49 protein-coding genes (2 of these 49 running past the window's edge) are annotated in these 57,231 nt (G+C 73.5%); 27 read left to right on the top strand and 22 right to left on the bottom strand.

The window, feature by feature from the left end; all coding sequences use genetic code 11:
- On the bottom strand, positions 1-155 hold the 5' portion of the coding sequence (locus FKD65_RS30010) for a glycosyltransferase family 2 protein (protein WP_240810377.1). The gene continues 730 nt to the left of window position 1, outside the view; only the first 155 of its 885 coding nucleotides appear in the window; the start codon lies at positions 153-155; the stop codon falls past the left edge of the window.
- A gap of 175 nt (positions 156-330) precedes the next feature.
- Positions 331-2,520 carry a hypothetical protein gene (locus FKD65_RS30005; protein ID WP_240809666.1) on the bottom strand — a complete coding sequence of 730 codons (2,190 nt, stop codon included), beginning with the start codon at positions 2,518-2,520 and terminating at the stop codon, positions 331-333.
- 69 nt (positions 2,521-2,589) lie between these two features.
- On the opposite strand from FKD65_RS30005, the gene FKD65_RS30000 reads away from it, so the two are divergent.
- The 8 genes from FKD65_RS30000 to FKD65_RS29965 all read left to right on the top strand — a co-directional run bounded on the left by FKD65_RS30000 (position 2,590) and on the right by FKD65_RS29965 (position 15,238).
- A complete protein-coding gene (locus tag FKD65_RS30000; RefSeq protein ID WP_205718290.1) occupies positions 2,590-3,435 on the top strand; it encodes a TIGR03089 family protein in 846 nt (281 codons plus the stop codon).
- Positions 3,436-3,554: 119 nt separating this feature from the next.
- On the top strand, positions 3,555-4,976 hold the full coding sequence (locus FKD65_RS29995) for an LCP family protein (RefSeq protein WP_141581091.1): 1,422 nt from the start codon (positions 3,555-3,557) through the stop codon (positions 4,974-4,976).
- Positions 4,977-4,988: 12 nt separating this feature from the next.
- Positions 4,989-6,149 (top strand): acyltransferase family protein, encoded by a 1,161-nt coding sequence (locus tag FKD65_RS29990; protein WP_141581089.1) that lies wholly within the window; start codon positions 4,989-4,991, stop codon positions 6,147-6,149.
- Between the two features lie 35 nt (positions 6,150-6,184).
- Positions 6,185-7,411, top strand: a complete 1,227-nt coding sequence (locus tag FKD65_RS29985) for an acyltransferase family protein (protein ID WP_141581087.1) — start codon at positions 6,185-6,187, stop codon at positions 7,409-7,411.
- 59 nt (positions 7,412-7,470) lie between these two features.
- On the top strand, positions 7,471-9,687 hold the full coding sequence (locus FKD65_RS29980) for a CDP-glycerol glycerophosphotransferase family protein (RefSeq protein ID WP_368367145.1): 2,217 nt from the start codon (positions 7,471-7,473) through the stop codon (positions 9,685-9,687).
- 80 nt (positions 9,688-9,767) lie between these two features.
- The gene (locus FKD65_RS29975) at positions 9,768-13,196 is read left to right on the top strand and encodes a bifunctional glycosyltransferase family 2 protein/CDP-glycerol:glycerophosphate glycerophosphotransferase (protein WP_168221242.1); all 3,429 of its coding nucleotides are present in this window, start codon (positions 9,768-9,770) and stop codon (positions 13,194-13,196) included.
- Between the two features lie 18 nt (positions 13,197-13,214).
- On the top strand, positions 13,215-14,057 hold the full coding sequence (locus FKD65_RS29970; protein WP_141581083.1) for a hypothetical protein: 843 nt from the start codon (positions 13,215-13,217) through the stop codon (positions 14,055-14,057).
- Positions 14,054-15,238, top strand: coding sequence for a glycosyltransferase family 4 protein (locus FKD65_RS29965; RefSeq protein ID WP_141581081.1), 1,185 nt, complete (start codon positions 14,054-14,056; stop codon positions 15,236-15,238). Before FKD65_RS29970 ends, FKD65_RS29965 begins: the two co-directional genes overlap by 4 nt.
- Positions 15,239-15,295: 57 nt before the next feature.
- Here FKD65_RS29965 and FKD65_RS29960 read toward each other — a convergent pair whose 3' ends face one another.
- Positions 15,296-16,777, bottom strand: coding sequence for a hypothetical protein (locus FKD65_RS29960; RefSeq protein WP_141581079.1), 1,482 nt, complete (start codon positions 16,775-16,777; stop codon positions 15,296-15,298).
- A 123-nt stretch (positions 16,778-16,900) separates the two neighbouring features.
- On the opposite strand from FKD65_RS29960, the gene FKD65_RS29955 reads away from it, so the two are divergent.
- A complete protein-coding gene (locus tag FKD65_RS29955) occupies positions 16,901-17,908 on the top strand; it encodes a CDP-alcohol phosphatidyltransferase family protein (RefSeq protein ID WP_141581077.1) in 1,008 nt (335 codons plus the stop codon).
- A gap of 72 nt (positions 17,909-17,980) precedes the next feature.
- Here FKD65_RS29955 and FKD65_RS29950 read toward each other — a convergent pair whose 3' ends face one another.
- On the bottom strand, positions 17,981-18,793 hold the full coding sequence (locus FKD65_RS29950; protein ID WP_205718288.1) for a class I SAM-dependent methyltransferase: 813 nt from the start codon (positions 18,791-18,793) through the stop codon (positions 17,981-17,983).
- 115 nt (positions 18,794-18,908) lie between these two features.
- Between FKD65_RS29950 and FKD65_RS29945 the strand changes: the two genes are divergently transcribed.
- Positions 18,909-19,592, top strand: coding sequence for a helix-turn-helix domain-containing protein (locus FKD65_RS29945; RefSeq protein WP_141581075.1), 684 nt, complete (start codon positions 18,909-18,911; stop codon positions 19,590-19,592).
- Here FKD65_RS29945 and FKD65_RS29940 read toward each other — a convergent pair.
- The 3 genes from FKD65_RS29940 to wecB are packed head-to-tail and all read right to left on the bottom strand — an operon-like array spanning position 19,589 to position 23,602.
- Positions 19,589-21,712, bottom strand: a complete 2,124-nt coding sequence (locus FKD65_RS29940) for a glycosyltransferase (RefSeq protein ID WP_240810376.1) — start codon at positions 21,710-21,712, stop codon at positions 19,589-19,591. The two genes, FKD65_RS29945 and FKD65_RS29940, sit on opposite strands and share 4 nt — an antisense overlap.
- 53 nt (positions 21,713-21,765) lie before the next feature.
- Positions 21,766-22,491, bottom strand: coding sequence for a hypothetical protein (locus tag FKD65_RS29935; protein WP_141581070.1), 726 nt, complete (start codon positions 22,489-22,491; stop codon positions 21,766-21,768).
- On the bottom strand, positions 22,484-23,602 hold the full coding sequence (gene wecB, locus FKD65_RS29930; protein ID WP_141581068.1) for a non-hydrolyzing UDP-N-acetylglucosamine 2-epimerase: 1,119 nt from the start codon (positions 23,600-23,602) through the stop codon (positions 22,484-22,486). Before wecB ends, FKD65_RS29935 begins: the two co-directional genes overlap by 8 nt.
- 24 nt (positions 23,603-23,626) lie before the next feature.
- On the opposite strand from wecB, the gene FKD65_RS29925 reads away from it, so the two are divergent.
- The 3 genes from FKD65_RS29925 (at position 23,627) to FKD65_RS29915 (ending at position 27,797) form a co-directional block, all read left to right on the top strand.
- Complete coding sequence (locus FKD65_RS29925) at positions 23,627-25,105, top strand: glycosyltransferase family 4 protein (RefSeq protein WP_168220888.1); 1,479 nt, start codon at positions 23,627-23,629, stop codon at positions 25,103-25,105.
- Positions 25,106-25,124: 19 nt separating this feature from the next.
- Positions 25,125-26,387, top strand: coding sequence for a nucleotide sugar dehydrogenase (locus FKD65_RS29920; protein ID WP_141581064.1), 1,263 nt, complete (start codon positions 25,125-25,127; stop codon positions 26,385-26,387).
- 276 nt (positions 26,388-26,663) lie between these two features.
- Positions 26,664-27,797 carry a glycosyltransferase family 4 protein gene (locus tag FKD65_RS29915; RefSeq protein ID WP_141581062.1) on the top strand — a complete coding sequence of 378 codons (1,134 nt, stop codon included), beginning with the start codon at positions 26,664-26,666 and terminating at the stop codon, positions 27,795-27,797.
- Between the two features lie 33 nt (positions 27,798-27,830).
- Here FKD65_RS29915 and FKD65_RS29910 read toward each other — a convergent pair whose 3' ends face one another.
- Positions 27,831-29,906, bottom strand: a complete 2,076-nt coding sequence (locus tag FKD65_RS29910; RefSeq protein WP_168221241.1) for a PQQ-binding-like beta-propeller repeat protein — start codon at positions 29,904-29,906, stop codon at positions 27,831-27,833.
- Positions 29,907-30,080: 174 nt separating this feature from the next.
- Between FKD65_RS29910 and FKD65_RS29905 the strand changes: the two genes are divergently transcribed.
- The 6 genes from FKD65_RS29905 (at position 30,081) to FKD65_RS29880 (ending at position 35,913) form a co-directional block, all read left to right on the top strand.
- The gene (locus tag FKD65_RS29905; protein WP_141581058.1) at positions 30,081-30,701 is read left to right on the top strand and encodes an HD domain-containing protein; all 621 of its coding nucleotides are present in this window, start codon (positions 30,081-30,083) and stop codon (positions 30,699-30,701) included.
- A 33-nt stretch (positions 30,702-30,734) separates the two neighbouring features.
- Positions 30,735-31,232 (top strand): SRPBCC family protein, encoded by a 498-nt coding sequence (locus FKD65_RS29900; RefSeq protein ID WP_141581056.1) that lies wholly within the window; start codon positions 30,735-30,737, stop codon positions 31,230-31,232.
- 71 nt (positions 31,233-31,303) lie between these two features.
- Entirely contained in the window at positions 31,304-32,041 is a 738-nt protein-coding gene (locus FKD65_RS29895; protein WP_240809665.1) for an acetoacetate decarboxylase family protein, read from the top strand.
- Positions 32,038-32,664, top strand: a complete 627-nt coding sequence (locus FKD65_RS29890; RefSeq protein WP_141581054.1) for an SDR family NAD(P)-dependent oxidoreductase — start codon at positions 32,038-32,040, stop codon at positions 32,662-32,664. Before FKD65_RS29895 ends, FKD65_RS29890 begins: the two co-directional genes overlap by 4 nt.
- Before the next feature lie 87 nt (positions 32,665-32,751).
- A complete protein-coding gene (locus FKD65_RS29885; RefSeq protein ID WP_141581052.1) occupies positions 32,752-35,205 on the top strand; it encodes an ATP-binding domain-containing protein in 2,454 nt (817 codons plus the stop codon).
- A 69-nt stretch (positions 35,206-35,274) separates the two neighbouring features.
- Positions 35,275-35,913 (top strand): TetR/AcrR family transcriptional regulator, encoded by a 639-nt coding sequence (locus FKD65_RS29880; protein ID WP_141581050.1) that lies wholly within the window; start codon positions 35,275-35,277, stop codon positions 35,911-35,913.
- A gap of 96 nt (positions 35,914-36,009) precedes the next feature.
- Here the strand turns inward: FKD65_RS29880 and FKD65_RS29875 are convergent, their stop codons facing one another.
- The 6 genes from FKD65_RS29875 to FKD65_RS46700 all read right to left on the bottom strand — a co-directional run bounded on the left by FKD65_RS29875 (position 36,010) and on the right by FKD65_RS46700 (position 41,097).
- On the bottom strand, positions 36,010-36,891 hold the full coding sequence (locus tag FKD65_RS29875; RefSeq protein ID WP_141581048.1) for a glycosyltransferase family 2 protein: 882 nt from the start codon (positions 36,889-36,891) through the stop codon (positions 36,010-36,012).
- Positions 36,888-37,790, bottom strand: a complete 903-nt coding sequence (locus tag FKD65_RS29870) for a CDP-alcohol phosphatidyltransferase family protein (protein ID WP_141581046.1) — start codon at positions 37,788-37,790, stop codon at positions 36,888-36,890. The genes FKD65_RS29875 and FKD65_RS29870 overlap by 4 nt, the downstream gene beginning before the upstream one ends.
- Positions 37,780-38,835 (bottom strand): iron-containing alcohol dehydrogenase family protein, encoded by a 1,056-nt coding sequence (locus FKD65_RS29865; RefSeq protein ID WP_168221447.1) that lies wholly within the window; start codon positions 38,833-38,835, stop codon positions 37,780-37,782. Before FKD65_RS29865 ends, FKD65_RS29870 begins: the two co-directional genes overlap by 11 nt.
- Positions 38,836-38,918: 83 nt before the next feature.
- On the bottom strand, positions 38,919-39,650 hold the full coding sequence (locus FKD65_RS29860) for a sugar phosphate nucleotidyltransferase (protein ID WP_141581042.1): 732 nt from the start codon (positions 39,648-39,650) through the stop codon (positions 38,919-38,921).
- On the bottom strand, positions 39,647-40,300 hold the full coding sequence (locus tag FKD65_RS46705) for a DUF5941 domain-containing protein (RefSeq protein WP_141581040.1): 654 nt from the start codon (positions 40,298-40,300) through the stop codon (positions 39,647-39,649). The genes FKD65_RS29860 and FKD65_RS46705 overlap by 4 nt, the downstream gene beginning before the upstream one ends.
- Positions 40,297-41,097 (bottom strand): DUF5941 domain-containing protein, encoded by an 801-nt coding sequence (locus FKD65_RS46700; protein WP_141581038.1) that lies wholly within the window; start codon positions 41,095-41,097, stop codon positions 40,297-40,299. The genes FKD65_RS46705 and FKD65_RS46700 overlap by 4 nt, the downstream gene beginning before the upstream one ends.
- A gap of 85 nt (positions 41,098-41,182) precedes the next feature.
- Between FKD65_RS46700 and ispD the strand changes: the two genes are divergently transcribed.
- Both ispD and FKD65_RS29840 read left to right on the top strand, forming a co-directional pair.
- The gene (gene ispD, locus FKD65_RS29845; RefSeq protein WP_141581036.1) at positions 41,183-41,884 is read left to right on the top strand and encodes a 2-C-methyl-D-erythritol 4-phosphate cytidylyltransferase; all 702 of its coding nucleotides are present in this window, start codon (positions 41,183-41,185) and stop codon (positions 41,882-41,884) included.
- Entirely contained in the window at positions 41,881-42,663 is a 783-nt protein-coding gene (locus FKD65_RS29840) for a glycerophosphodiester phosphodiesterase (protein ID WP_141581034.1), read from the top strand. Before ispD ends, FKD65_RS29840 begins: the two co-directional genes overlap by 4 nt.
- A 23-nt stretch (positions 42,664-42,686) precedes the next feature.
- On the opposite strand, the gene FKD65_RS29835 is transcribed toward FKD65_RS29840, so the two are convergent.
- Both FKD65_RS29835 and FKD65_RS29830 read right to left on the bottom strand, forming a co-directional pair.
- The gene (locus tag FKD65_RS29835; protein ID WP_141581032.1) at positions 42,687-43,436 is read right to left on the bottom strand and encodes a hypothetical protein; all 750 of its coding nucleotides are present in this window, start codon (positions 43,434-43,436) and stop codon (positions 42,687-42,689) included.
- Between the two features lie 100 nt (positions 43,437-43,536).
- Positions 43,537-44,589, bottom strand: a complete 1,053-nt coding sequence (locus tag FKD65_RS29830) for a glycosyltransferase family 2 protein (protein ID WP_141581030.1) — start codon at positions 44,587-44,589, stop codon at positions 43,537-43,539.
- A gap of 271 nt (positions 44,590-44,860) precedes the next feature.
- Here FKD65_RS29830 and FKD65_RS29825 point away from each other — a divergent pair, with 271 nt between their 5' ends.
- From FKD65_RS29825 to FKD65_RS29815, 3 genes are all read left to right on the top strand, one after another.
- Positions 44,861-46,528, top strand: coding sequence for an LCP family protein (locus tag FKD65_RS29825; protein ID WP_141581027.1), 1,668 nt, complete (start codon positions 44,861-44,863; stop codon positions 46,526-46,528).
- A gap of 71 nt (positions 46,529-46,599) precedes the next feature.
- A complete protein-coding gene (locus tag FKD65_RS29820) occupies positions 46,600-47,406 on the top strand; it encodes a thioesterase family protein (RefSeq protein ID WP_141581025.1) in 807 nt (268 codons plus the stop codon).
- A 107-nt stretch (positions 47,407-47,513) separates the two neighbouring features.
- A complete protein-coding gene (locus tag FKD65_RS29815; protein WP_141581023.1) occupies positions 47,514-48,161 on the top strand; it encodes a hypothetical protein in 648 nt (215 codons plus the stop codon).
- 153 nt (positions 48,162-48,314) lie between these two features.
- Here the strand turns inward: FKD65_RS29815 and FKD65_RS29810 are convergent, their stop codons facing one another.
- Positions 48,315-49,487: an acyl-CoA dehydrogenase family protein gene (locus FKD65_RS29810; protein ID WP_141581021.1), complete on the bottom strand. Its 1,173-nt coding sequence runs from the start codon at positions 49,485-49,487 to the stop codon at positions 48,315-48,317.
- 111 nt (positions 49,488-49,598) lie between these two features.
- Here FKD65_RS29810 and FKD65_RS29805 point away from each other — a divergent pair, with 111 nt between their 5' ends.
- Together FKD65_RS29805 and FKD65_RS29800 are read left to right on the top strand one after the other, a co-directional pair.
- Entirely contained in the window at positions 49,599-50,933 is a 1,335-nt protein-coding gene (locus FKD65_RS29805; protein ID WP_141581018.1) for a UDP-glucose/GDP-mannose dehydrogenase family protein, read from the top strand.
- A gap of 39 nt (positions 50,934-50,972) precedes the next feature.
- Positions 50,973-51,392: a CoA-binding protein gene (locus FKD65_RS29800; protein WP_141581016.1), complete on the top strand. Its 420-nt coding sequence runs from the start codon at positions 50,973-50,975 to the stop codon at positions 51,390-51,392.
- Between the two features lie 21 nt (positions 51,393-51,413).
- Here the strand turns inward: FKD65_RS29800 and purE are convergent, their stop codons facing one another.
- Entirely contained in the window at positions 51,414-51,881 is a 468-nt protein-coding gene (gene purE, locus FKD65_RS29795) for a 5-(carboxyamino)imidazole ribonucleotide mutase (RefSeq protein ID WP_141587163.1), read from the bottom strand.
- Between the two features lie 92 nt (positions 51,882-51,973).
- On the bottom strand, positions 51,974-53,134 hold the full coding sequence (locus FKD65_RS29790) for a 5-(carboxyamino)imidazole ribonucleotide synthase (RefSeq protein ID WP_141587162.1): 1,161 nt from the start codon (positions 53,132-53,134) through the stop codon (positions 51,974-51,976).
- Positions 53,135-53,366: 232 nt separating this feature from the next.
- Between FKD65_RS29790 and FKD65_RS29785 the strand changes: the two genes are divergently transcribed.
- Complete coding sequence (locus tag FKD65_RS29785; RefSeq protein WP_240809664.1) at positions 53,367-53,984, top strand: GtrA family protein; 618 nt, start codon at positions 53,367-53,369, stop codon at positions 53,982-53,984.
- An 85-nt stretch (positions 53,985-54,069) separates the two neighbouring features.
- Here the strand turns inward: FKD65_RS29785 and FKD65_RS29780 are convergent, their stop codons facing one another.
- The 3 genes from FKD65_RS29780 to treZ all read right to left on the bottom strand — a co-directional run.
- Positions 54,070-55,341, bottom strand: coding sequence for an ATP-binding protein (locus tag FKD65_RS29780; RefSeq protein ID WP_141581014.1), 1,272 nt, complete (start codon positions 55,339-55,341; stop codon positions 54,070-54,072).
- A 99-nt stretch (positions 55,342-55,440) separates the two neighbouring features.
- Positions 55,441-56,112: a response regulator transcription factor gene (locus FKD65_RS29775; protein ID WP_026402549.1), complete on the bottom strand. Its 672-nt coding sequence runs from the start codon at positions 56,110-56,112 to the stop codon at positions 55,441-55,443.
- Positions 56,113-56,231: 119 nt separating this feature from the next.
- On the bottom strand, positions 56,232-57,231 hold the 3' portion of the coding sequence (gene treZ / locus FKD65_RS29770; RefSeq protein ID WP_141581012.1) for a malto-oligosyltrehalose trehalohydrolase. It continues 836 nt past the right edge of the window; only the last 1,000 of its 1,836 coding nucleotides appear in the window; the start codon falls outside the window, past its right edge — the gene reads right to left on this strand; its stop codon occupies positions 56,232-56,234.

Genomic DNA, 57,231 nt, shown 5'->3' with positions numbered 1-57,231 from the left:
TCCAGCCGGGCGAGCGTCTCGTCCGTCGAGCAGTCGTCGACGGCCAGCAGCTCGTAGGTCTTGCCGCTGGCCTCCATCGCCTTGCAGATGCGCTCGACCTCGTCGATCACGTGGTCCTGCTCGTTGTAGCAGGGCAGGACGATCGTGACGTGCACGGCCTCGGACGCGTCGACCGCGGCGGGGCCGGACCCGGGCGCGGGGACGGGCGCGGAGGCCGGAGCGGGCGCGGGGACGGACGCGGGCTCCACATCGGCTGGCTGGGGCGTCGGCTCGACAGACTGGGTGCTCACGCAGCGCGAGGATACTCGCCCCCGCGCGCGTCGGCGGCCACTACGGCCGCGCGGGCTCGGCGATCCACACGTCCATGGTCAGCCCCCAGGTGCCGCCCGGCGGGCCGGTGAGGGTGCGCCCGTCCTGCCGCGTCACCAGGTGCAGCACGTGCCGCGGCGTCCCGTAGGGGGCGACCTGGTCGGGCCTCGACGCCATGATCACCGGGCGCCGCCCGGCCCGGTGGACCGCGTCCGCGACGCCCAGCACGTCCTCGCGCGACGCGCCGCCCGCCGTGCGCGCGGCGGGCAGCCCGCACATCCCGCGGACGACCTGGAGGAACCGGTCGGCGGCGGCCTGCTCGACCACCACGACCGAGGCGCCCGGCCGCAGCGCGCGGCACATCCCGTCCACGGCGGAGACCTCGCCCCGCTCGGTGCGCGTGACGAGGTAGCCGCCGGACGTCAGCACGATCGGCAAGAGCATCAGCGCGACGCCGGCGACCGCGCACGCGCGCACCGCCTTCGGCCCGTACCCGAGCCGCCTGGCGCGCTTGACGGCCCAGGCCGAGGCGAACACCGTGAACAGCAGCAGGCCGGGGATGACGAGCCCGGCCAGCCGGCGGGACGCCCACGGGTGGTCGGGGGTGATCCCGGGCCTGACCAGCACCTGCGAGGTCGTCCAGACGACCATGGCGTAGGGCAGCAGCCACTCCGGCGACTGCCCGCGCAGCAGCCGCCGCACCAGCAGCGCCGCGCCCAGCGCCGCGAACAGCAGGGCGGGGATGCCGATGTACCAGACCACCCAGTACAGGGACAGCTCGGAGTACTGCCGGGCGCCGTCCACCGGGAGGTGCTGGATCTTCTGGATCGCCTCGATGAACCGGGCGTTCATCGTGTCGTCCCTGGTCGCGGGTGTGCGGCGGACGGTCTGCACCAGCGGCCGCACCGCGAAGCCCACCAGCACCAGCACGGTGAGGAAGGCGGCGGCGGCCGGCAACCGGCCGCGCGCGACCGCCGCGCCGGCGCGGCGCAGCCGGGCCCCCGTCCGGTCCCACCGGAGCGCGACCACCATGAGGACCGTCGCGACGAGGACCGCCGCGGCGATGGCCGCCAGCGGGACGAGCGAACCCCGGAGGTAGGACAGGTAGGGCCGGGACATGGTGAGGCCCTCGACGACCCCGGCGCCCGCGCCGAGCAGCAGGCCGCCGGCGGTCCAGTATCCGGACGCCCGCCTGCGCGCGATGAGCAGGCCCGCGAACGCCAGGACCGGCAGGACGTCCCGCAGCCCGTCGATGCGGACGAGCACGATCAGCCCAAGCGCGGCGCCGCCGAGGAAGGACTTGAGGCCGGCGACCCGCCGGTCCGGTCCGCCGCCGGGCTCCCGGCGGGCGTCGTGCATCAGCGACAGGCCGCCCAGCAGCAGGACGATGGCGGGGAGCTCGCTGAAGGTGTTGCGGGAGACGTAGAGCATCGGCAGCGTCAGCGCGAGCAGCAGCGCCCCGGCGGGCGCCCAGCGGGGGCCGACCAGGCGCGCGACCAGGCCGGCGAAGGACAGCACGCAGCACGCGCCGAGCAGCGGCGCCGCCAGCACCATCGCGCGGGCGCCGCCGATCCACCCGGCGGGCGCCAGCACCAGCGGCCACCCCGCCATGAACTGCGGGACCACGGCGCCGCCGTCCTGGTAGAAGGCGGGGCTCTCGAAGCGCAGGACGCCGTGCGGGCCCCCGAACGCCCCCTCCATGAGCGGGATCGGCAGCGACCCGTGCTCGGCCAGCCACGTCGCGAACTGGACGTAGGAGGCCGGGTCGCGGCGGACGACGATCTGCTCCGAGCACATGACGACCTGGAGCACCAGGAACGCGGCCGTGACGGCGAACACCGACCACACCGGCCAGCGCGGAACTGTGTCTGGGCCGTCACGGGTCTCCGCGGGGGCGCCCCCCGCGCGGGACCGCAGGCCGAGCCACAGGACCAGGGCCGCGACGGGCGCGAACAGCGCCACCGCCGGGACCGGGCGGAAGACGCCGCCCATCAGCAGCGGCAGCGACACCGCCAGCCACGCGACGACGACCAGGGCCGGGGCCGCGGTGGCCCGAGCGAGCAACCGGCCGGCGTCCATGGTTCCGCTCCGTGCGCGGGCGCCGCGGCGTCCGCCGCCGCCTCGCTCGGCGTCCCGGGGCCCGGGTCCGCGGCGCTCGCCGTCGCGGTGCCCGCCGCCCGGGAGCTCGCCCGCCACTGTTCCGTCCCTCACCCGTGCGGAGCGTAGCGGCATCGGCGCGATGTCGGCGCCAGGACGATCATGCGGGCATACGCTCGGAGCATGAGCGCACATGCCGGGGCCGCGGGCACGCCCGCGGAGCTGCTGCGGCGGCGGGTCGCCGCCGACCCGTCCCGACCGCTGGTCACCTTCTACGACGACGCGAGCGGCGAGCGCGTCGAGCTGTCCGCGCGCACGTTCGACAACTGGGTGGCGAAGACGGCCAACTTCCTGGTGGACGGCCTCGCGGCCGAGCCGGGCACCCGGGTCGTCATGGTCCTGCCGCCGCACTGGCAGACCGCGGTGTGGCTGATGGCCTGCTGGTCGACCGGGCTCGTCGCCGAGCCGGTCGATCCGGAGGCGTTCGCCGGCCGCGCCGAACCGGCGGGGGCCTCCGATCCGTACATCCTGGCGGTGGCGCAGGAGGTGCTGGACGACGTGCTCGCGGACGATGTGCTCGCAGGAGGGGCCGAAGAGGTCGTCGGCCTGTCGCTGCACGCGCTCGGCGGCCCGCTCGCCGACTGCCCGCCCGGAGTGACCGACTACGCGGCGGAGGTCCGCACCTACGGTGACCGGTTCCCGGGGCCCGGGAGCCCTCCGGAGGCACCCGCACTGAATGTGACAAAGACCACATTCAGCGGGGCGGGGCTGGTGAGCGCCGCGCGTGGGGCCGCTGAGAAATGGGAGCTGGACGCCCGCGACCGGCTCCTGGTTGACATGTCCTTCGCCACACTCGACGGGGTACTTACCGGTCTTCTCGCACCACTAGCCTCGGGTGCTTCCGTCATAATCCAACGAAACTTTGACAAAGCCGCCCTAGATCGTCGCTTGACCCTGGAGCATGTGACGGTGGTGGCCGGTACGTCCGGACCGAATGACGCATCCGGCTCCCCGTACCGCCTCGCCTGACCTACGCTTCCCCTTGCCCTCGTCCCGTCCGTTCGACCCATGAGCCAAGGGCCGCCCCCCTCCCGGGGACGCGGCCCCCGGACCCCCGGAACCGCCCATACCCCCGGACCTCGGAGCCGATGAACAGCAACCCGATGTACATGGAGTACGTCGACGACGCCGATCCGCAGCCGGCGCCGCGACGTGGCTGGCGCATGCTCGGCTGGGTGTGCATCGGACTTTCGGCGGTCATGGTGGTCGGTTCGCTCACCGCCTACGGCCTCTACCGCCGGGCGTTCGGGAACATCTCGCACGAGGACGTCAACGCCCAGCTCGGCCCCAACCGGCCGAAGAAGCTGAACAGCGCGCTGAACATCCTGATGCTCGGGTCCGACACCCGCGAGGGGTCGAACGCCAAGTACGGCCGGTCGATGAAGAACGAGCCGCCCCGCTCGGACACGATGATCCTGCTGCACCTGTCCCCCGGCGGCGGCCAGGCGATGGGCATCAGCTTCCCCCGCGACCTGATGGTCCGGATGCCGTCCTGCAGGAACCGCAAGGGCGGGGTGGTCCCGGCGCAGTCCCGCGCGCAGATCAACTCGGCGTTCACCAACGGCGGCGCCGCCTGCGTCATCAAGACGATCGAAAGCATCTCGGGCATCCGCGTCGACCACTTCATGCAGGTCGACTTCAACGGGTTCAAGGCCATCACCACCGCCGTCGGCGGCGTGCCGGTGTGCCTGCCGAAGGACGTCAACGACCCCCAGTCCAAGCTCAGGCTGAGCCGGGGCAGGCACGTGATCAAGGGTGAGACGGCACTGGCCTACGTGCGCGTGCGCCATGGCCTCGGCGACGGCTCCGACACCGACCGCATCAAGCGCCAGCAGAAGTTCATGGGCGCGCTCGCCAGCAAGGCGATGAGCGCGGGCGTCCTCAGCAACCCCAGTCGCATGCTCCGGCTCATGAACGCGGTGACGAAGTCGCTCACCACCGACAAGGAGCTGACGCCGCAGGTCATGATGGACATCGGCAAGGAGATGCAGGGCATGACCTCCGGCAAGCTCCGCTTCGTGACCGTCCCCTCCGGACCCGACCCGCTCGACCCGAACCGGGTGGCGCTCACCCCGAACGCCCAGCCGTTCTTCTCCGCCGTCAAACACGACAAGACCGTGCCCAAGGAGCCCAAGCCGGGCGCCACGAAGATCCCGCCGAACCAGGTGCGCGTGCGGGTCTACAACGGCAGCGGCATCGACGGGCAGGCCGGACGCGTCGCCGACGACCTGGAGTCGCAGGGCTTCCAGGTCACGGTCGGCGGGAACGCCTCCGCGCCCACGGCCGCCACGAAGGTGCTGTACGGTTCCGGCGCCGACCAGCAGGCCCAGACCCTGACCGCGCTGATCCCGAGCAGCCCGAAGGCCGCGGCGCGCACCACCGGCGGCACGCCGGGCGTCGTCGACCTCGTCGTCGGGCGCGACTGGACGAACCTCAAGAGCGCCGGCGCCGGCATTCCGAAGCAGCAGGGCGAGATCCGCGCCAGCGACGACATCTGCAAGGAGAGCTGACCGGGCGGCCGTATGACTTACACCACCAGGCCCTTTGGGGCCGACGCCGCCGAGCAGACCGAACGGCCGGCGTCCACGGACCAGGCGGCGCCCCCCGCGGCGGGGGCGCCGGAGGCGGCGGGCACCGCGGCCTCCGCCGGCGCGCAACCGCAGAGACCCCCGCGCAAGGTCCGGGACCCGTTCTTCGACAACGCCAAGTACTTCGCGATCCTGCTGGTGGTGGCCGGACACTCCCTGGCCAACCTGCAGAACGTCCCCATGGCCAAGGGGCTCTACATATTCGTCTACCTGTTCCACATGCCGCTGTTCATCGTGATCACCGGCTACTTCTCCCGGAACTGGACGTTCTCCGGCGGCAAGGCGCGCAAGCTCATCACCAACGTCGGGGTCCCGTACGTGGTCTTCGAGTTCGCCTACTCGCTGTACGACTGGCTCGCCGGCCGCAACCATCTCGAGATCAGCCTGCTGAACCCGTACTACCTGACGTGGTTCCTGTGCGCGCTGTTCATGTGGCGGCTCTCCACGCCGGTGTGGCAGCAGATCCGCTGGCCTCTCGCCGTCGCGACCGTGTTCTCGCTGCTGGCGTACATGAGCAACCTCGGCGGGACGTTCGACATCCACCGGGTGATCGGGCTGCTGCCCTTCTACGTGCTCGGCCTCACGCTGAAGCCGCAGCACTTCGAGCTGCTGAAGCGGCCGATCGCACGGCCGATCGGTGCGGTGGTGCTCGCCGCCGGGCTCGCCGGAACCTACGTCGTCATGAACCACATGTCGCGAAACTGGATCTACTGGAAGCACCCGAACTACGCGCTCGGCGTCGGCAACTTCACCGGCACGCTGATGCGGATCGCGATGTTCGCCTGCGCGATCGTGCTCGTCGCCGCGTTCCTCAGCCTCATCCCGCGCCGGGAGCACTGGTTCACCAACCTCGGCGCCTACACGCTCTACGCCTACCTGCTGCACGGGTTCGTCACCCGGGCGCTCAACTTCACCGGCTGGTGGGGCGCGGACTGGATGCACACCCCGGCAGGGGTGGTCATCGTGGTCGCCGGCGCCCTCATCGTCGGAACGTTCCTGTGCTCCCCGCCCGTCGTACGGACGATGAGCTGGGCGCTGGAACCGAGGATGACGTGGGTCTTCACCCCCCTGAGAAGGCCCGCCCGCTCTCGCTGAACCCCGGCCCGCCCAACGCTCGACCCCCCGGAGATATGACCGACGTCCTCCCCGACCCGCCACCCTCCACGGGCAGTGCGGTAGCCGTTTCCACCGCGCCTCCGCCGCCGGCCGCTCCCCCCGTCCCCGGTCCGCGCACCACACCCGACGCCTCCCCCGCATCGGGCGTGCCGCCGCTCGGCGGGCTCCCGTCCGGTCCGCCCTCGGCCACCGTCCCGGACGCCCCCGCGACGAAGCCCGCGCCGCGCCAGCGGGACGCGTTCTTCGACAACGCCAAGTTCTTCACGGCCCTCCTGGTCGTGGTCGGGCACTTCTGGTCCCAGTTCGGGGACAGCCGCGCGGCGCACGCCGCCTACGTCGTCCTCTACGCCTTCCACATGCCGGTCTTCGTCTTCATCACCGGTTACTTCTCGCGCGGGTTCATGCGCTCGACGGACAAGTTCCGGAGCGTCCTGCCCACGCTCGTCGTCCCCTATGTGATCTTCATCCTGCTCTACCGGGCGCAGCTGATCCTGATCAACGGGGTCGAGTTCCGGCTGAGCGAGCTGCTGCGGCCGCACTTCCTCATGTGGTTCCTGGTGGCGCTCGTGCTCTGGCGGCTCAGCGCCCCGCTCTGGGGCCACCTGCGCCATCCGGTGGCCGTGTCCGTGGCGTTCAGCCTCGTCGGCGGGAGCTGGGCGTTCACCGCCGACTCCACGCTCAGCCGCACCGCCGGGCTGCTGCCGCTCTTCGTCCTCGGGCTGACCGTCGACCCCGAGCACGTGCGGCGGCTGCGCGCCCGCTGGGCGCGCTGGGCCGGGCTCGCGGTGCTGGCCGCCGCGCTTCCGGTGGCCTACGTCTGGGAGCTCGGCACGGTCGTGCCGAAGATCGACAGTGGGTTCCTCTACTGGAACCAGGGCTACGACGCCATGGGCTTCGGCGCCGCCGAAGGCATGTTCTGGCGGCTCGCGGCCCTCGGCTCCGCCGTCCTCCTCGGCGCCGCCTTCCTCGCGTCCATCCCGCGCGACCGGGCCTGGTACACCGAGATGGGGACGCGGACGATGTACGTGTACCTGCTGCACGGGCTCGTCATGAAGACGTTCGACTACACCGGCCTCCTGGACGAGCCGGTCCTCCACAACCCCTTCGGCATCGTCTCGGTCACCGTGGCCGCCGCCGCGCTCGGCGTCGTGCTCGCCACCGCGCCCGTACGGCGGCTCACCCGGTGGGCGGTCGAGCCCGACGCGCGGTGGCTCCTGCGCCCCGCGCCCGCCAGGCCCTGAGGTTCATCGCCGACCTGTGGGTATAGTCCAACATCACCGAGCAGTCGATTGGCCTACGCGTGAGCTCTGATCACGACATCTCCCTGAGCATCATCGTGCCCGTGCACAAAGTGCAGGGGTACATACGGCAATGCCTTGACTCGATCCTCGATCCGGACCTCCCCAATCTGGAGGTCATCGCCGTCGACGACCACTCGCCCGACGGCTGCGGAGAGATCCTCGACGAGTTCGCCGAGCGCGACGCGCGCGTCAAGGTCAGGCACCTCAGCGAGAACGTGGGACTCGGCCGGGCGCGCAACATCGGGCTCGACATGGCGACCGGCGACTACGTGTGGTTCTTCGACAGCGACGACCACGCCACCGAGGGCGCCGTGCGCGCGATCTGCGACCGCCTCGCCGAGACCCGGCCCGACGTGCTGGTCTTCGACTACGCCCGGTCCTACTGGAGCGGCAAGGTCAAGCGCAGCATCATCAACGACCTGTTCCGCGAGCCGCCCGCGCCGGACGTGTTCACCCTCGCCGAGCGGCCGAGCGTCCTCGAGATGATGATGACGGCGTGGAACAAGGCGATCCGCCGCGAGTTCCTGCTCGACCTCGGCCTGCGCTTCAGCGGCGGCTACTACGAGGACGTCAACGTCACCTACCCGATCCTCATGGCGGCCGAGCGCCTCAGCCTGCTGGACCAGGTCTGCTACATCTACCGGCAGCGCCGCCGGGGCGCGATCACCAAGACCGCGAGCGCGAAGCACTTCGACGCGTTCGCGCAGTACGACCGCATCTTCGAGTTCATGGACGGGATGGGGGCGAAGGCCGACCCGTTCCGCCCGCTGATGTTCGACCGGACGATCTGGCACCTGCTCGTCATCATCGAGCGGCCCGACCGCGTCCACGCGTCGGAGAAGGCCCGCTTCTTCGCGGAGATGTCGAAGACGTACAACAAGTACGAGCCCGCCGGCCACGTCCCGCCGGACGACAAGCCGTTCCTGGCCGACAAGCACCGCATGATCAAGGCGGGCGACCACCGGGGCTACGAGCGGGTCCGCGCCGCCGAGGCCAAGGACAAGGCGAGGACCCGGGGCAGCAAGGCCGCCAGGATCCGCAGGCGCGGCGTCCTGCTGGGCAAGGAGCTCGCCAAGGAGCGCTACTACCAGATGCAGCGGCGCCTCCCGATCGAGGAGGACCTCGCCGTCTTCGCCGCCTACTGGTACCGCGGGTATGCCTGCAACCCGGCGGCGATCTACGAGAAGCTCCGGGAGCTGGCCCCGGACGTCCGCCCGGTGTGGATCGTCAAGCCGGGCGCGCGCAAGACTATGCCCGAGGGCGTCGAGCACGTCGTCGCCGGCTCCGCCGAGTACTACCGGACGCTGGCCCGCGCCAAGTACTTCGTCAACAACGTCAACTTCCCCGACAACTACGTGAAGCGGCCGGGGCAGGTGCACATGATGACGCAGCACGGCACGCCGCTGAAGAAGATGGGCCTCGACCAGATGGAGTACCCGGTCGGCGCCAACGACATGGACTTCAAGGCCCTGATCGCCCGGTCGGACCGCTGGGACTACCTCCTGTCGTCCAACCCGCTGTCGACCGAGGCGTGGGAGCGCGGGTTCCCCTGCGACTACGAGATGCTGGAGATCGGCTACCCGCGAAACGACCGGCTCGTCACGGCGGCCGGCGAGGACGAGCGCGCCCGCCTGCGCGCCGAGCTCGGCGTCCCCGGCGGCGCGACCGCGATCCTCTACGCGCCGACGCACCGCGACTACCAGCGCCGCTACAGCCCCATGTTCGACATCGGGCGGGTCACGGAGCTGCTCGGCGAGGGGCACGTCCTGCTGCTGCGGGCGCACTACTACTACAAGATCAAGAACATGGCGGCGGACCTCGGCTGGCCGGAGGGCCGGGTCATCGACGTCTCCCGGCACCCGTCCGTCGAGGACCTCATGATCGCCTCGGACGCGCTGCTCACCGACTACTCGTCGGTGATGTTCGACTACGCCAACCTCGACCGCCCGATCGTGATCTACGCGAACGACTGGGAGACCTACCGGCTCACCCGCGGGGTCAACTTCGACCTGACGGCGACGCCGCCCGGCGTCGTCGCCACGACCGAGGCGGAGCTGGTCGAGGCGTTCACGTCCCGGGCGGCGTGGAGCGACGCGGCGGCGAAGGACCGCGCGAACTTCAGGGCGCGGTTCTGCCCGTGGGACGACGGGCACGCCGCCGAGCGGGCCGTCCGCCGCATGTTCCTCGGCGAGAAGGTCCCGAACCCGCCGCTGTAAGGCCACCGCGCCCGGCGCCGCCGCGGCGGCGTCAGGCGCTCGTCCCGTCATGCTCGGTCACCCCCGAAGGAGTGGGTCGCTTGTCCGTCAGCAGGATCAGTGTCGTCGTGCTATCACACGGCGCCGGGGAGTCGATCGCCGGAACCCTCGCCTCGATCGCCGCCCAGTCGCACGCGGACCTGCGGGTGCTGGTCGTGGACGACGGCGCCGGCGCCACCGCCGGGGTCGATCTGCCCGACGAGCGGTTCCGCGTCGTCCGGCGGGGCGCGCCGAGCCGGGGCGCGGCGCGCGGCCTCGGCGCCGCCGAGAGCGAGGGCGACTTCCTGCTGTTCGTGGACGGCGGCGACGAGCTGCCGCCCGAGGCCGCCGCGACGCTGGTCGCGGCGCTGGAGTCGTCCGGGTCCGACATCGCGGTCGGCCGCGAGGCCGTCCGCCGCGGGACGGACCGGGCGGCCTCCTGGCGCCCGGCCAAGTCGGTCCTCACGCCGGTCACCGGCACGGACGTGCGCCGCACGCCCGAGCTCCTCAGCGAGCGCCGCGTCGCCGGGAAGCTGTTCCGGCGGTCGTTCTGGACCTCGCACGGGCTGGGGTTCCCCGACCTCGGCCGGTACGACGACCTGCTCCCGGCCGTCCAGGCGCTGCACCTCGCGGCGGGCGTGGACGTGCTGCCGGACGTGGTCCTGCGCCGGCGGGGCGCGCGGCTGCCGGCGACGACGGAGGCGCAGGAGATCGCGGACGGGTTCGCCGCCGTCGCCCTCGCCGCCGACTGGCTCGGCGAGCACGGCCACGCCCGGTCGCGGCGGCGGCTCCAGTCGCTCGCGGCGGCCGAGGAGCTGCGGGTCTTCCTGGACGCGCTGCCCGACCTGCCCGCCGGCGAGCGGGAGCAGGTCGTCGCGCTGGCCGCCGCGTACGCCTCCGGGCTGCCCGCGAAGCTGCTCGCGGACGTCCCGGCGCTCACCCGGCTGAAGTGGCACCTCGCCTCCGCCGGGCACACGACGGAGCTGGTGAAGGTCGTCCGCTACGAGCGGGGGAAGGCCTCGCCGTCGATCGTCCGCGACCCGCTGCGCCGGTACGTCGTCTACCCGTACTGGAAGGACTCCAAGGTCGACGTCCCGCGCGAGGTCTACCGGGCCCGCGGAGAGCTGAAGCTCCGGGGCCGGGTCCACGCGGTCGGCTGGGACGGCGACCGGCTCACCGTCACCGGCGAGTCCTACATCAACTCGGTCGGCATGCGCCACCGCTGGACGTCGGTGAAGGCGATGACGCTGCGCTCCGGCGGCCGCAGGATCATCGCGCGGGCCCGGCAGACGCCGGCGCCGGGCAAGCGGTCCGGCTGGTCGGGGTTCTCGTTCGTCCTCGACGCCAGGCGCCTGCGCCACCGCGGGCAGTGGGCCGAGGGCGTCTGGGAGGTCGAGGCGTCGGTACTGAACGCGGGCGTGTTCCGGCGCGGGCCGCTGCGCGGCGGCGGCTCCGGCACCGGCGCCCACCCGCCCTACCGCTACGTCGCGGACGACGTGCGCGTGGTCCCGCGGATCGACGACGGCCGCCTGGTCATCGAGGTCGAGCGGGTCCGGGCGTCGGCCGCCGCGCTGCGCTGGGACGGCGACGTCCTGATCATCGAGGTGGAGACGGACGCGGCGCCGGACGAGCTGGAGCTGGCGCTCGGCGAGGAGGTCCTCGCCGTCCCGGTCGCCGTGTCCGGCGGACGGTACGTGGCCCGCGTCGACCCGCGCGCCCTCGAAGGGGCCCCGCCCGCTCCGGAGGAGATCGACGACACCCGCGACTGGGCGGTCCGCGCCGGAGGCCGTCCGCTGGTGCTCGCCGAGGGCGTCGAGGACGTCCAGCGGGCGTTCGGCCCGCTGGAGATCGCCGCGGGCCGCGGACCCGGCGGCTACCTGCGCGTCCGGCGCACCACGGCGAGGCTCTCCGTCGACGAATGCGCCTGGCGTCCCGAAGGCGCCCTCGTCCTCACCGCGAGCCATCCCGCGCACGGGGACGGGCGGCACGGCGCCGGCCAGATCGTGCTGCGCGGCAGATGGCACCGCCGGGAGCACGCGTTCGACCTCGTCGCCGACCCGGCGTCGGGCTCGCTGCGCGCGGAGGTCCCGGTCGCGGCCGTCCCCGGCGTCGCGGGCGTCCTGCCGATGCGTCCCGGCCGCTGGGACGTGCTGTACCGGCCCCCGGGCGACCGGGCGCTGACCGTCCGGCTGTCGCCGCAGGCCCAGGCGAACCTGCCCGAGCGGCTGGAGGTGGCGCGGCGCGGCTACGCGCTGGAGGCCCGCGACGGGCTGCTCGCGCTGGCCGTGACCGGTGACGTGTCGCAGGAGGAGAAGAGCGCCGGCACCAAGTACCGGGAGGAGGCCCGCCGCCGCGTCGACCGCGACGGGCTCCGCGACGCCGTCCTGTTCTCCTGCTTCAGCGGCCGGCAGTACTCCGACAGCCCCAAGGCCGTCCACGAGGAGCTCGTGCGCCGCGGTTCGGATCTGGAGCAGCTCTGGGTGGTCAACGACGCCCAGGTCGAGCTGCCGGACACGCTGCGGGCCGTCCGGCTCCACGGCAGGGAGTGGCACGAGGCGCTCGCCACGTCCCGCTACATCGTGACCAACCACCGCCTGGGCGACGCGTTCCGGCGGCATCCGGACCAGGTCGTCGTGCAGACCTGGCACGGCACGCCGCTGAAGAAGATCGGCAGTGACATCAAGGAGGTGCACTTCGCCTACGCGCCGGGCATGAAGAAGGCCCTCCAGTCGCGGTCGAAGGACTCCGGGCCCACCGTGCCCGAGTGGAGCCACCTGCTGTCGCCCAACCCGTTCAGCACGGAGATCTTCCGCCGCGCCTTCGCGTTCAAGGGCGAGATGCTGGAGGTCGGCTACCCCCGCAACGACCTGCTGCACAGCCCGGAGGCCGGCGCCGTCGCCGCGCGGGTCCGGGCCCGGCTCGGCATCCCCGAGGGCAAGCGGGTCGTGCTGTACGCGCCGACGTGGCGCGACGACCAGTACTACAGCCGCGGCCGCTACAGGTTCGACATGCGGATCGACCTGGAGCGGGCCCGCGCCGCGCTCGGCGACGACCACGTCCTGCTCGTCCGGCTGCACACCAACGTCGTGGACGGCGTCCGCGAGGACGAGCACGGCTTCGTGCGGGACGTGTCGGCCTACCCCGACATCACCGAGCTGTACCTGATCTCCGACGTGATGATCAGCGACTACTCGTCGGTGATGTTCGACTACGCCAACACCGGGCGGCCCATGCTGTTCTTCACCTACGACCTGGCCGACTACCGGGACCGGCTGCGCGGCTTCTACTTCGACTTCGAGACCGAGGCCCCCGGGCCGCTCCTGGAGACCTCCGACGACCTCATCGAGGCGGTCCGGGGCGCCGAGGAGGCCACCGCGGAGTATCGCGGCCGCTACAAGGAGTTCGTGACGCGTTTCTGCCCGCTCGACGACGGGCATGCCGCGTCCCGCGCCGTCGACCGCGTCTTCGGCGCGGCCGGGCGAGACCTGTGACGTCATAGGGGAAGACGAATGCGGCGTGAACACCGCTCCGACCGGCCCACGGGGATCGACCGGCTCGGCGAGTTCGACCGGGAAGGGATGGCCGACCACTGCAGGGTCGGTGACGACGACGTCCTGCTCGTCAACTGGCCGCGCCCCGTGCCGGAGGCCGAGCGCATCGTCCTGCGCCACGAGCCGTCCGGTGAGGTCCGGGGAGGGCCGCTGCGCGACGACCGGCGTTCCGCGGCGGTCCCGGTCGCCGGGCTGGCGCCGGGCACGTGGGACGTGCTGCTCGGCGGCGACCGTCCGCTGCTGACCGAGGACCCCGGATTCTCCTACGACGGGCTGCTCGACTACGCCGCGCGCGCTCGAGAACGCGCCTTACGGGTGGTGCGGAGGCCGGACGGCCTCGCCGTGCTCGACGTCCGCGAGGTCTCCCCGCACGCCGAGGTCGAGGCGGTGCACCCGCGCGACGGCGGGATCGGGATCGTCGGCCGGCTCGCCTACGCCGGGCCGCGGCCGGGCGGCGCCGCCCGGCTGGTGGCGGTCGCGCGCGACGGCGGCGGCCGGGTGTCGTGCGACGCCCGGCTCGACGGGACCGGGTTCGACGCCCGCCTGGACGTCCACGAGTTCGCCCGCCGGGAGCCGGCCCTCTGGGACCTCTGGCTGGACGTCGCCGACGTCCATGCCCGCCTCGCCACATTCCTCGACGACGCCCCGGGCAAGCGTGGCACGCTGTCCTATCCCCGCCAGATCGTCGAGGGCGGCGAGCGCGGGATGAGCGTCCGGCCGTACTACACGCTCAAGGACGAACTGTCGGTCGCCTGCCACCTCCTCCCCAAGGACGCCCCCTCCGAGGACGGCACCCGATGAAGATCACATTCCTGCTGCTGGAGGCGTACACCGTCGACGGGACGGTGCGCAGCACCTTCACGCTCGCGAACGAGCTGTCCCGTCGCCACGACGTCGAGATCGTCAGCGTGCGGCGCGCGGCCGACCGGCCGGCGTTCCCCCTCTCGGGCCGCGTCCGGCTGCGCTCCCTGATCGACGTGCGGCCCGGCGCCAGGGTCGCGTGGCCCAACACCGAGCGCGCCAGGCGGCTCATGGCCCTGCCGTCGCGGCTCGTCCATCCCGAGGAGCGCAGCTTCTCCAAGTACTCCGCCTGGACGGACGAGAGGCTCACCCGCTTCCTGCGCAGGCCGCGCACGGACGTGCTGGTCACCACCCGCGCCGGCCTCAACCTGATGGCGGCGCGGCTGGTGCCGGCCGGCGTCGTCGCCGTCGGGCAGGAGCACCTCCAGCTCGGCGTCAACGACGCCGGGATCCTCGCCGAGATCGAGGAGTGGTACCCGCGGCTGGACGCCCTGACCTGCCTGACGGTCGCCGACACCGGGGACTACGAGCGCCTGCTGCCCGCCGGTTCGTGCCCCGTCCACACGATCGGCAACGGGCTGCCGCCGCGGGCCTACCCGCGGTCCCGGCAGGAGAACAGGGTCGTCGTCGCGGCCGGGCGGATCGTCTGGATCAAGGGGTACGACCTGCTCATCGACGCGTTCGCGAAGGTCGTCGAGGAGCATCCGGACTGGCGGCTGCGGATCCACGGCCAGGGACCGCGGCGCGAGGAACTGCGCCGCAGGGCCACCCGCCGGGGCCTCTACAACCACGTGCGGTTGCTGGAGCAGACCCACGACATGGAGGGCGAGCTGGCCAAGGCGTCCGTCCTCGCCCTGCCCTCGCGCGGCGAATCGTTCGGCATGACGATCATCGAGGCGTTCGCGTGCGGGCTGCCGGTGGTCGCCTTCGACTGCCCGCAGGGGCCCCGCGAGATCATCACCGACGGGACGGACGGGCTGCTCGTCCCGCCCGAGGACTCCGGCGCGCTCGCCGAGGCCCTGAGCCGGCTCATCGGCGACGAGGAGCTCCGGCTCAAGATGTCGGCGGGCGCCCTCGCGTCGGCCGAGCGGTTCGCCGTCTCCGCCGTCGCCGGGCGGTGGGAGCGGATGCTCGGCGGGCTCCTCGCCGCACCCCGCCGCGACACCGGACGGCCCGGCTAGCCGCGGCGCCCGGACCCGCCCGGTCCCGCCGGTCCGGGCCGCCGGGCGGCGACCTCCTCAGGCGTCGACCTTCTCCTTCGGCGCCGGACGGTCCTCGTCCCGCGGCGCGGGCACGCGCGGCGGGCGCCGCCGCGGGAACAGGACCAGGCCGAGCGCGACGCACGCGAACGGGACGGCGGGCAGGACGTAGCGGTAGTCGAAGTCGGCGGTCGCCGCGGGGATCACCAGCAGCGCCAGGCTCGTCCCCCACGGGAGCAGCGGGCCCGCAGCCCAGTGCCGCACGGACCTGGCCGGGCGCCACCTCCCCTCCGAGCGGGCGTGCAGCGCGGCCCCGGCGATCCCGCCGAGCAGCAGCACCCCGAGGATCGTGCCGGGCATGACCACGTGGTCCTGGTAGGCGAGGACCTGCCCCGCCCACGGCCGGACGACCCGGGTCTCGCCGTCCGGTCCGTAGAGCCGGGCAAGGTCGGCCTGCTTGGTGCTCCATGCCTCGCCCTCGGGGAACTCGTACTGGAGCCACGTCCACGGCGTGGGGTACGGCTGCCGGTGCCAGGTGAACGCCTTCAGCGTGTCCCTGACGACGACCTTGGTGTAGTCGACGGGCTGCGCCTTGATCGCGGCCCACGCGAACTCCCCCGCGAGCCGGTTGCCCTCCTCGCCGTGGACCCAGCCGGGGATGCGGCGGAACGGGGAGTCGGGCGTCCACAGCACCGAGAACGCCTCGGCGATCCGCGGGTCGCTGTGCCGGGGGCACATGACGGCCAGCTCGGGCCGCGGCTTGATGACCCGGCAGTCGGCGAAGGCGGCGGTCCGCCCGTAGAGGAACACCTGGTCGGCCTTGGCCATCTTGTACTGGCCGTACTCGGCGTGGAACCAGAAGAGATAGCCCGCGACGGGCAGCGCGAAGGTCACCGCCGCCGCCGCGCAGGCCCTCCACCCGGCCCGCCTGACCAGCATCGCCACGAGGATCAGGGCGATCAGGGGAAGGCCCGCCGTCCGGGTGAGGGCCGCCCCCGCCGTGAGCACTCCGGCCGCCGCGCCGAGCCACCAGGTCGGCCGGCGCCGCCACAGCACGGCCGCCACCGCCGCGAGCAGCAGGAAGGCGAACAGCGAGTCCGACATGAGCATGTGCTCCAGGGCCACCTGGTGGACGGGGATCAGCACCGGGACGGTCAGGAGCGCCGCCGCCACCCCGGGAAGCCACGCCCGCCGCCCTCCCGCCTCCGTGCCGGGCCAGGCCGCCCGTCCAGCGCGCCACACGAGGACGTAAACAAGGGCACCGGTAAGGACCCCGATGCCGTGCTGCACGGACACGATCACGGTGAAACTGTGGAACGGTTTGAGCAGCCACAGCAGGATCGCGTATCCGCTGGGACGGGTCGGGTCCGGCCGGAACCCGATCGCGGCCGCCAGGTAGCCGGGCGAGTCACCGAACCACAGCGGCGCGGGATAGGCGAGGACGGCCACGGCCCGGATCCAGACCGCGACCGCGAGCACCCCGCAGAACGGGAGGTGAGGCAGGACGGAACGCGCGCGCATTTTCCCTCGCGTACCCACGGAAGTGGTCGTCATGTGACCGGACGATCACGATCGAGGAGATCAGCGGTGACCGGAACCGGACAGCCGCTACCATCGGACCGCTCCGCGAACGAAAGGAACCCCATGGCGAACTTCACGCTCGATGACGTTCGGCAACGGACGTACAAGGCGCGTGACGCCTGGTGGACCGTGCTGCTGGTCGACCCGCTCGCCGCCAGGCTGGTCAGGTTCACGGCCAACCGGACGCGCGTGACGCCGAACCAGCTCACCGTCGGCGCGCTGGTCCTCGGCCTCGCCGCCGGCGCCTGCTTCGCCGTCGCGTCCTGGCCGTGGCTGCTCGCCGGCGCGCTGCTGTACCACCTGTCGTTCACGCTCGACTGCATGGACGGCAAGATAGCCCGTCTGAAGGGCACCGGTTCGGTGTTCGGCGCCTGGCTCGACTACATCTTCGACCGCGTCCGCGTCCTCGCCTGCGCGATCGCCCTGATGGCCGGGCAGTACGCCGCGACCGGCAACGTCGCCTACATCTGGACGGCGCTCGGCGTCGTCTTCCTCGACATGCTGCGCTACATGGACGCGCTGGAGATCTACAAGGTCCGCTCGCAGATGCGGACGACCCTCAACGCGGCCCGCCAGGAGGCCCGGGCGCTCGAGCTCGCGGCCCGCCGGGCGAACGGCGACCTGGCCGACGCCGACGAGGAGCTGCGCTCCGCCGAGGCGCTCACCGAGGACCCCGAGGCCGACGCGGAGAACCGCGTCGTCGGCGACGACCCCAACGCGGCCCTCCAGACGGGCTTCAACCAGCGCTTCCCCTGGTACGCCCGCATCCGCAACGTCCTGATGGCGGGCCGCATCCGCCCCCACCTGATCAGCGGCATCGAGTTCCAGATGGGCGTGTTCATCGTCGCCCCCGTCGCCGCCGCGATCGTGCCGGGCGCGATCATCCCCGTGGTGGTCCTGAGCGGCGTCGGCCTGCTGGCCTTCGAGCTGATCATCATCTACAAGTTCTGGCTCTCCAGCCGCGACTACAGCCGCACCCTCACCAAGCTCAACGCCAAGATCGAGACCTACCGGGCCGAGCTGCCCTCCGAGCCCGCCGAGGCGGGCGCCGCCGTCGGAAGCTCCGGCTGACCGGCCCGTCCGGCCCGCCCGGTCATGGACAGGTCCCCGCGGCACCGCCGCGGGGACCTTCTTTCCGGGCCCTCAGCCCGCGCGGCGGGCCGTCACCAGGAGGTACTCCCAGTCCATGGACAGGGTGGGCTCCCCCCGGTCGTACTCCCCGGCGAGTTCGGCGAGGGCCTGGTCCAGCGCGGCGACCCTGTCGGGGTCGCCGGCGATGCGGTCGTAGACGCTGATCGTGGGCCCGTAGCGGGCCTTGAAGTAGTCGCGGAAGTCGACCGGCTTCTCGAACGCGTCGACCCGCAGCGCGTCCCGCCGGAACCCGGCATCGGTGACGCGCTCGCCGAACAGCTCCTGGACGTGCTCCGGGCTCCCCCACAGCGGCGGCGGCTGCGCCCCGGGCGGGGGCGGGGGCGCGTAGGGCTTCATCACGCCGAACATCCGGCCGATGAACCCCTCCGGCGTCCAGTTGAGCAGCCCGATCGTGCCGCCCGGCCGGCAGACGCGGACCAGTTCGTCGGCGGTGGCCTGGTGCCGCGGGGCGAACATGGCGCCCACGCAGGACAGCACGGCGTCGAACTCCCCGTCCTCGAACGGCAGCGCCTCCGCGTCGGCCACCCGCCATTCCAGCTCCGCGCCGCGCCGCGCCGCGGCCCGCCTGCCGGCGTCGAGCAGTTCGGGCGTCAGGTCGCTCGCGACCACGTCCGCCCCCGCGAGCGCCGCCGCGACGGCCGCGTTGCCCGCTCCCGCCGCGACGTCCAGCACCCGCTGCCCCGGCCCGATCCCGGCGGCGCGGACCAGCGCCGGCCCGAGCTCCGGGATCACCTCGTCCGCCAGCGCCGGGTAGTCGCCCGTCGCCCACATCGCCCTGTGCGCGGCCTTCACTGCGTCCCCCATGATCCTTCTCCCCTCGTGTCGTGGGGTCCACGCTAGGAACCGGCCGGGCCCGTTCCTAGTACAGGATCTGTACCTGCCCTGGCAGACGGCGCCGCGGCCGCCTAGCCTGCCCGATATGGGGGCCTCTTACTACCAGTTCTGTCCCGTCGCCAAGGCGATGGAGCTGCTCGACGAGCGCTGGACGCTGCTGATCGTCCGCGAGCTGCTCGCGGGGAGCGAGCGCTTCAACGAGGTGCGGCGCGGGGTGCCGCGCATGTCGCCCACCCTCCTCGCCAAGCGCCTGAACCAGCTCGTCCGCGCCGGGATCGTCGAGAAGCGGGACGACCGGTACGTCCTGACACCGGCGGGCGAGGAGCTGCGTCCGGTGGCCGAGGCCCTCGCCGTCTGGGGAGTGCGCTGGATCGGCGAGCTGGGCGAGCTCGACCTGGACCCGAAGCTCCTCCTCTGGGACATGCGCCGGAACGTCGATTCCGGGGCGGTGCCCGAAGGCCGGACCGTGCTGCTGTTCCGCTTCCCGGACGTCCCGCCCGCCAACCGCCGGTGGTGGCTGGTCGTGACCGCCGACAACGTCGACGTCTGCGATCACGACCCCGGCCACGAGGTCTCCGTCACCGTGACCGCTCCCCTGCGCGCCATGATCGAGATCTGGCGCGGCGACCTGGCCTGGGCCGACGCCCTGCGCGCGGGAACGGTCGAGGTGGAGGGGCCCGAACGCCTGCGCCGCGGCGTCCCGACGTGGTTCACCCTCCCTCCCTACGCCGGCGTCCCCCGTCCTCACCAGATGGGTGAGAGCGCCTAACCGGCGAGGAGGTCCGTCCACTGGCGGCAGACCTCGTCCAGGCTGTAGGCGGCCTTGACCTGGGTGCGGGCCAGTTCGGCGTCCTCCTGCCAGCGGTCCAGGGAGACCGTGGTGGCGATGGAGGCGGCCATGGCGGACGTCTCGTCGTGGATCCAGCGCCGGTCGTAGATGGTGTCGGAGCCGGGCCACGGAAGCAGGGCCGGGACGGCGCCCGACGCCATGCCCTCGGCGGGGGCCAGGTGGAAGCTCTCGTCGTCGCTGGTGGACAGGACCCAGCCGATGCGGCGCAGCCAGGACGCCACGTCGCGGCCGTAGGAGTCGAACACGACGCCGCCGGACAGGACGCGGGACCGGCGGATGCGGCGGAAGACCTCCTCGTAGTGGGCCCGCTCGTCGTCCTTCTGCCAGATCCACCAGTAGTCCCAAGGGAGCTTGGACTTGACGAAGAGGGTGAAGCGGGGGTCGTCGCGGCGCAGTTCCTCGACGACGTCCAGGGCCAGGTCCAGGCGCTTGCGGGACGGGGCGATGCCGATCATCCCGAGGTGGTGCTCGGCGCCGGGGAGCTTGGCCCGGTCGAGCTGCGCGTCGTCCACCCAGTTCGGGACCGTGACGACCTTCCCGGCGGGCCAGCCGGTGATCTCGCGGGTCAGGTCGTTGTAGTGGGGGCTGACGCAGATGACCTGGTCGACGGCGCCGATGTCGAGCTGCTTCGGCCAGGCCGCGTACAGCTCGAAGCGGTGCAGGCGCACGACGAGGCGCTGGTCCGGGCGCTTGCGCCGGGCGTACCAGAGGGCGTTCGGGCCGCACCACTCGCAGACGATGACGTCCGCCCAGTCGACCAGGGCCTGGCTCCGCTCCTCGTCGTGCGCCTTCAGCGCGGCCCAGTGGTCGACCTGGACCTCCAGGTCGGGGCGGGAGCGCAGGTAGTCCAGCAGGCGGGAGAAGAACTTCAGGTCGTGGCCCGCGACGCCCACGCGCAGGCGCCGCCCCTTGACCGCGAGGACGCTTTCGGACGGTTCGGGGAACGCCTGCGCCAGGACGTCGCGGAGGCGGGCCGCGGCCGCGTCGAGGCTGAACCCGGCGGCCGCCGCGCGGCAGCGTTCCGTCGCGAGGGTGAAGACCTCGGGGTTCTTGCCTATGAGCGTCAGGGCGTCGAGGACGTCGTCCTCGGTGGCGGCGAACAGGGGGTAGTCGCTCCCGACGAGCCGCTCGTGCATGGGCGTGCGGTTGAGGACGACCGGGACGCCGAGCGTCCCGCACTCCAGGACCTTCGTCGACAGCTCCAGGCTCGTGTCCATGGAGGCGTCGCGCCAGGAGAGGCCCACGTCGCAGGCGGCGGTCAGCCGCATCGCCTCGGCGCGCGGGTGGCCGCCGTGCCAGACGACGCCGTCGCCCGTCTCCAGCGCGGTCCTCATCCGGGCCGCGAAGCCGGGGTCGGACGGGTCGTGGTGGATCTTGTCCCCGACCATGTGCAGCTCGGCGTGCACGCCGCGCATGGCCAGCAGGCGCGGGAGCGAGGTCATCTCGTAGGTGTTCCAGCGCGGCGCGAACTTGCCGGTGTAGACGAGGCGGAGCGGGCCCCCGGACGGGCCCGCGCCCCGCGTCTCCAGACCGTCCGGGAGCACGACCACCGGCGGGAACAGCACGCTCTTGCCGGCGGTGGCCGGGACGGCGCCCTCCAGGAAGCCTCGCAGCTCCTCGGTCTGGCAGAGCAGGACGCGGGAGGCGTCGGCGATCCGGCGCAGCTCGCCCTTGGCCTGGGCGGTGAAGTCCGCCGCCGACTGGGGGACGTCGGTCAGGTACGTCCAGAGCCGGCCGGCCAGAGGACCCGCGGCGAGCTTGCTCACGAGGTCGCGGCCGCGCACGACGACGAGGTCGTGCGGGGCCTCCTGGTCGACGCGGGCGAGGACCTCCGCCGCGTGCTTGGGAGCCATGTTGGCGGGGCCGTCGAACAGGCCCTCGGCGTGCGGGCTGCGTACGGTGACGCCGGGCAGGGCACGGATCGGGTCGACGAGACGACCGGTCCGGACGGGAGCCTTGAGGACCAGGGTCACCTCGCAGCCGGCGCGGGCCAGGGCCTGCACCATGCCCTGGGCCCAGATGGCCGATCCGTCGATCATGTTGAGGTCGACGTCTCCGTAGACGAGGGCGCGTGGTCGCACGGTGGTTCCTTTCAACGGGCCGGGCTCCTCGTGGCGGGACGCCCCTCCGCGTCCCCCCGCGACGGCGCCGGTTCCAGGAGTTCGGTGAGCCCTGCGGGCGCGGTTACGGTCGCGTCCCAGCGCAGGGACGCGAGGGTGGCGGGCGGCGCCTCGCCCCACAGGACGAGCGGGAGCGAGCGGGCCGCGGCGATCCGGCGGAGGCCGTGCAGCGCCAGATCGCGGTCGTACATGCCGGGAACGCCCAGGTAAGCCCAGGGGCCGCCGGGCTCGCCGGCCGCCGCGTCCACCACGAGCGCGTCCACGTCGGCGGCTTCGAGGGCGATCGCGGCGTCGTGCGGGTAGAGCGTGACGACCTTGGCGTGCTCGGCGAGGACGGCGGCGGTCCCGGGCGCGAGCACCCCCGCGATGATCGGGACGTCGGAGGGGCCCGCGACGAGCAGGCGGTCCTCCGGCCGGTCCACGCGCTCCGGATTGACGCCGCTCTTGGCGCGCCCCGCCGCCGAGACCGGGGCGCTGCGCTTGCGCCAGAGCCGGTACAGCTCCTTCGGCAGCCGCGTGCCCCGCTTCGGGTCGCGCGCGGCGCCGGCGACCAGCCGCCCGAACCGGACGGCCGTCGAGGCCTCCAGGGCCGCGAGCCGCCGCTCCAGCTCCTCGACGCGCGCCTCGCGCTCGCGCAGCGTGGACCTCAGCCGGCCGAGCCGCTGGACGGCCTTGGCGTTCGTCTCCTCGTCACTCACCCAGGAACTCCATGATCACTTCGGCGATGCGGGGTCCGGCGTGGCCGTCCCACAGCGGCGGCCTGCGCTCGTCCGCCCGCGCGGCCGCCCCGCCCGCGGGCCCCCCTTCCAGGCTCTTGCGGACCCCCGGCACGAGCTCCTCGAACGTGACGAGCCGGTTCGTGCCGTGGGTGATCGTGATCGGCCGCTCGGTGTTGGGGCGGACGGTCAGGCACGGCACCCCGAGGATCGTCGTCTCCTCCTGGAGACCCCCCGAGTCCGTGACGACCGCCGCCGCGCCCCGCACGGCCGCGATGAAGTCGATGTACCCCAGCGGCTCCAGAATGTGCACGCGGTCGTGCTCGTCCAGCCCCGCGGCCAGCAGGTTCGCCCGCCCGCGCGGGTGGACGGGGATGACCAGGTCGGCGAGGTCGGCGACGCCGTGCAGGCGCCGGACCAGGTTCGCGGCCGTCTCCGGCGCGTCGACGTTCGCGGGCCGGTGCATGGTCGCCAGGACGTACCGCTCCGGCAGCCCGTGCGCCTCCCGGACGGCCCCGGTGTCGAACTTGTCCAGGTTGGCCAGCAACGTATCGATCATCGGGTTGCCGACCAGGTGGGTCCGCTCCACCGGGACGCCCTCGGCGGCCAGGTGGCCGATCCCCTCCGGGCTCGTGACCAGGCACAGCGCGGAGAGCTGGTCGGTCACCCTGCGGTTGACCTCCTCCGGCATGGTCATGTCGAAGCTGCGCAGCCCGGCCTCCACATGGGCGACCGGGATGTGCAGCTTGGCCGCGACGAGTGCGGCGGCGATCGTCGAGTTCACGTCGCCGTACACGATGACGAGCGCGGGTGAACGGCCGGTGAACTCCTTCTCCAGCCCGATCATGAGCGCGGCGGTCTGCTCGGCGTGCCCGCCCGACCCGACGCCGAGGTTGACGTCGGGTTCGGGCAGCCCCAGCTGGTCGAAGAAGACCTCCGACATGCGCGCGTCGTAGTGCTGGCCGGTGTGGATCACGGCCTGCTCCGCGCCCGCCGCGGCCAGTGCCGAGATCACCGGCGCCGCCTTGACGAAATTGGGCCTCGCCCCGAGGACGTGCACGATGGGTGCCAACACGATTTCCCTTCTGTTCATCGGAGTTGCCTAACGTCCGGCCTTGTGCAGGACGAACCCGTGAAGAAGACCGTCTACCTGGCCGGACTCGCCTGGCGCCAGCTCCGCGACGACCCCGGACGGGCATCGCGGCTCGCCGTGCGGCTCGCCGCCAGGACCCCGCTCGGCGCCCGGTTGCGGCGCTCCCGCCTCGTCGTCCCAAAGCCCCGGGACGTGCGGCGCGAGATCCGCGACCTGCGGCTCCTGCTCTCCCGGCCCTCGCCGCCGGCCACGCGCCGGGCCGTCCAGGGCGGGGACGCGGCGGGCGAGGTGGGCGGGGTCGTCCTGCAGTTCGTGACCAACGCCCTGCCGCTCACGAACGCCGGCTACACCGTCCGGACGCACCGGATCGCCCTCGCCCAGCGCGAGATGGGCCTCGATCCACACATCGTGACCAGGCTCGGATACCCGCTCAGCCAGGGCGCCGGCGCCGCCCGGGCACGCGTGGACGTCGACGGCGTCGCCTACCACCGGCTGCTGTCGTGGCTCCCGCAGGCCGATCCGCTGGACGCCGTGGCGAAGAGCGCCGACCTCGCCGGACGGCTGGTCCGGGAGCTGCGGCCGTCCGTACTGCACGCGGTCAGCAACCACCTGAACGCCGCCGTCGCGCTCGAACTCGGGCGCCGCCACGGGCTCCCCGTGGTCTACGAGGTCCGCGGCTTCCTGGAGGACTCGTGGCTCTCCCGCGACCCCGCGCACAGCGAGGACGACGAGTTCTACCGGCTGACCCGCGAGTTGGAGACCCGCCGGATGGCCGAGGCGGACGCGGTCGTCACGCTCGGCGAGGCGATGCGGGCGGAGATCGCGTCCCGCGGCGTCCCCGAGGAGAAGATCTTCACGGTGCCGAACGGGGTGGACGAGGCGTTCCTGGAGCCGCTCCCGGACGCCTCCGGCCTGCGCGAGGAGCTCGGTATCGACCGCGGCGCCACCGTGGTGGGCCTCACGTCGTCGTTCTACGGCTACGAGGGCATCGACACGCTCATCGACGCGGCCGCCCTGCTGCGCGACCGCGGCTCCCCGGTCACCCTGCTGCTCGTCGGGGACGGCCCGGAGCGCGGCGCGCTCGAACGGCGCGCGGCGGGACACGGCGTCCACGCCGTGTTCACCGGCCGGGTGCCGATGGAGTCCGTTCGCCGATACCACGCCGTCCTCGATGTGTTCGCGGTCCCGCGCCGGGCGGACCGGGTGTGCCAGTTGGTGACGCCTCTGAAGCCGATCGAGGCCATGGCAGGGGGAATCCCTGTCATAGCCAGTGATGTCAAGGCTCTCCGCGAAATCGTGGAACCGGGCGTGACCGGGGCGTTAACAGTTCCGGAAAACCCGGAATCGTGGGCGAATTGTCTGGAGGAGCTGGCCTACAGTCACGAAAGAAGACAGAAAATCGGGCGGTCGGCCCGTGAATGGGTCGCGGCGGAACGCACCTGGCGCGCCGTGACGGCCGGATACCGGGCCGCATACCGCTTCGCCGTGAGCCACGGCGCATAGATCGAAGGGGGCCTGCCGCGTGGATCTCGTGGTCATCGGACTCGGCTACGTGGGGCTGCCGCTCGTGCGGGAGGCCTGCCGGGCCGGCCTGCGGGTCGGCGGGCTCGACCGGGACGCGCGCGTGGTCGCCGGTCTCAAGGCCGGGTTGTCGCACATCGACGACGTGTCAGCGGACGAGGTCGAGCGGATGGTGCAGGCGGGGTTCTCGCCGAGCCTCGACGAGGACGTCCTGGACGGCGCCCGCACCGTGGTCATCTGCGTCCCGACGCCGCTCTCCCCGGAGGGCGGCCCGGACCTGACCGCGGTGCGCGGCGCGGCCGAGACGGTCGCCCGGCACCTGGAGCCCGGGACGCTGGTGGTGCTGGAGTCGACCACCTACCCGGGCACGACCGAGGAGGTCGTCCGGCCGATCCTGGAGACGTCCGGCCTGGTCGCCGGGGAGGAGTTCCACCTGGCGTTCTCGCCGGAGCGGATCGACCCCGGCAACCCGGTCTACGGCCTCCGCAACACCCCGAAGATCGTCGGCGGGCTGACCCCGTCCTGCGCTTCGGCGGCGGCCTCGTTCTACGGCAAGTTCGTCGAGCGGGTCGTGGAGGCCAAGGGCACGCGCGAGGCCGAGATGGCCAAGCTGCTGGAGAACACCTACCGGCACGTCAACATCGCGCTGGTCAACGAGATGGCGGTGTTCTGCAACGAGCTCGGCATCGACCTGTGGGACGCCATCGACTGCGCGGCCACCAAGCCGTTCGGGTTCCAGGCGTTCCGGCCGGGGCCGGGCGTCGGCGGGCACTGCATCCCGATCGACCCGAACTACCTGTCCTACAAGGTCCGCTCGCTGGGCTACCCGTTCCGGTTCGTGGAGCTGGCCCAGGAGATCAACGACCGGATGCCCCGGTACGTGGCGGAACGCGCCCAGCAGCTCCTCAACCGGGAGGGCCGCGCGCTCAAGGACGCCAAGGTCCTGCTGCTCGGCGTCACCTACAAGGCCGACATCGCCGACCAGCGGGAGTCTCCGGCCCGCCCGGTCGCGCGGCGGCTGGCCCGCCTCGGCGCCGACCTGTCATTCCACGACCCGTTCGTCGACTCGTGGGAGGTGGACGGCACGCCGGTGCCGCCCGCCGGGGGCGACCTGGCCGCGGCGCTGGAGGCGTCCGACCTGGCGATCGTGCTGGCCGACCACGCCGCCTACGACGCGGCGTCGCTGGCGCGGCACGCGCGGCTGCTGTTCGACACGCGCGGCCGGACCCGCAACGTCCAGCAGGACACCGTCGAGCTCCTGTGAGGCCGCCGAGCTTCTCCGGAACCGCCGAGCCCGCCGGAAACCGGTCCTCTTTGACGGCTTCCGACCTTCGCGGCGGGCGGAGCCGACCGGCGGGCGGGTTTCCTCGACGGAGCTTTTCCCTCCGTCGGGAATTCCTTGACCAGCTGGCTCGACTACCAGTCAAGGAAGAGTCGCCCGGCAGCGTCCACGCCTCGGCCAACCGGAATTCATCGGCAATTTCCATCCGGGCCCAAGAATCACCGTGATGAACGATTCGGACATTGCGGAGTGAGTGTGATGCGGGTCTGCGTTTGCACGGTGGTGCACCACCCCGAGGACGCGCGCATTCTGCACCGGCAGATACGCGCCCTCCTCGACGCCGGTCACGAGGTCACCTACATCGCCCCTTTCCGGGCGTGCAACGCGACCCCGTGGCGGCAGATCAGCCCGGTGGACGTCCCCCGGGCGACCGGGCGACGCCGGGTCCGGGCCCTGCGCGCGGCCCACCGCGCGCTCACCGAGCATGCCGCCTACGCCGACGTGATCCTCCTGCACGACCCCGAACTCCTCGTGGGGCTCCCCCGCGAGGTGCGGCGGCGGACGGTCGTCTGGGACGTCCACGAGGACACCGCCGCCGCCCTCTCCGCCAAGGGCTGGCTGCCCGCGCCGGCCCGTACCCTGCTCCGCCCCGCCGTGCACCACCTGGAGCGGCGCAGCGAGCGGCGGCACCGGCTGCTGCTCGCCGAGGAGGGCTACCGGGCCCGGTTCGGCGGGGAGCACCCGGTCGTGCCCAACACCACCTACGTCGCCGACGTGCCGCCCGGGCCGCCGGACGGCCGGCGCGCCGTCTACGTCGGGCAGCTGTCGCGGGCGCGCGGCGCCCTCGACATGATCGAGATGGCCCGGCCCCTCGCCGCCGAGGGCGTGCTGGTGGAGCTGATCGGCGCGGCCGACGCCGACGTCCGGGGCGCGCTGCGGGACGCGCAGCGCGAGGGGATCGTCCGCTGGTACGGATTCGTCCCGAACGACCGTGCGCTGCGCATCGCCGAGGGCGCGATGGCCGGGCTCGCGCTGCTGCACGACGAGCCGAACTACCGGCACTCGATGCCGACGAAGGTCGTCGAGTACATGGCCCGCGGCATCCCGGTGATCACCACGCCGAACCCGCCGGCCGTGGAGATCGTGGAGCCCGCCGAGTGCGGGCTGGTCGTCCCGTTCGGGGCGCCGGACGCCGCCGCCAAGGCCGTCCTGCGGCTGCGGGACGACCCCGGCCTGCGCACCGAGCTCGGCAGGCGCGGCTACGAGACCGCCCGCGAGCGGTTCCACTGGCCCGTCCACGCCGCACGGTTCGTCGCCCAGCTGGAGACGTGGGCGGGCCGATCGGCCCCCGCCGCCCCGGTACCGGAACCAGAGCCCGTCCCCGAATACTGACCCGCCGCGGGCCCCGGCCGCGCCGGGTCGCGCTCAGGAGCCGGAGCCGGGCTGGGCCATGTGGCGCAGGCGGTAGGCGACGGAGCGGGAGAACCGGGCGGCGGCGCCCGGGGGGCGGCCCGCCTCGACCATCACGACGCACCGGCCCACCCGCAGCGCGATCATCCCCGCGGTCGGGCCGATCTCGTAGGCCTCGTCGGCGCCGATGTCGCGGCGCCGCCGCGACTGCGCCTGCGCGGCCTGGAGCGTCTCCAGCATCCACGACGCCGCCGCGTCGGTGTCGGCCACCCAGCGGACGCTCACCGTGAGGCCGGCGATCGCCGGCTCCTGCGCTCCCTCCCGTTCCAGACCGTCCTTCTTCGGATCGTCCTTCTTCGGATCGTCCGTCTCCGGCCCGTCCCGTTTCCGGCCGTCCCCGTCCGGGACGGCCTGCTCCGGACCCGCCGAGGGACGGGGCGACGCCGAACCCGACCCGCTCGGCTCCGGCGCGGGGGACCCGCGGCCGCCGCCGGTCCGGACCCGGCCGCCGCGCGGCTCGTAGGTGCAGGACACCGGGTGCGGCAGGCGCACGGTCCCGGCGGACGCGCGGCTCGGCTCGGTGGCGTAGCCGGTCATCCGCGCCGCCGCCAGGTCGGGCTTCTTGAGCAGGGCGCACGCGTCCGGCCAGTCCTCCCGCGGCACGCCGCCGAGTTCCGGCGGGCCGGTGCCGGTGAGGCCGCCGCGCAGGGCGATCAACCGGGCTCCGCCGTCCGGTCGCGGCGCCGCCTGCGGGAGCGCCGCGTAGAGCAGCCCGCCCGCCGCCGCCAGCCACGGCCGGACGCCCGGCAGGTCCGGATCCATCGTGAAGGGCGCGGGCGCGGTCGTGGTGCTGCCGTCGCCGGGCTGGACGATGTCGACGCCGGCGGGCAGCAGCCGCTCCGCCAGCCGGGGGCGCAGCGCGAACACCTGGCCGCCGGCCTGCGCGAGCGCGGCGTAGTCGGGCACGTCGCGGTGCCACGCGACCCGCCCCGACGGCACGTCCAGCGCCTCCATCCGGGCCCCCTCGCCGCCCGTCCCCTCGGCGACGGCCTCTTCGGCGCCGTCCTCCCCGTCTCCGGTGCCGCCGTCTCCGGTGCCGCCGTCTCCGGTGCCGCCGCCCGTCCCGTCCGGGTGGTAGACGACCACGAGCCTGCCCGGCGTCACGACGCCCGGGCACATCAGGTCGCCGCACACGCCGTCGCCCTTCCAGACGCCGAACTGGCGGCCGCCGTCGTCGAACGCCCGCAGGGCCGTCCCGTCCGAGACCAGCGTCACCCCCTCCAGCATCGAGACCTCGGGCGACTCCCGGGCGCCGAGCCGCTTCTCCCAGCGTCCGAGGCCCTTGGCCGGGTCGACCGCCAGCAGCCGGCTGCGGTGCCCCCCGTCGCCGGGGCCCGCGCAGCTCAGGCCCAGCGCGACGAGGTCCTCCCGGCCGTCGGAGGGATGCGCGCCGCCCTCGAACAGCCGGCAGCCGTGCGGCAGCGCCAGCCGCCACACCCGGTTCCCCGTCACGGCCGACACCCCGAACACCGTCCGGCGCCCCTCGTCGGTGGTGAGCAGCACGCCGGCCCCGGAGGGCCAGCGCAGCGTCGTCCGGGAGACCGCGGCGGGGCGCTCGTCCTCGCGCCGCCACAGCAGCGCGCCCGACAGCGCGTCGAACGCGACGAGCGCGCGGTCGCCGCGGTCGCCGTCCCGCTCGAAGTAGGCGGCGACGCGGGAGCCCGTGGACGTCCAGCCGAGCAGGGACCACCCCGCGCGGCGGTAGCTCCAGCGCGGCGCGCCGGTGCGCGCGTCCCGCGCCTCGATGCCGTGCGCGGACGCCGTCACGACCTGCCCCCGCGCGACCTGGTAGGCGACGCCGTCGTAACCGGCGACGGAGCCGCGGTGCGCCCGCGTCGCGCGCTCCCAGCTCACCGCGAGCGGGCCCGGCGGCGGCCCCACCGCACTCTGCGGGGCCACGGGCTCCCCGGTCACGGTGTGGCGGACCTGCCACCACTCGGCGCGCAGGACGTAGGTGTCGACGAGGACGACGCACAGCCCGACGGCGACGACTCCGGCCAGCAGACCGGCCGCGACGCGGACCCTGCCCACGGACTCCGGTCGGCCGTCAGGCCGCTGCCGGCTCCCGACCACGACCGCGCCGCCTCCCCCCACGTACCGTACTGACGAGGACTGTGCTCATAGGAACTGTGCTCAAAAGGACGACACCCACCATGCCCTGTGCGGGGCTCCCGCGCGACACGGCCGGGTAGAACGGAGCGACCCGTGGAGGTCTTCACCCGCTGGCACGTCTGGGAAACCGCCCGCGCGGACATCGCCGCGTCCGGCGCGGGCGGCAGCGCCGCGTCCGGCGCGGGCGTCGACCTGGACGGCCTGGACCGGGCCGTCGCCGCCGCCGTGCGCTGGCACGGCGACCAGCGGCGGCCGACCGGCGCCCCCTACGTCGAGCACCTGCTGGAGGCCCTCGAAGTGCTGGTGCGCGGGGCGGGGGTGACGGCGCCCGCCGTCCTGTCCGCCGCCGTCCTGCACGACGTCGTGGAGGACACGCCCGCCTCGCTCGACGACGTGGAGGCCGAGTTCGGCCCCGAGGTCACCGAGCTGGTCGACTGGGTCACCAAGCCGCCCGCCGCCGGCGCCGGGCGCCAGGCCAAGCGCGCCGCCAAGGCCGCCTACCTGCGGCGCCTGCGCGACGCCCCGCGCGAGGCGGTCCTGGTCAAGCTCGCCGACCGCGCCAGCAACGTGCAGACCCTCGACGCGATGCCGCCGGACTTCCAGCGCCGCTACTACGCCGAGACCCTGACCTACATCGTCCCGCTGGCCGAGCCCGAGCCCTGGTTCCGGGACTGGTTCGCGGACTGGCGGCGGCATTTCGCCCACCTCCAGTGACCCGCCGGTCATGTAGTGGGAGGATGCGGAGCCATGGAACGCGAGTGGGTCGTCGAGGAGAGCGTGGTCGTCGCCGCGCCGGCGCGGGACGTCTACGCGGCGGTCGCGGATCCGCGGCGGATGGGCGAGTGGAGCCCGGAGGTGTTCGCGACCTGGATGCGCGGGCGCGCGGTCAGGCCGGGAACGAGGTTCGTCGGGTTCAACCGCATCGGCTGGCGTGTGTGGTTCACCACATGCCAGGTGAGCGCGGCGGTTCCCGGCGAGGTGTTCGCCTTCCGGGTGTCGAGCTTCGGGGTGCCCGTCGCGGTGTGGGGGTACCGGTTCGAGGACGTCGCGCAGGACCCGGCCTCGCCCCGGACCCGGCTCACCGAGTACTGGGAGGACCAGCGCCGCGACCACCGCGGCGCGGCGTTCGTCACGCTGCTCGGCAAGGTCTTCACGGGCGTCCCGGCCGAGGGGCGCGCCGAGGTCAACCGCAAGGGCATGCGCGCCACGCTCGACCGGATCCGGACGGCGGTCGAGAAGCGCTGACCTCGCCCTGCCGCGGGCGCGCCGCCGGCCGGTCCTTGGCAGGAAAACGAGAACCTGTTCTACTTAGCGGTGTGACAACCACCGCCCAGGCGCACGCGATCCAGGGGGAGCGGGTCACCCTCCCGGTACGGATCCGCGATGCCGCCGTCGCCTCGGCCATGTTCGCCGTGCCCGCCGCCGCGGCGCAGGACGTCATCGCCTACTCCGGGCTCGACGTCGCCGAGCCGCTGCCCGGCCGGGCCGTCTGCTCGCTGGCCTTCGTCCGGTACGCGGACGGGGACCTCGGCCCCTACCACGAGTTCGCCGTCGCCTTCCTGGTGCGCCCGCCCGGGGAGGCGCCGCCGTCCGGCGTGCTCGGGCGGCTGCGCGGGATCGGGGCGTTCATCCACTGGCTGCCGGTCAACCAGGAGTTCACGCTGGAGGCCGGGCGGACGATCTGGGGCTTCCCCAAGGAGCTGGCCGACATCCCCATGGACCTCGCCGGGCGGGTGAAGCGCTGCGCGGTGCGGATCGGCGACCGGACGGTGATCGAGGTCGCGGTCCGGCCCGGCCTGCCGATGCCGTCCGGGGCGGGCGCCCCGAGCGTCGACGCCTACTCCTGCCTGGACGGCGTGACGCGGCGGACGCCGTGGACGCTCACGCCGTCCGGCGTCCGGACCCGCCCGGGCGGCGCGAAGGTCGTCCTCGGCGACCATCCGGTGGCCGACGAGCTGCGCGGCCTCGGGCTCGACCGGGCGCGGGCGCTCACCACGAGCACGGTCGGGCATCTGGAGATGGTCTTCCAGGGCGCCGAGGAGGTGCGGACGTGAGGCGGACGGCGCTGGTGACCGGCGCCGCGCGGGGGCTCGGCGCCATGGCGGCCCAGCGGCTCGCCGCGGCCGCGTGGGACGTCGTCGCGGTGGACGTGGACGAGCTCGGCCTCGCCAAGACGGCGCACCGCTCCCCCAACACGCACGTGCGGGTGTGCGACGTCACCGACGAGGAGGCCGTGGCGGAGGTGCTGGCGATGACGGGCCCGGTGCACCGCGTCGTCCACGCCGCGTCGGCCTCGGCGACCGGGCCGGTGCTGACGCAGCCCCTCGGTGAACTGGAGGACGTCCTGCGGACGAACGTCCTCGGCACCGCCAACGTCGTGCGCGCCGCGCTGCCGGGGATGCTGGACCGCCGGTCCGGGGAGCTGTTCCTCTGCCCGGACACCTCGGGCCCGCCGCGCAGCCCGTCCGCCGCCGCCGTGGCCGCCTACGCCGACGCGCTGTGGGCCGAGCACGGCGGGCGGGGCGTGGTGCTGCGCTGCGTGCACGCGCCGGCCGGGACACCGCGCGGCCTCGTCCTCGACGCGATGGAGCGCTCGCTCGCGCGTCCCGCCGCCGAGATCCACCTGCGGGTCCGGCAGGCGCGCCGCCCCCTGCTCCAGCTGCCCGCCGGGCGGTGAACGCCGGCCGGACCGCATAAGCTGTCCCTTCGCCTTCGAGGTGCCGGGGAGGTCCCCGGCCCGACCCACGCGCGAGGAGCAGCCTGCATGTCGTCCCAGGTCAACGGGCGGCCGACCGATCACGGCGGCACGGTGAAGGATCGGGAGATCGCCGCCGAGCAGCGCTACGTCGACACCGCCTACGCGCGGTTGGAGGAGATGCGCGCGGACGCCCAGGCCATGATCCGCGAGGGCTACCGGCAGTCGCTCGCCGGCACCAAGGGCTCCCTCGTGGACCGGGACGCGATGGTCCACCAGGCGGCCCTGCGCGTCCAGGCCCTCGACATCGCCGACGACGGCCTGGTGTTCGGCCGGCTCGACCTGGCCTCCCGCGAGGTCCGCTACATCGGCCGCGTCGGCGTCCGGACCAGCGAGCACGACTCCCTCGTCATCGACTGGCGGGCGCCCGCCGCCGAGGACTTCTACCGCGCCACCCCCGAGGACCCTCGCGGCGTCGTGCGCCGCCGCGTGCTGCACTCGCGCGGCCACACCGTGGTCGACCTGGAGGACGACCTGCTCGACCCGGAGGCCTCCGAGGGGATGACCGTCGTCGGCGACGGCGCGTTCCTCGCCTCGCTCGCCCGCGCCCGCGAGGGAGCGATGCGCGACATCGTCGCGACCATCCAGCGGGAGCAGGACGAGGTGATCCGCGCGCCCGCCGACGGGACGGTCCTGGTCCGCGGCGCCCCCGGCACCGGCAAGACCGCCGTCGCGCTGCACCGCGTCGCCTACCTGCTGTTCCGGCACCGCCGCCGGTTCGGCTCGCGCGGCGTCCTCGTCGTCGGGCCGAACCGCCGCTTCACCGCCTACATCGAGCGGGTGCTGCCGTCGCTAGGCGAGGGCTCGGCGACGCTCCGCTCGCTCGGCGACCTCGTCGAGGGCGCCGCCGCGACCGTCCACGACCCGCCGGCGCTCGCCCGCGCCAAGGGCTCGGAGGCCATGGCGGCTGTGCTGCGCCGCGCCGTCGCCGACCACGCGCCCGGCGCCCCCGGGGAACTGCGCGTCGTGTTCAAGGGCGTCGTCGTGTCGCTCGACCGCGACCGCCTCGACCGGATCAGGAACGAGGTCCACCGCCGCAGCCGCGGCAGCGTGAACGCGGCGCGCGGCCGGGCCGCGGAGATGCTCCTGGACGCCCTCTGGCGCCGCTTCGGCGAGGTCGGGGGCCCCGAGGCGGCCGAGGCCGAGGAGGGCGCCGAGGCGGGCCTGTGGAACGCGATCCTCGCCGCCGACGGCCTCGCCTCCCTCGACGAGGAGCCGGCCCGCGGCGACGGCGGCGGGAACGGCGGCGGCGACCCGAAGCGCGCGCAGTTCGACGCGCGGGTCCGCGAGCAGCGCGCCTTCACCGACTTCCTCGTCGCCTGGTGGCCGATCCGGCGGCCGCTGGACGTGCTGCGCTCGCTCGGCGACCCGGCCCGGCTGCGCCGCGCCGCCGGCCGTGACCTCGACCGCGCCGACGTCGAGCCGCTCGCCGCGTCCTGGTCCGGCGGCGACGCGCCGCTCAGCTACCAGGACGTCGCCCTGCTGGACGAGATCGACGCGCTGCTCGGCTCCCCTCCCCGCCCGTCCCGCCGCCGCAAGGCCCCGTCCGAGGACGACCCGTTCGTGGTCGACGGCGTCAACATCCTCACCGGCGAGGAGGCCGTCGACGAGACGTGGGAGCCGGAGATGCAGGAGCTCACCACGTCCATCGAGCGGCTGGAGCGCTCGCGCCGGGTCGACGACGGCGTGGTCGAGGACCGCCCCGAGTACGCGCACCTCGTCGTCGACGAGGCGCAGGACCTCTCGCCCATGCAGTGGCGGATGCTCGGCCGCCGCGGCCGCCAGGCGAGCTGGACGATCGTGGAGGACCCCGCCCAGAGCGCCTGGGAGGACCTCGCCGCCGCCCGGCGCGCCATGGAGGCCGCGCTCGGCGGCGAGCGCCCCGCGTCCCGGGGCCGCCGCCGCACCCGCAAGCCGCCCCCGCCGCGCGTCCGGCACGAGTACGAGCTGACCACGAACTACCGCAACTCGACCGAGATCGCGGCGGTCTCCGCCCGCGTCCTCGCCCGCGCGCTGCCGGAGGCCCGGCCCGCCCGCGCCGTCCGCACGTCCGGGATAGAGCCGGTCGTCCGGGTCGTCCCCGAGGCCGATCTCGGCTCCGCCGCCCGCGCCGCCGTCGAGGAGGTGCTCGGCCAGGTCGAGGGCACCATCGGCCTGATCGTCCCGCTCTCCCTGGAGGAGGCCGGCGGCCAGGCCGCGCTGTTCGGCGGGCCCGCCACGGCCTGGGACGCCGCCGACCGCGACCGGCTCGGTGCGGGCCTGCCCGAACGCGTCCAGGTACTGGACGTCCTGGAGGCCAAGGGCCTGGAGTTCGACGCGGCGGTGATCGTCGCCCCCGAGACCGTGGCCGCCCAGTCCCCCCGCGGCCTGCGCGTCCTGTACGTGGCGGTCTCCCGCGCCACCCAGCACCTGACCGTCCTCACCACCGACCCGGCCTGGAGGACCACCCTCCTCACCGGCTGAGCCCGCCCGCGTCCGATCCGCGCCGGGTTAGGCTGACGCTGCCCCATCCGCACGGGTGAACGGAGACCGATGAGCGGCCGCAATCCCGCACCCAGGCGCAGCTACGCGGGCCGGTCGGCCGAGGAGCGGCGCGCGGAGCGGCGCGAACGCCTGCTGGCCGCCGGGCTGGAACTGTTCGGGACGCGCGGCTACGCGGCGACGTCCATCGAGCGGCTGTGCGCGACGGCGAGCGTGTCGACCCGCAACTTCTACGAGGAGTTCTCCGGGCGCGAGGAGCTGCTCACCACGCTGCACCGCGGCGTCAACGAACGCGCCGCCGAGGCCGTCTCCGCCGCGTACGCGCGGGCCGCGGACGCCGACTTCGCGACCCGCGTCGAGCGCGCCGTCCGCGCGTTCGTCACGGTCACCGCGAGCGACCCGCGCTGGGCCCGCATCGCGTTCGTCGAGGTGATCGGCGTCAGCGCCGGCCTGGAAGGGCACCGCTTCCGCTGGCGCGGCCAGTGGGAGGACGCGATGCTCGCCATGATCCGCGAAGCCGCCGCCCGCGGCGAGGCCGTCGACCGCGACTACCGCCTGACGATGATCGCCATCATCGGCGCCGTGAACAACCTCGTCCACCACTGGTCCGCCCGAGACCAGCACGTCCCCCTGGACGACATAACCGCCGAACTGACCCACCTCATCCTCGCCGCCGTGACAACTCCCTAGGCGACCGCCGCGGGCCGGGTGGCCGGAAGGCGCTCTATGCGCCTGGAGGTCGCCCGGCTCGTGACGGGGGGTTCCAGGGGGGTCGCTACCCCTGGGCTAGATGATCGGGGGGCGGCCGGTTCGGGTCATGCGCCAGGCGGTGCGGTAGGAGATGGGTCGGCGGGGGCCGGCGGGCTTGCGCCAGCCTTCCAGGAAGCCCTTGAACCAGGGCTTGAGGGCGCTCGGCTTGCGCTCGCGGAGGAGGGTCATGCCGACCCAGACGGCCAGGTAGGTGAGCGCCAGCGGCCACGGAAGGTTGCGGCGGGCCAGCCAGACGCGGTTGCGGGCGTTGTAGCGGTAGAACATCGCGTGGCGCGTCGGCAGGACGGCGGGGTGGAACATCACCGCGGAGGCGTCGTAGACGATGCGGTAGCCCGCGTTGAGGATCTGCCAGGCGAGGTCGGTCTCCTCGTGGGCGTAGAAGAAGTCCTCCGGGAGGCCGCCGCCGGCGTCGAACGCGGCGCGGCGTATCGCGCAGGCGCCGCCGAGGAACGTGGTGGCCGCGGACGAGCGCTCAGGGTCTCCCGCGCGCAGCCGCGGGACGTGCCGGCGCTCGCCGCGCCCGCCCTCGGGGTCGCGGACGCGGAAGGAGACGACGCCGAGGTCGGGTTCGGCGGAGAAGCGGTCGCGCAGGTGGGCGGCGAGGCGGGGCGAGCGGTACCAGCCGTCGTCGTCCAGGAACAGGATGACGTCGCCGCAGGACGCCTCGACGCCCCGGTTGCGGCCGCCGGGGATGCCGAGGTTCTTCGGCAGGCTGAGGGTCCTGACGCGCTCGTCGTCGAACGGGGGCGCGCCCGCCGCCGCGCCGACGGGGTCGACGCCGTTGCCGACGAGGACGACCTCGACCTCGACGTGCTCCTGCTCCAGGGCGCTGCGGACGGCGCGGGCCAGTTCCTCGGGCCGGTTGCCCATGGTGAGGACGACGACGGACAGTTTCACTTCAGCCTCCGGGAGGCCAGGATGCTGACCAGGTGGAGCAGCGTCTGCACGACGGCGACGGCGGCGACGGCGACCATCAGGACGCGGACCGCGACGGGGTCGTCCGCGCCGGTGAGCCTGTCGATCACGGCGGCGGCGAGGATCAGCAGCGACAGCTCGACCGCGCCGATGATGCGGTGGAAGCGCAGCATGGACGCCGCCTGCCGGGCGAGCGCGATGCCGGTGGAGCGGGGGCGCAGCGCGCGGTCGCCGCCGGTCGGGTCGGCGGGCAGCCCGGACTTGGCGCGGGCGACGACGACGTTGTCGGTCTCCGCCTTGATCAGCGCGGCGCCGAGGGCGGCGAGCAGGCCGAGCTCGACCCAGCCGCCGTTCTCCCAGCCGCCCTGCGCCATGAAGCCGAGGCCGGCGAGCAGCGACACCTCCGACAGGTAGTGGCCGATCCGGTCGAGGAACACCCCGGCGACCGACGTCTGCCTCAGGTAGCGGGCGACCTCGCCGTCGACGCAGTCGAGCAGCAGGTAGACCTGGATGAGGAACGCGCCGGCGAGCGCCGTCCACAGCGGGTCGGCGGGCAGCGACACCGCGACGCCCGCGAGGACGCCGCTGGCCATCATCAGGTAGGTGAGCTGGTTGGGGCTGAACCCGAGGCGCAGCGAGATCCACGCGAAGTACGGGGACAGGTCGCGCATGTAGAGGCGGCCGGCCCAGTGCTCCTCGTTGCGCCGGTCCTTCAGGCCGGGCGGCTGGCCGTAACGGCGGATGTCGGCGACCTTCGCGCCCTTGCGGTGCGGCCGGTGGTCGCCGCCGGGCGGCTCCGGGGAGCCGGGAGGCCCGGCGCCCGGCTCGGGGGAGCCGGGGGGCCGCGTGGAAGGGTTCTGCCCGGACAGCTCAGCCTCCATGGGCCTGGACATACTCGTGCACCGCCTTGCGCGTCTCGTCCTCGTCGAGGCCGAGGTGTTCCAAGATCGTATAGCGGCCGGGCCGGGTCTGCGGGGCGTACCGCACCGCCTCCGCGAACTGCTCGGGGGACAGCCCGATGTCGGCCGGGAACCGGGGCAGTCCGTGCCGCCCGAGGCAGTCGAGGATCTCTTCGAGCCGCTCCTGCCCCGCGCCGAGCCGGGTGGCGCGCAGGTGGTAGCAGAAAGCGGCGCCGATCCCGGCCAGCTCGCCGTGGTTGGCCGTGTCGGGGAAGAGCGCGTCGATGGCGTGCAGGATCTCGTGGTCGCCGCCGGACGCCGGGCGGGAGTCGCCCGCGAACGCCATCGCCATCCCCGACAGCACGAGGCCCTCGGCGAGGACGGTCAGGAACCGGTCCGAGTCGACCGAGCCGGGCTGGTGCAGCAGGGCCTCGGCGGCGGTGCGGGCCACGGTGAGCGCCATCCGGTCGACGCGCTCGCCGCACTCCTCGGCGGCGAGGAGCCAGTCCTCCACGGCGGAGAAGTTGCTCACGACGTCGCCGATCCCGGCGCGGACGAGCCGGTCGGGCGCGGCGTGCACGTAGTCGAGGTCGACGATCATCGCCAGCGGCATCACGACCCCGAAGGAGCCCTTGCCCTTGTCGTGGACGAGGGAGGCGACCGGCGAGCAGATGCCGTCGTGCGACAGGTTCGTGGCGACCGACACCATCGGGATGCCCGACAGGGTCGCGGCGTACTTGGTGGCGTCGATCGTCCGTCCGCCGCCGATGCCGACGACCGCCTCGTAGGACCCGGCGCGCAGCCGGGAGCCGAGGCTGACCGCCGCGTCCACGGTGCCGCCCTCGACGTGGAACACCTCGCAGGCCGACAGGGACGGCCGGACGTGCTCGGCGATCTGGTCGCCCTGGCCGGGGCCGACGGCGATCGCGACGCGTCCCTCGGTGACGATCCTCCCGTCGGCGAGCAGTTCGCCGAGGGAGGCCACGGCTCCCCGCCGGACGTCGATGGAGAGCGGCGCGTTCAGCATCCGCGTCAGCAGGGGCATGGGCCTCCTCGCCTCTTGCCTTGCGTGCGGTCAGTTCGTGCGGTGCGTGCTGCCGGTCCGGGCCGTCAGTAGCCCTTGGCGATCCGGCGGGCCTTCTCGAGGTCGTCGTGGTTGTCGACCTCGACCCAGTCGACCTCGCCGATCGGCGCGACGCCGATGCGGCCGCCGCGGTTCACGAGCTCCTGGTAGCCGTCCTCGTAGTAGAGGTCGGGGTCGCGCTCCCAGGTGGCCTTGAGCGCGTCGGCCAGCGGCCCGGCGGCGGCGGGCTCGATCAGGGTGGCGCCGATGTACTCGCCGTTCGCGGTGGCGGGGTCCATGAGCTTGGTGATGGTCTTCAGGTGGCCCTCGCCGTCGAGGATCACCTTCATCTCCTCGTCGGCCAGAGTTTTCACGTCGTCCACCGCGAGGAGGATGTCAGGTCCGCGGTTCGCCAATAGTGTCTTCTCGACGCTCACCGGATGGACCGTGTCGCCGTTGACCATGAGGACGCCCTTGGTGAAGTACTGACGAGCGAGCCACATGGAGTAGGCGTTGTTCCACTCCTCGGCCTTGTCGTTGTGGACGAGCGTCAGCGACACGCCGTACCGCTCCTCAAGGGCGGCCTTGCGGTCGTGCACGGCGTCCGCGCAGTAGCCGACCACGATGACGACGTCGGTCAACCCGACCTCGGCGAGGTTGCCGAGGGCGATGTCGAGGATGGTGGTCTCGCCGTCCACGGGGACCAGGGCCTTGGGGAGGGTGTCGGTGTACGGCCGCAGCCTCCGGCCCGCGCCCGCCGCCAGCACCATGCCGATCATGCTTTCTTCTCCCTTTCGCCGTGGGGTCCGTCCCCCACACCCTCGGACATTCTCTTCGTCAGGTCGACCATCACTCCGCCGGCGCGGCCGTACCGGGCCCACGTGGCGGCGCTCTCGCCGCCGGACAACACGCCAAGGTAGGCGGCCAGCGCCGCGTACGCGAACGGAAGCGGCGCGAGCAGCCCCGCGAGGGCCGTGAACAGCATCCGGCCCTCCCAGCCGAGCCCGGCCAGGCGGACCCACCGCGGCGGCCGGCGCCCCTGGCGGGTGCGGTAGGCGGCGTCGTAGTGGTGGAGCGCGAGAACCGTGAGCAGCACGTAGACGAGCGGCGCCGGAACTGCCCGCGCATCCCCCAGCACGGCGAGGTAACCATACTCGATCCCGCGCAGAATGGGCGGAACCAGCCAGTCCAGGCGCCCGATGTGCGGGTCGTCGGACCCGGGCCCGGCCAGCAGCAGCACCACGAGCGGGACGAGCACCGCCGGCTCGGATCCGATCCGCGTGCCGGGATGCGGGCCCGCCGCGAGCAGGACGCCCGCCGCGGCCGCCGCGAGGACGGCGAACGGCAGCGGCGGGAGCCGTCCGCCGGCCGTGCGCCCGAGGGCGCGCGACAGCGGGCCGTCGTCGCGGTACACCCGCACCGCCGTCATGGCGAGAGCGACCTCGTCACCCGCCCGGCCAGGGTCGACGCGCCCGCGGCCGACCCCCACGCGAGCAGAGCGGCGAACGTCAGCCGCGCGTCGGCGAGCGCCGCGGTGACCGAGATCAGCGCGAACCGCTCGCCGAGCGGCAGCCGCAGGCTCTTCGCCGCCCGCCGGCCGACCCCGTCCTGCCGGGACGGGCCCCGCCGGGACGGACGCGAACGGCGCACGGGCCTGCTCGCCGAGTACGAGGCCGAGACCGTGTGGCGGACGGCAAGCAGCGCGGCCGCGCCCACCGCGAGCCACCACGCGTCCTGTCCGGCGGCCGCTCCGGCCGCACCGGCGCCGGCCGCCAGGCCCGCGTAGACCGCGAGCTCCTTGACCCGGTCGAGGACAGCGTCGGGCCTGACGGCGAACGGGCTCGCGCGGCGGCCGAGGACCGCGCCGGCCTGCCCGAGGACGAGCGAGGCGGCCAGCAGCAGCGCCCCGGCGACGAGGCCGTGGCGCTCGCCGCCGGAGAACCACACCGCGGCCAGGCCCGCGAGCGCGAGCGAGGACGCCGACACGGCTCCGGCGGTGAACCCGCGCTCGTCGGCCCACCGGACGACGAGCGCGGCGCAGGGACCGGTCACGTAGCCGGCGACGAGGCCCTCGCCGGGCTCGGCGCGCCCGCGCGGCAGCGCGCTCTCGTCGTCAAGGGCGTCCACTGCGTCCACGGTGGCGGCCTCTCGTTCCGGGCGGGTGACCGCGGGCTGGTCCGGTACGTTGAGCGTGACCGGCCGCTCACGGGCGGGCGCCTGAGCCATCGGTGCCTCCGGGCCGGTCGCAGAAGCAGGGCAAGTGCAAAGCGTAGTGGCTTCACTACTCGGAGTCAGGAAGTTCCGGAGAGAGATGGCGACGCGGACGGTTGCGGTGGTGCTCGCCGGCGGGGTCGGCGAGCGCATGGGCGCCGGGCGCCCCAAACAGCTCGTGGAGGTCGGCGGGCGGCCGATCCTGGCGCACGCGATCCGCGCCTTCGACGCGCATCCGGGGATCGGCGAGGTCGTGGTGGTGATGGCGGCCGGGCACCTGCGCGAGGCCGCCGCGATCGCCGCGCCGTTCCGCAAGACGGCGGCGGTGATCGAGGGCGGCGCGACCCGGACCGCGTCCACGGTGGCGGCGCTGCGCCTGCTGGAGGACCGCCCGGACGACGTCCGCGTCCTGTTCCACGACGCGGCCCGCCCGTTCGTCGACCCGCCGGTCATCGACCGGGTCCTGGACGCGCTGGACGCCTGCGAGGCCGTCGCGGTCGGCGTGCCCTCGTCCGACACGATCGTGGTGGTCGAGGACGGGACGGTCGCCTCGATGCCGCCGCGCGGGACGCTGAGCCGGTTCCAGACGCCGCAGGGGTTCCGGCTCGGCACGATCCGCAAGGCCTACGAGCTGGCCCTCGCCGACCCGGACCTGCGCGCCACCGACGACTGCGGGATCGTGCACCGCTACCTGCCGGACGTCCCGATCCGGGTCGTCGCGGGCAGCGAGCGCAACCTCAAGGTCACCCAGCCGCTCGACGCCGTCATCGCCGAACATCTCGCCAGCGAGGAAGCACCTTGATCTTCGAGAACACCCCCACCGTCATCGGCCACCGCGGCCTCGGCTCGGGCGAGATCGTCCCGCCCGGCGCGCGCGAGGCCGTGGCCGAGAACACGCTGCCCTCGATGCTCGCCGCGGTCGAGGCGGGCCTGTCCTGGGTCGAGATCGACGTCACGCGGACCGCGGACGACGTCCTCGTGCTGCGGCACGACCCGACGACCGTGGACGGCGACCACCTGGTCGACCTGCCCGCGACCGCGAGCGGCCTGCCGCGGCTCACCGAGATCTTCGAAGCGCTGCCGCCCGAGGTGGCGGTGGACGTGGACGTGAAGACCGTCCTGGAGGACGCGCTGGACGAGCCGTCCCGCCGCACCGGCGCGCTGCTGGCGCCGGTGCTGAGGCGGGAGGCGGAGCGGCGCAGGCTGCTCGTCACCTCGTTCGACCCGTCGCTGCTGATGTTCCTGCGGGAGGAGGTCCCCGGCGTCCCGCTCGGGCTGCTGACGTGGCTGCGGTTCCCGCTGTGGCACGCCGTCCCGGCCGCGGCGGGCCTCGGGATGGACGTCGTCGCCGTGCACACCGGGTCGTGCGGCGTCGAGCACCCCGACACCCGGCTGCGGCCGCTGGAGCACTGCGTCGACATCGCGCACAAGGCGGGCCTGGAGGCGATCGCCTGGTGCCCGTCCGCCGAGGCCGCTCCGACGTACGCGGAGGCCGGGTTCGACGCGATGGTGGTCAACGACGTCCCCGGCGTTCTCGCGGCCGTCCAGGCACCGGCGCCCGCGTCCGACGCCCCCGCCTGACGCCCCCGCCGGGCCGCGGTGTGTCAGCTCGGGCGGTTGCCGCCGTACATCTGCGTCCACTCGCCCGGCGGGTCGTCGTCGTCCGAGCCGCTCTCGGCCGGCGGGTCGGACCGCCTGTCCTCGGCGGGCCGGGCCGGCGGCAGCGGAGGCGGGTTGTGCGAAGCGGGCGGCTGCCCGGCGGGCTGGGCGGGCGGCGGACCGTACTGCTGCGGGGCCTGCCACGGCGGAGCCTGCCCCGGCGCGGGATGCGGCTGCGGCGCCCCCATGTGGGACGGAGCGCCGTGCATGGGCGGCGGGCCCATCGGGGCGGGCGGCGGGCCGCCGAACGACGGCGCGGCTGCGGCCGTCTTCCGGGACTTCCACCGCGAGGGCGCGAGCGAGGCGACCAGGAGCGCGACGCCCAGCAACAGGAAGACCCCGTAGGGGCCGAGCGTCGTGTAGCCGAGATAGAGCTTGCGGCCCAGCAGGTCGCGCCCGGCGTGCTCGACCGCGAAGCGCGGCGACGCGACCCAGAGGAGGCCCACCGCCGCGTAGACGGCCCCCGGGATGAGGGATGCGAGCGGCGAGACGCGCGATCCGGCGACCAGGCCGACCAGCACGGCCGCCGCCAGGATCACCGCGGCGCCGACCCAGCGGTCCGCACCGCCCTGGGTGATGAAGTACCGGTAGTACTCCATGAACTTGGTCGCGCCGTACATCAGGCACAACGCGATCACGGGTGTCACCACCAGCCCGATCAGCACCCCGAAGCCGTGGCGTGCTCCGTTGGACATGGCCACCTCCGAACAGCGGCAGGCAGGATCCCGCCAAACCTAACGGTCGGACGTGTCCGGCACCACGGGGGTTCGGGGGTGATCGGGTTTTTCTGGCCCGCTACTGAATGGATTCGCCCGGTTTGACCGGCGCGGGCTGGCCGAGCCGCGGCGGGCTGGTCAGGAACCCGACGCCCCAGGTCACGTGCATGGTGGCGAACACGAGCGGGAGCCGGATCCAGGCGGCGAGCGGCAGCCCGCGCCCCTCCACGGCGGCACCGGCGATCATCGCGACGGCGTACCCGCCGGGCAGGATCCAGCCCGGCCAGAAGCCGAACAGGCCCGCGACCACGCCCGCCGCCATCGCCACGACGGCGATCGGCGGGGCGAGGTAGCGCAGGTTCAGCGTGCCCTGGTGCTCGCGCCCCACGACGCGCCGCCAGCGTCCGGTGTGGAAGTACTGCTTGGCGAGGGCCCGCAGGTTGGGCCGGGGCCGGTAGGTGACGCGCATCCGGGGGGTGAAGTAGATCCGGCCGCCGGACTGCCGGATGCGGTGGTTCATCTCCCAGTCCTGCGCGCGGGTGAACGTCTCGTCGTAGCCGCCGACGCGCTCGAGCGCGCTGCGGCGGAACGTGCCGAGGTAGACGGTCTCCACCTCGCCCGCCTCACCGCCGGTGTGGAAGCGGGCGTTGCCGACCCCGAGCTTGGAGGTCATCGCGCGCGCCACGGCCTTCTCGAACGGGGTGACGCCCTCGGCCGCCATGATCCCGCCGACGTTGTCGGCGCCGGTGTCCTCCATGGTCTCGACGGCGGCGCGCACGTAGTCGGCGGGCAGCAGCGAGTGCCCGTCCACCCGGACGATGATCGAGTACTGCGAGGCCTTGATCGCGATGTTGAGGCCCTGCGGGGTGCGCCCCGTCGGGTTCGCGACGACGATGACGCGCGGGTCCTCGGCGGCGAGCCGGCGGGCGATCTCCTCGGTGCGGTCCCGGGACGGCCCGATCGCGAGCACGAGTTCGAGCTCGCCCGGGTAGTCCTGGCTGAGGATGCGGCGCACCGCGTCGGTGAGGTGGCGCTCCTCGTTGAGGACCGGCATCACCACCGAGACGGCGGGCCACGTGCGCTGACCGGAGTCGGGAAGGGGCTTCACGGCGTAGCGGGTTTCCTGGTTCATGGCGCGCTGGGCATGGGGAGACGGATTCATGTGGGCTCGCGGGCGCACCCGTCCGGCGGACCGGAGTGAGGCGCCCCTTCCTCTCTCTTGCTCGCTTGTCTGGACGCAGCCCACGCCACCCAGGTTCGCGTGCGGGCCGCCGGGGTGTGGTCAAGACGGCGCCACGTTACTGCAAGGACACGAGGTCCAGGTAGCGAACGGACGGGTGTCCCCCACTTTAGAGTGGTGTGGACTCGCGTCAGCACGTGATCATCGGGAGGCGGCGGCCGGCATGGCAGACGGGCACGACTCGGGCCGCGGCGACGCGGACCCCCTGGAGCGCTATTTCCGGCCTCGTCCCGGCGCCCACGCGGCCGACGACGACGGCGACATCGAGGGCGTGACCATCGAGGGGATGCCCGCGCCGCGCGTCCCGGTGGAGAGCCCGCGCGGGCCGCGCCGGCCGGGCCGGGGGCTGAGCCCGCGGGCCGCGGTGAGCGCGCGGCGGCAGAAGCGCTTCCTCACCCTGACCGGGACGGCGTCGGCGTTCGTCCTGCTGACCTCCGGCGGCGCGTGGGCGTTCCAGAACTACGTCACGGGCATGATCGACAAGGTCTCGGTCGGCGGCCTCGGCAAGGGCAAGGACGCGCCGAAGGGCGCGATGACGATCCTGGTGGCGGGCGTCGACCGCCGCGAGGGCCTGACGAAGGAGCAGCAGAAGGCCGCCAAGCTCGGGCACGAGGCGGGCGAGCGCTCCGACACGATGATGCTGGTGCACGTGTCCCGCGACCACGACAGCGTGTCGGTGGTCAGCCTCCCCCGCGACTCCTACGTGACGATCCCCGCGCACCGGTCGAACGGGTCGGAGGGCGCCAAGGGGGAGCGCGTCCCGGCCCGTCCGGGCAAGCTCACCTGGGCCTACCAGTTCGGGGGGCCCGACCTCACCGTCAGCACCATCAAGCAGGCGACCGGCGTCTCCATCGACCACTACGTCGAGGTGAACTTCTACGGGTTCGTGCGCATGGTGGACGCGATCGGCGGCGTGGACGTCTGCACCGAGCAGGCCATCGACGACAAGAAGAGCGGCCTGCGGCTCCCGGCCGGGAAGTCGCACGTGGACGGCCTGAAGGGGCTCGCGTTCGCCCGCGCCCGCTACTCGCTGACCGGCGGCAGCGACCTCGGCCGCATCGACCGGCAGCAGCAGTTCATCGCGGCGATGATGAAGCAGGCGCTGTCGACGAAGACGCTGGGCGACCCGGTCAAGTCCACGAAGTTCCTTAACGCCTCGCTGAAGTCGCTGCGCGTCGACGAGAAGCTCGCCGACGACCTGCCCGGTCTCGCCGACCAGATGAAGAACCTGTCGACCGACGACCTCACGTTCGCGAAGGTGCCGCTGTCGAACCCCGACTACAACACCGTGCTGTGGAACGCGCCGACCCCGCAGTCGACCGTCCAGTGGGACCAGCACAAGGCGCGCGACCTGTTCACCCGGCTGCGGCGCGACCAGCAGCTGACGCAGCAGACCCCGAAGCCGAGCGCCACGCCGACGAAGAAGGCGGAGGACGAGTTGACCGTGCCTCCGGAGGACATCTCCGTCCGCGTCCTCAACGCGATCGGCACGAAGGGCCTCGCGACCAAGGCGGGCGGCCAGCTCCGCAAGGCGGGCTTCAAGGTGACCGTCGCGCCGGGCGTGGCGCGGCGCGGGCAGCAGACGACCCAGATCCTGTACGGGCCGAAACGGGAGGACTCGGCCAAGACCCTCGCCGCCGCGCTCCCGGACGCCAAGCTCAAGAAGGTCTCCTCGCTCGGCTCGCAGATCCAGGTGATGGTCGGCGCGGACTGGGACGGCGCCGACTGGGCCGGCGTGAAGGACGTCGAGGTGAAGGGGTCCCCGAGCGCGTCGCCGTCGCCGGGCTCCGCGATCGAGACCGGCACGGCCACCCAGAAGCTCTGCGGCTGAGCGGCCGCCGCTCTCGGCGCCACCCCGGCCTTCTAGAATATTCTTCTAGTCGCGAACCGGGAGGGATCAGCATGGACGAGGACGTGCCGGCCGGGGCCTTCTACGAGCCGCTCGGCGGCGGGCGGTTCGCCGGCACGCCGGCGACGGCGGGTCCATGGTCGCCGGGGCTCCAGCACGGGGGGCCCGTGTCGGCCCTCATCGGGCGGGCCTTCGAGCGGCACGACCCGGTCCCCGGCACCCGCGTGGCGCGGTTGACCGTCGAGATCCTCAGCCCCGTGCCCGTGGCCGAACTGGAGGTCGCCGTGCGCATGGTCCGGCCCGGGAGGAGGGTCGCCTTCCTCGAAGGGGAGATCACGCACGAGGGGCGGACCGTCGTCCGCGCCGGCGCCTGGCGGATCATGGCGGCGCCCGCGCACCTGGAGCCCGTCGTGCACGCCCCGGCGGCCCCGGCCCTCCCCGACGCGCCGCGGCCGTTCGGCGAGTGGCCGGGCGTCCACATGGACGGGTACCTGTCCGCGATGGAGTGGCGGCTCGTCCGCGGCGCCTTCGGCGAGCCCGGCCCGGGGACGGTCTGGGCCCGGTCGCGGATCCCCCTGGTGGCGGGCGAGGCCGACACCCCGCTCGTCCGCGCGCTGACGCTCGCCGACAGCGCGTCCGGCGTCGGCAGCCAGCTCGACCTGTCCAAGTGGCTGATCATCAACACCGACGTGACCGTCGCGCTGCACCGCGACCCCGTCGGCGAGTGGCTGTGCCTCGCCGCCTCGCTGGACGCCGCCCCGGGCGGCAGCGCGCTCTGCCGGGGAACGCTCGCCGACCGCTCCGGCGAGTTCGGCGGCGTCCTGCAGACCCTCCTGGTGGACGAGCACCCTCCGGGCTGAGCCCCCTGCGAGACGACCTGATCGTCACTCTAAGTGATCACTCTGCTACAGTGAGCAGCGCCCGGGCGACAGTGAACACGGTTCCCACCTCGTCAGGAGTGCAGAGAATGTCCACAAGGATTCCCGGCCTGCTCACCGCGACCGCCGCGATCTCGGTCGCGTTCACCGGCGCCGCCGCCGCGAGCGCCCCGAGCGCCGCGCCGCCGCCGGTACCGGCGCCGCCGAGCGCGAACGGCCTGCTCGCCCCGTACCCGTCGTCCGGGACGAGCCCTTCGTTCGGCATGAACCCGGGGTCGGACCCGGCGGCGGACGCGAACGCGGCTCCCCGGCCCAAGGCCGACCCGAAGCCGGCGGAGCCCGAGCCGGGCGCGGCGGCCCCGAAGGCCGAGCCGCCGAAGGACAGGCCGCAGGCCGAGGACGGCACCGACCTGAAGGCCTGCGAGGACGCGAAGTGCCAGGTCGAGATCAGGGACGGTCAGACGATCACGTTCGACCGCAGGTTCGGGATCTCCGCGCTGCAGGTCGGCATCGACGGCAGCCGGGTGACCTTCACCGCCCGCGGCCGCATCGGCAGGACGACCGCCACGCTCGACACGTCCTCGCCCATCACCAGCGCGACCTTCAACGGCGTCACGCTGCGCCCGCACCGGGCCGAGAACGGTGCCGTCATCCTCGACATCTCCAACAACGGTGCTGCCGACAAGGCGGCCGGGGCGAGCAACGGCACCGTCTCGTCCGGCTCGCAGCACGCCTGAGCCGTCCCACGACTGAGCCGTCCCACGACTGAGCCGTCCCACGACGACGAGCCGCCCGCCTCGGCGAGGCGCCCGGACGCACGAGCCGCGAGCGAGGGGGCGGGCCGCACGGCCCGCCCCCTCGGCCGTCGCGCGCGCCGCCCGAGGAGCCGGTTACTTCAGGAGCTGGCGGGCCATGACCATGCGCTGGATCTGGTTGGTGCCCTCGTAGATCTGGGTGATCTTGGCGTCGCGCATCATCCGCTCCACCGGGAACTCGCGGGTGTAGCCGTACCCGCCCAGCAACTGCACCGCATCAGTGGTCACGTCCATCGCCACATCCGAGGCCAGCGCCTTGCACGCCGAGGACACCAGCGTCAGATCCGCCACCCTCTCACCGGCCATCGCCCGCTCGGACTTGATCGCCGCGTGATAGGTCAGCTGCCGCGCCCCCTCCAACCGCATCGCCATGTCGGCCAGCATGAACTGCACACCCTGGAAATCAGCGATCGCCTTGCCGAACTGCCGCCGCTGCTTGACATACCCCACCGCGAAGTCCAGCGCCCCCTGCGCGATCCCCAACGCCTGCGCCGCGATCGTGATCCGCGTATGGTCCAGCGTCGCCAGCGCCGTCTTGAACCCCGTCCCCTCGGCCCCGATCATCCGATCCGCCGGCACCCGCACCCCCTCCAAGAGCACCTGCCGGGTCGGCGACCCCTTGATCCCCAGCTTGCGCTCCTTGGGCCCGAACGAGACCCCCGCATCCAGCTCGGAATCCACCACGAACGCCGAGATCCCCCGCGCCCCCGCACCCGGCTCGGTCACCGCCATCACCGTGTAGTACCGCGACACCCCCGCATTGGTGATCCACATCTTGGCGCCGTCCAGCACCCAGTGATCCCCATCACGCACCGCACGCGTGCGCATCCCCGCCGCATCCGACCCCGCATCCGCCTCCGACAACGCATAGGAGAACATCGCCTCCCCCCGCGCCACCGGCCCCAGGAACCGCTCCTTCAACCCCGCCGAACCCGCCAGCAGCACCGGCACCGTCCCCAGCTTGTTCACCGCCGGGATCAACGACGACGACGCGCACACCCGCGCGACCTCCTCGATCACGATCACCGTCGCCAGCGCATCGGCCCCCGCACCCCCGTACGATTCGGGCACGTGCACCGCCTGCAGACCATTGGACACCAACGCGTCCAACGCCTCCTGCGGGAACCGCGACTCCTCGTCCACCTCCGCCGCGAAAGGAGCGATCTTGGCCTCGGCCAGCTCACGCACCGTCACCCGCAGCAGCTCATGCTCCTCCGACGGCGCGTACGTGGGAAAGTCATCACTCATGCCGCAGATGCTACCGGCCAGTAGCCAGTGGCGGCCGAGGCAGGTACCCGCCCGCGGCGGGCATGTGGTCAGGGCCGCTCGCCGGCCAGAGCCAACGGAGAGGAGCAGGCCTTGTCCCAACGGCTGACGGTCATCGGAACCGGTTACCTCGGTGCCACCCACGCGGCGTGCATGGCCGACCTGGGCTTCGAGGTCCTGGGGCTCGACGTGGACGCGGAGAAGATCTCGCGGCTCTCGGCCGGCGACCTGCCCGTCTACGAGCCGGGCCTCGAACCCGTGCTGCGCAGGGGGCTGGAGACGGGCCGGCTGCGCTTCACCACGTCCTACGAGGAGGTCGCGGAGTTCGGCGACGTCCACTTCCTGTGCGTGGGGACCCCGCAGAAGGCCGGGGAGTACGCCGCCGACCTGACCTACGTCGACGACGCGATCGCCTCCCTGGCGCCGCTGCTGAAGCGGCCCTGCCTGGTCGTGGGCAAGTCGACCGTGCCGGTCGGCACCGCCGCGCGCCTCGGCGAGGCGCTCGCCAAGGCGGCCCCGGTGGGCGACGACGCCGTGCTCGCGTGGAACCCCGAGTTCCTGCGGGAGGGCTTCGCCGTCCAGGACACCCTGCACCCCGACCGGATCGTGGCCGGGCTGCCCACCGAGCCGGGAGCCGCCGAGCACGCCGAGAAGGTGCTCCGCGAGGTCTACCGGACGATGATCGCCGAGGGGACGCCCTTCATCACGGCCGACTTCCCCACCGCCGAGCTGGTCAAGGTGTCGGCGAACGCGTTCCTCGCCACCAAGATCTCGTTCATCAACGCGATGGCCGAGGTGTGCGAGGCCGCGCACGCGGACGTGACGAAGCTCTCGGAGGCGCTGTCCTACGACGACCGGATCGGCGGGAAGTTCCTGGGCCCCGGGCTCGGTTTCGGCGGCGGCTGCCTGCCCAAGGACATCCGGGCGTTCATGGCCCGGGCGGGCGAGCTCGGCGCCGACCAGGCGCTGACCTTCCTGCGCGAGGTCGACGAGATCAACATCCGGCGCCGGATCCGGATGGTGGACCTCGCCCGGCAGCTCCTCGGCGGCTCCTTCGCCGGGCGGACGGTCGGCGTGCTCGGAGCGGCGTTCAAGCCGAACTCCGACGACGTCCGCGACTCCCCCGCGCTGGACGTGGCGGCCTCCATCCGCGCCCAGGGCGCCAGGGTGACCGTGTACGACCCTCAGGCCATGCGGAACGCGCGCCGCGCCCACCCGACGCTGGAGTACGGCGACTCGGCGATGCACGCCGTCCAGGACGCGCACGCCGTCCTGCTGCTGACCGAGTGGGCCGAGTTCCGGGACATGGACCCGGCCACCGTCGCCAAGGCCGTGGCCGAGCGCAACATCGTGGACGGGCGCAACGCGCTCGACCCCGAGCGGTGGCGCGCGGCCGGGTGGAACTACCGCGCCCTGGGGCGCCCCTGACGCGGAACTAAAGCGCCCGTGGGCGGTGTTGTGCCGGGCATGAGCGCTGACTTCGCCGACCCGGACGTGATCCGCCGCCTGCTGGACGAGTCGAGGACGTGGGCCTTCGTCGGGCTCGGGGACGCGCCGTCACGGGAGGTGTACAACCAGGCGCGGCTGATGCAGCGGCGCGGGAAGCGGATCATTCCCGTGCACCCGGAGGCGCGGGAGGTGCTCGGCGAGAAGGGCTACGCCTCCCTCGCCGACGTCCCGGCCGCCGCCGGGGTGGACGTGGTGGGCGTCTACCGCCGCGCCGAGCACGCCGGGCAGGCGGTGGACGAGGCGATCGCGGCGGGGGCGAAGGCGGTGTGGCTGCCGCTCCAGGTGATCGACGAGGCGGCCGCGCGGCGCGCCAGGGACGCCGGGCTCGACGTCGTCATGGACCGCTGCCCCGCCGTGGAGTGGTCCCTGCGGCACTGACGGCGCGGCCCTGAGCGGCCCTCAGAGGCGCTCTCGCAGGCGGGCGCCCTTCGCCTTGGCCTGACCGTAGAGGTCCTGCTGGAACACCGTCATCTTGGCTCGCAGGTCCTCGTCGGAGGCGGCCAGGATCCGGACGGCCAGCAGCCCGGCGTTGCGGGCCGCGCCGACCGCGACCGTCGCGACCGGGACGCCCGCGGGCATCTGGACGATCGAGAGCAGCGAGTCCATGCCGTCCAGGTACTTCAGCGGGACGGGCACGCCGATCACCGGCAGCGGCGTCACCGAGGCCAGCATGCCCGGCAGGTGCGCGGCGCCGCCCGCCCCCGCGATGATCACCCGGAGGCCGCGGGCCGCCGCGTCCTCCCCGTAGGCGATCATGTCGTGCGGCATGCGGTGCGCGGACACCACGTCGGCCTCGTAGGGGACGCCGAACTCCTCCAGCGCGCCGGCCGCCGCCTCCATCACGGGCCAGTCCGAGTCGCTGCCCATCACCACGCCGACGACCGGGGCGTTCACGCGTGCCTCCCTTAGAACTCGATCACTGGTGTCACCGCGCCCGGCCCGCCGCTGGGAACGGTCCGTCACTGGGCGCGGTCCTTCATGGCGGGGCCCCACCGCAGGTAGTCGGCGGCGTGCCGGGCGCGCTCGCGGACCTCGGCGAGGTCGTCGCCGAGCGCCGTCACGTGCCCGATCTTGCGTCCCGGGCGGGACTCCTTGCCGTACATGTGCACCTTGACGCCCGGGTCGTGGGCCATCACGTGGACGTAGCGGGGGTAGACCTCCGGGTCGTCGCCCCCGAGCACGTTGGCCATGACGGTGTACCGGGCGGTGGGCTCGGTGGAGCCCAGCGGCAGGTCGAGGACGGCCCGCAGGTGCTGCTCGAACTGCGAGGTCCGGGCGCCCTCGATCGTCCAGTGCCCGGAGTTGTGCGGACGCATGGCGAGCTCGTTGACCAGGAGCCCGCCCTCGGTCTCGAACAGCTCGACGGCGAGGAGGCCCACGACGCCCAGCTCGTCGGCGACGCGGAGGGCGAGGGCCTGCGCCTCGACGGCCAGATCCTCGGGCAGGCCGGGCGCGGGCGAGATCACCTCGGTGCAGATCCCGCCCTCCTGGACGGTCTCCACGATCGGGTACGCGGCGCCCTGCCCGTACGGGGAGCGCGCGACGAGCGCGGCCAGCTCGCGCCTGAAGGGGACGTGCTCCTCCACCAGCAGGTCGACGCCCTCGGCCTGGAGCCGGTCGGCGACGCGGGCCTCCTCCGGGTCGCGGGCGATCCAGACGCCCTTGCCGTCGTAGCCGCCGCGCGTGGACTTCAGCACCAGCGGCCAGCCGTGCTCGCGGCCGAACGCCTCCAGGAACGCCGCGGGCTCGGGCGACGGGACGGGCGCGTAGGCGGGGCAGGGGACGCCGAGACCGCTCAGCCGCTCGCGCATGACCAGCTTGTCCTGGGCGTGGGCGAGGGCGGCGGACCCGGGCCGGCAGGGGACGCCGGAGGCCTCCAGCTTCTGGATGTGCGGCCCCGGGACGTGCTCGTGGTCGAAGGTGACCGCGTCGCAGCCCTTGGCGAAGGCCAGAAGGTCGTCGAGGGCGCGGTCGTTGCCGACCCGCACGTCCGAGACCGCTCTGGCCGCCGAGTCGTCCCGGGACCCGGCGAGCACGCGCAGCGACACGCCGAGCGCGATCGCGGCCTGCTGGGTCATCCGGGCGAGCTGCCCCCCGCCCGCCATCCCGACCACGGGCATCTCATCGACCTTCACGTCGAAAGGCTATCGGGCGTACGGCATGAACGAATCACGCGCCGCCCGCGTCGAAGCCCGTGTGGGGACCCCGGCAATGGGCACGCAACAATGGTCACGGAACGGGGGGTGGGTTGTGAAACGTTCATGTTCCGGCGTCCCGGGGGCCACGGGCGTCTATCCTCGTGATGCCTCAGCCCCAGAAGACAGCGCAAGCGCGGAAGGACGGTTCCCCTTCGTGAGCCTGGTCGCCAGAGTCCACCGGCGGTTCGCGCACCTCGTGCGCGAGCTGGCCCAGTTCGGCAGCGTGGGCGCCATCGCGTTCGTGATCACTTTCGCGATCGGCAACGGCCTGCACACCGGCATGGGGGTCGGGCCGCTCACCTCCAACGGCGTCGCCACCGTGATCGCGACGACGTTCTCCTACCTGGCGAACCGCTACTGGACGTTCCGGCACCGCGACCGCACCGGGCTCGGCCGCGAGTACGTGCTGTTCTTCGCGCTGAACGGCGTCGGACTGGTGATCACCGAGCTGTTCATCGGCTTCTCGCACTACGTCCTCGGCCTCGACGGCGCCGTGTTCTACAACCTCGCGCTGGTCGTCGGCACCGGCGTGGCGACGCTGTTCCGCTTCTGGTCGTACAAGAAGTGGGTGTTCCTGCCCGCGAGCGCCCCGCCCGTCGACCCGGCGTCCGGGCTGCCCGAGGCTCCCGCCGACGAGCCCGCGGACGAGCCCGCCGCCGAGCCCGGCGCGCAGGGCCCCGGCGCCACCCGCGCGCCGGAGGGCGGCCCCGCCCCGGCGCCCCGGCTCCTGCACTCCCTCGACCGCGCCGCCGAGGACTACGCCGAGATCTGAGCCCCCGCCGCCCGGCGTCCCCGCCGCCCGGCGTCCCCGCCGCCCGGCGGCCCCGCGGCTCGGCCCCGCGACCGCGCGGAGCGCGTCAGGCGGGGCCCATGACCACGCGTTCGGCCGCCAGGCGGACCTCGGCCGCCTGGCGCAGGAAGACCCCGAAGACCGCGGGTCTGGAGTGGAGCAGTTCCAGCCGCCCGCCGTCCACCACCGCCAGCGAGCGGGCGAGGTAGAGCCCGAGGCCCGTCCCGCGGCCGCCGGAGACGCTGCGCTCGAAGATGCGGGGCTCCAGCCCCGCCGGGATGCCCTCCCCCTCGTCGCCGACCTCGACCACCACCGAGCTCGCGCCCGGCTTGGTGTGGATGGTCACGGTTCCGGCGCCGTGCACCAGGGAGTTCTCCAGGAGCGTGGCGACGATCTGGGAGAAGCCCTCGGGGTGGGTCATGCCGACGAGGCCCTGCTCGCCGATGATCCGCACGTCCCGTCCGGCCTTGCGGAAGCTCGGCCGCCACTCCTCCACCTGCTGGGCGATGATCTCGTCGATCGGGGACGGGACGGCGCCGCCGGTCCGGTCGTGCCGGGCGCGGGCGAGCAGCTGCTCGACGACCGCGACGAGCCGTTCGGCCTGCGCGACCGCCGCCGCGCCCTCCTCCCGGACGACGTCGGGGTACTCGGCCGCCTCGATCATCTCCTCCAGCCGCATGGACAGCGCGGTCAGCGGCGTGCGGAGCTGGTGGCTGGCGTCGGCGGCGAACTCGCGGCTGGCGACCAGCAGGTCGGTGATGCGGACGGCGCTGCGGTCCAGCACCTCGGCGACCCGGTCGACCTCGGGGATGCCGTAGCGGCGCGGGCGCGGGCGGGCGTTTCCGCTGCCGAGCCGGTCGGCGGTCTCGGCGAGGTCGACCAGCGGCAGCGTCAGCTTGCGGGCCTGCACCATCGCCAGCCCCACCGTGACGGCCACGCAGAGCAGGGCCAGGCTGCCGACCAGCAGGAGCAGCCGGAGCGCGGCGTCGCGGACCTGCGCCTCCGGGCGCGACACGCGCACCCTGACCCGGCCGTGCGTCGCCGTCGCCGCCAGGACGCGCCCGCGCGCGAGCGGCCCGGCGGTCACCGTCCGGCCGTCCGGCAGCGTGATCGCGACGTGCCGGCCCGGGTACTCGCGGGCGAGGACCGTGCCGGTGACGGGCTGGTGCGCCTCCAGGCTGTACCCGACCCCGCCGGCGATGGAGGACGCCTCCCGGTCGAGCGACCGGCCGGCCTCCTCGTACACGAGCTTGTGGGCGGCGTAGGCGAGGGGTATGCCGAGCAGGAGCAGCGCGACCACCGCCACCGCGAGCGTCGACAGGAGCAGTCGGCGCCTCATGGGGGCTCCTTCGAGGGTGGGGCCGCGGACCGTGCGGCACCGGCCCCGGGGGCCTCTCGGGAAGGCCCCCGGCGTCCCGCACGACCGCGGCGGCCGGTGCTAGTCGCCGCGTTCGAACCGGAAGCCGACGCCCCGCACCGTGGTGATGTAGCGGGGACTGCCGGCGTCGTCGCCGAGCTTGCGGCGCAGCCAGGAAATATGCATGTCGAGGGTCTTCGTGGAACCCCACCAGTTGGTGTCCCACACCTCGCGCATGATCTGTTCGCGGGTCACGACCTTGCCCGCGTCGCGCACGAGGACGCGCAGCAGGTCGAACTCCTTCGTGGTCAGCTGGAGCTCCTGCTCGCCCATCCAGGCGCGGCGCGACTCGGCGTCGATCCGCACCCCCTGGACGATCGGGGTCTCGGTGCTGCCCCGGCGCAGCAGTGCGCGCACCCGCGCGAGCAGCTCGGCCAGGCGGAACGGCTTGGTCACGTAGTCGTCGGCGCCCGCGTCCAGCCCGACGACGGTGTCGACCTCGTCGGCCCGGGCGGTCAGGATCAGGATGGGCACGCCGTGCCCCTCGGCCCGCACCCGGCGGGCCACCTCAAGGCCGTCCAGCTCGGGAAGGCCGAGATCCAGGACGATCAGGTCCACGCCGCCCCCGAGCGCCCGCTCCAGCGCCTGTGGGCCGTCGGGGCTGACTTCGACGGTGTACCCCTCGCGCCGCAGCGCGCGGGCGAGAGGCTCGGAGATGGACGTGTCGTCCTCGGCGAGCAGTACTGAGGTCATGAACCGATCGTATGACCAATCTTGACCATTGCCCGGCTCCCGCCGCGCTCTTGACCTGCGGTTTGCCACTCGTAGTACAACAACGAACACGGTTTTGCGGGAGCAGTACGGATGTGGCCCTAATCACGCCCCTGGACCCGGGGCTCACCGAGGTCGACGACCGCGACGGACGCCTCCGGCAGCGCCACCGAGACCGGTCCGGAATGGTCGGAACCATCCGGGGTAAGAAGAATCGCCGGATCCGACGCGAGCAGCAGCCGTGGCGCGCCGCCGCCGGGACCGGGCATGGGGAGCACGACGGGCCCGTCACCGAGGTTCGCCGCCACGCACACCGGGCCGCGCCGCACGGTCAGCGCGCGCGCCGCCGCACCGCCCGCGGCCGCACCGCCCCCCGCCCCTCCGTGCGTCTCCACGGTCACGGCGGTCAGCCGGGGGTCGTTCAGTTCGGGCCGGGAGCGGCGCAGCGCGATCAGGTCGCGGTGCCATTCGAGCAGGTCGCGGTGCGGGGACCGGTCCGGCTCGGCCCAGTCGAGGACGGAGCGCCGGAACGTGTCCACAGCCTGTGGATCGGGAACCTCGCCGCTCCAGCCATGCCGGGAGAACTCGCGCCGCCGTCCCTCGCTCACCGCGCGCGCGAGGTCCGGATCCTGGTGGTCGGTGAAATAGCACCACGGGGTCGAGGCGCCCCATTCCTCGCCCATGAAGAGCATGGGCGTGAACGGCCCTAGCAGAAGCAGCGCCGCGCCGACCTTCAGCAGCCCGGGGGACGGCAGAAGGGCCCCTATCCGGTCGCCCGCCGCGCGGTTCCCCACCTGGTCGTGGTTCTGCAGGAAGCCGAGGAACCTGTGCGCGGGCGTTTCCCGGACATTGACCGGGCGGCCGTGGTGCCGCCCCCGGTAGGTCGACATCGTCCCGTCGTGGACGAAGGCCTTCGTGAAGGCCTTCTCCAGCGTTTCCAGGGAGCCGAAGTCGCAGTAATAGCCCTGCCTCTCACCGGTGAGCGCGGCGTGCAGGGCGTGGTGGAAGTCGTCACTCCATTGGGCGTCGAGGCCGTATCCGCCCGCTTCCCTGGACGTCACCAGGCGCGGGTCGTTCAGGTCCGATTCGGCGATGAGGAAC

Origin of the sequence: Actinomadura sp. WMMA1423 (assembly GCF_006547145.1) — a bacterium.
Taxonomy (GTDB): domain Bacteria; phylum Actinomycetota; class Actinomycetes; order Streptosporangiales; family Streptosporangiaceae; genus Spirillospora.
Note: the sequence above shows the minus strand (reverse complement) of the source record. Positions and strands in the feature narration are given on the sequence as shown.

Excerpts from the sequence above, each read along its gene's own strand:
- FKD65_RS29775 (WP_026402549.1), bottom strand. The coding sequence starts at position 56,112 with ATGACCTCAGTACTGCTCGCCGAGGACGACACGTCCATCTCCGAGCCT.
- FKD65_RS29915 (WP_141581062.1), top strand. The coding sequence starts at position 26,664 with ATGCGGGTCTGCGTTTGCACGGTGGTGCACCACCCCGAGGACGCGCGC.
- FKD65_RS29985 (WP_141581087.1), top strand. The coding sequence starts at position 6,185 with ATGACCGACGTCCTCCCCGACCCGCCACCCTCCACGGGCAGTGCGGTA.
- FKD65_RS29800 (WP_141581016.1), top strand. The coding sequence starts at position 50,973 with ATGAGCGCTGACTTCGCCGACCCGGACGTGATCCGCCGCCTGCTGGAC.
- FKD65_RS29815 (WP_141581023.1), top strand. The coding sequence starts at position 47,514 with ATGTCCACAAGGATTCCCGGCCTGCTCACCGCGACCGCCGCGATCTCG.
- FKD65_RS29835 (WP_141581032.1), bottom strand. The coding sequence starts at position 43,436 with ATGTCCAACGGAGCACGCCACGGCTTCGGGGTGCTGATCGGGCTGGTG.
- FKD65_RS29970 (WP_141581083.1), top strand. The coding sequence starts at position 13,215 with ATGCGGCGTGAACACCGCTCCGACCGGCCCACGGGGATCGACCGGCTC.
- FKD65_RS29830 (WP_141581030.1), bottom strand. The coding sequence starts at position 44,589 with ATGAACCAGGAAACCCGCTACGCCGTGAAGCCCCTTCCCGACTCCGGT.
- FKD65_RS29950 (WP_205718288.1), bottom strand. The coding sequence starts at position 18,793 with ATGGGGGACGCAGTGAAGGCCGCGCACAGGGCGATGTGGGCGACGGGC.
- FKD65_RS29885 (WP_141581052.1), top strand. The coding sequence starts at position 32,752 with ATGTCGTCCCAGGTCAACGGGCGGCCGACCGATCACGGCGGCACGGTG.
- FKD65_RS46705 (WP_141581040.1), bottom strand. The coding sequence starts at position 40,300 with ATGACGGCGGTGCGGGTGTACCGCGACGACGGCCCGCTGTCGCGCGCC.
- FKD65_RS29965 (WP_141581081.1), top strand. The coding sequence starts at position 14,054 with ATGAAGATCACATTCCTGCTGCTGGAGGCGTACACCGTCGACGGGACG.
- FKD65_RS29780 (WP_141581014.1), bottom strand. The coding sequence starts at position 55,341 with ATGAGGCGCCGACTGCTCCTGTCGACGCTCGCGGTGGCGGTGGTCGCG.
- FKD65_RS30000 (WP_205718290.1), top strand. The coding sequence starts at position 2,590 with ATGAGCGCACATGCCGGGGCCGCGGGCACGCCCGCGGAGCTGCTGCGG.
- FKD65_RS29990 (WP_141581089.1), top strand. The coding sequence starts at position 4,989 with ATGACTTACACCACCAGGCCCTTTGGGGCCGACGCCGCCGAGCAGACC.
- FKD65_RS29955 (WP_141581077.1), top strand. The coding sequence starts at position 16,901 with ATGGCGAACTTCACGCTCGATGACGTTCGGCAACGGACGTACAAGGCG.
- FKD65_RS29810 (WP_141581021.1), bottom strand. The coding sequence starts at position 49,487 with ATGAGTGATGACTTTCCCACGTACGCGCCGTCGGAGGAGCATGAGCTG.
- FKD65_RS29790 (WP_141587162.1), bottom strand. The coding sequence starts at position 53,134 with ATGCCCGTGGTCGGGATGGCGGGCGGGGGGCAGCTCGCCCGGATGACC.
- ispD (WP_141581036.1), top strand. The coding sequence starts at position 41,183 with ATGGCGACGCGGACGGTTGCGGTGGTGCTCGCCGGCGGGGTCGGCGAG.
- FKD65_RS29945 (WP_141581075.1), top strand. The coding sequence starts at position 18,909 with ATGGGGGCCTCTTACTACCAGTTCTGTCCCGTCGCCAAGGCGATGGAG.
- FKD65_RS29825 (WP_141581027.1), top strand. The coding sequence starts at position 44,861 with ATGGCAGACGGGCACGACTCGGGCCGCGGCGACGCGGACCCCCTGGAG.
- FKD65_RS29960 (WP_141581079.1), bottom strand. The coding sequence starts at position 16,777 with ATGCGCGCGCGTTCCGTCCTGCCTCACCTCCCGTTCTGCGGGGTGCTC.
- purE (WP_141587163.1), bottom strand. The coding sequence starts at position 51,881 with ATGGGCAGCGACTCGGACTGGCCCGTGATGGAGGCGGCGGCCGGCGCG.
- FKD65_RS29995 (WP_141581091.1), top strand. The coding sequence starts at position 3,555 with ATGAACAGCAACCCGATGTACATGGAGTACGTCGACGACGCCGATCCG.
- FKD65_RS46700 (WP_141581038.1), bottom strand. The coding sequence starts at position 41,097 with ATGGCTCAGGCGCCCGCCCGTGAGCGGCCGGTCACGCTCAACGTACCG.
- wecB (WP_141581068.1), bottom strand. The coding sequence starts at position 23,602 with ATGAACAGAAGGGAAATCGTGTTGGCACCCATCGTGCACGTCCTCGGG.
- FKD65_RS29900 (WP_141581056.1), top strand. The coding sequence starts at position 30,735 with ATGGAACGCGAGTGGGTCGTCGAGGAGAGCGTGGTCGTCGCCGCGCCG.
- FKD65_RS29880 (WP_141581050.1), top strand. The coding sequence starts at position 35,275 with ATGAGCGGCCGCAATCCCGCACCCAGGCGCAGCTACGCGGGCCGGTCG.
- FKD65_RS29865 (WP_168221447.1), bottom strand. The coding sequence starts at position 38,835 with ATGCTGAACGCGCCGCTCTCCATCGACGTCCGGCGGGGAGCCGTGGCC.
- FKD65_RS29870 (WP_141581046.1), bottom strand. The coding sequence starts at position 37,790 with ATGGAGGCTGAGCTGTCCGGGCAGAACCCTTCCACGCGGCCCCCCGGC.
- FKD65_RS29940 (WP_240810376.1), bottom strand. The coding sequence starts at position 21,712 with ATGATCGACGGATCGGCCATCTGGGCCCAGGGCATGGTGCAGGCCCTG.
- FKD65_RS29860 (WP_141581042.1), bottom strand. The coding sequence starts at position 39,650 with ATGATCGGCATGGTGCTGGCGGCGGGCGCGGGCCGGAGGCTGCGGCCG.
- FKD65_RS29820 (WP_141581025.1), top strand. The coding sequence starts at position 46,600 with ATGGACGAGGACGTGCCGGCCGGGGCCTTCTACGAGCCGCTCGGCGGC.